The sequence below is a fragment of the Janthinobacterium sp. 35 genome (assembly GCF_002754575.1).
GTDB classification, from domain to species: Bacteria; Pseudomonadota; Gammaproteobacteria; order Burkholderiales; family Burkholderiaceae_D; genus Janthinobacterium; species Janthinobacterium tructae.
In genome coordinates, this window is record NZ_PEFN01000001.1 from 6,011,664 (window position 1) to 6,069,334 (window position 57,671).

At 64.2% G+C, this 57,671-nt stretch carries 47 protein-coding genes (1 of these 47 only partly in view); 15 read left to right on the top strand and 32 right to left on the bottom strand.

Annotated features, from left to right (window positions below; translation table 11 throughout):
- The 4 genes from CLU93_RS26520 to CLU93_RS26535 form a co-directional block, all read right to left on the bottom strand.
- Nucleotides 1-497 carry the 5' portion of a filamentous haemagglutinin family protein gene (locus tag CLU93_RS26520; protein WP_099764056.1) on the bottom strand. The gene continues 12,124 nt to the left of window position 1, outside the view, so 497 of the gene's 12,621 nt are visible here — the first part of the coding sequence; the start codon lies at nucleotides 495-497; the stop codon falls past the left edge of the window.
- Between the two features lie 144 nt (nucleotides 498-641).
- A complete protein-coding gene (locus CLU93_RS26525; RefSeq protein WP_218968364.1) occupies nucleotides 642-1,616 on the bottom strand; it encodes a FecR family protein in 975 nt (324 codons plus the stop codon).
- Between the two features lie 8 nt (nucleotides 1,617-1,624).
- A complete protein-coding gene (locus CLU93_RS26530) occupies nucleotides 1,625-2,200 on the bottom strand; it encodes an RNA polymerase sigma factor (RefSeq protein ID WP_099764058.1) in 576 nt (191 codons plus the stop codon).
- On the bottom strand, nucleotides 2,197-2,937 hold the full coding sequence (locus CLU93_RS26535; protein ID WP_099764059.1) for a hypothetical protein: 741 nt from the start codon (nucleotides 2,935-2,937) through the stop codon (nucleotides 2,197-2,199). The genes CLU93_RS26530 and CLU93_RS26535 overlap by 4 nt, the downstream gene beginning before the upstream one ends.
- Nucleotides 2,938-3,146: 209 nt before the next feature.
- On the opposite strand from CLU93_RS26535, the gene CLU93_RS26540 reads away from it, so the two are divergent.
- Complete coding sequence (locus tag CLU93_RS26540; protein WP_099764060.1) at nucleotides 3,147-4,163, top strand: M14 family zinc carboxypeptidase; 1,017 nt, start codon at nucleotides 3,147-3,149, stop codon at nucleotides 4,161-4,163.
- Complete coding sequence (locus tag CLU93_RS26545; protein ID WP_099764061.1) at nucleotides 4,160-4,960, top strand: alpha/beta fold hydrolase; 801 nt, start codon at nucleotides 4,160-4,162, stop codon at nucleotides 4,958-4,960. Before CLU93_RS26540 ends, CLU93_RS26545 begins: the two co-directional genes overlap by 4 nt.
- A 121-nt stretch (nucleotides 4,961-5,081) precedes the next feature.
- On the opposite strand, the gene CLU93_RS26550 is transcribed toward CLU93_RS26545, so the two are convergent.
- The 5 genes from CLU93_RS26550 to CLU93_RS26570 all read right to left on the bottom strand — a co-directional run bounded on the left by CLU93_RS26550 (nucleotide 5,082) and on the right by CLU93_RS26570 (nucleotide 19,528).
- Entirely contained in the window at nucleotides 5,082-6,776 is a 1,695-nt protein-coding gene (locus CLU93_RS26550; RefSeq protein ID WP_099764062.1) for a ShlB/FhaC/HecB family hemolysin secretion/activation protein, read from the bottom strand.
- 7 nt (nucleotides 6,777-6,783) lie between these two features.
- Nucleotides 6,784-16,119: a YDG domain-containing protein gene (locus CLU93_RS26555; protein ID WP_180287958.1), complete on the bottom strand. Its 9,336-nt coding sequence runs from the start codon at nucleotides 16,117-16,119 to the stop codon at nucleotides 6,784-6,786.
- A 71-nt stretch (nucleotides 16,120-16,190) separates the two neighbouring features.
- Nucleotides 16,191-17,135: a tetratricopeptide repeat protein gene (locus CLU93_RS26560; protein ID WP_099764064.1), complete on the bottom strand. Its 945-nt coding sequence runs from the start codon at nucleotides 17,133-17,135 to the stop codon at nucleotides 16,191-16,193.
- A 165-nt stretch (nucleotides 17,136-17,300) separates the two neighbouring features.
- A complete protein-coding gene (locus tag CLU93_RS26565; RefSeq protein WP_257225107.1) occupies nucleotides 17,301-18,152 on the bottom strand; it encodes a phage tail protein in 852 nt (283 codons plus the stop codon).
- Nucleotides 18,153-18,655: 503 nt separating this feature from the next.
- Complete coding sequence (locus tag CLU93_RS26570) at nucleotides 18,656-19,528, bottom strand: LysR family transcriptional regulator (RefSeq protein ID WP_099764616.1); 873 nt, start codon at nucleotides 19,526-19,528, stop codon at nucleotides 18,656-18,658.
- A gap of 87 nt (nucleotides 19,529-19,615) precedes the next feature.
- Here CLU93_RS26570 and CLU93_RS26575 point away from each other — a divergent pair, with 87 nt between their 5' ends.
- Nucleotides 19,616-20,677, top strand: coding sequence for an NAD(P)H-dependent flavin oxidoreductase (locus tag CLU93_RS26575; protein ID WP_099764066.1), 1,062 nt, complete (start codon nucleotides 19,616-19,618; stop codon nucleotides 20,675-20,677).
- Nucleotides 20,678-20,731: 54 nt separating this feature from the next.
- Here CLU93_RS26575 and CLU93_RS26580 read toward each other — a convergent pair whose 3' ends face one another.
- The 7 genes from CLU93_RS26580 to CLU93_RS26610 all read right to left on the bottom strand — a co-directional run bounded on the left by CLU93_RS26580 (nucleotide 20,732) and on the right by CLU93_RS26610 (nucleotide 27,386).
- Nucleotides 20,732-21,142, bottom strand: coding sequence for a GNAT family N-acetyltransferase (locus tag CLU93_RS26580; protein WP_099764067.1), 411 nt, complete (start codon nucleotides 21,140-21,142; stop codon nucleotides 20,732-20,734).
- 43 nt (nucleotides 21,143-21,185) lie between these two features.
- Entirely contained in the window at nucleotides 21,186-21,455 is a 270-nt protein-coding gene (locus CLU93_RS26585; protein WP_099764068.1) for a hypothetical protein, read from the bottom strand.
- Nucleotides 21,456-21,558: 103 nt separating this feature from the next.
- Nucleotides 21,559-22,506 carry an alpha/beta hydrolase gene (locus tag CLU93_RS26590; protein WP_099764069.1) on the bottom strand — a complete coding sequence of 316 codons (948 nt, stop codon included), beginning with the start codon at nucleotides 22,504-22,506 and terminating at the stop codon, nucleotides 21,559-21,561.
- A gap of 329 nt (nucleotides 22,507-22,835) precedes the next feature.
- A complete protein-coding gene (locus tag CLU93_RS26595) occupies nucleotides 22,836-24,248 on the bottom strand; it encodes an FAD-binding oxidoreductase (RefSeq protein WP_099764070.1) in 1,413 nt (470 codons plus the stop codon).
- A gap of 57 nt (nucleotides 24,249-24,305) precedes the next feature.
- A complete protein-coding gene (locus tag CLU93_RS26600) occupies nucleotides 24,306-24,851 on the bottom strand; it encodes a DUF1579 domain-containing protein (protein ID WP_218968365.1) in 546 nt (181 codons plus the stop codon).
- 157 nt (nucleotides 24,852-25,008) lie between these two features.
- Nucleotides 25,009-25,803 (bottom strand): TOTE conflict system archaeo-eukaryotic primase domain-containing protein, encoded by a 795-nt coding sequence (locus tag CLU93_RS26605; RefSeq protein ID WP_099764071.1) that lies wholly within the window; start codon nucleotides 25,801-25,803, stop codon nucleotides 25,009-25,011.
- Nucleotides 25,804-25,850: 47 nt separating this feature from the next.
- Nucleotides 25,851-27,386, bottom strand: a complete 1,536-nt coding sequence (locus tag CLU93_RS26610; RefSeq protein WP_257225108.1) for an MFS transporter — start codon at nucleotides 27,384-27,386, stop codon at nucleotides 25,851-25,853.
- A gap of 117 nt (nucleotides 27,387-27,503) precedes the next feature.
- On the opposite strand from CLU93_RS26610, the gene CLU93_RS26615 reads away from it, so the two are divergent.
- Together CLU93_RS26615 and gstA are read left to right on the top strand one after the other, a co-directional pair.
- Nucleotides 27,504-28,364 (top strand): LysR substrate-binding domain-containing protein, encoded by an 861-nt coding sequence (locus CLU93_RS26615; protein ID WP_099764618.1) that lies wholly within the window; start codon nucleotides 27,504-27,506, stop codon nucleotides 28,362-28,364.
- Nucleotides 28,365-28,513: 149 nt separating this feature from the next.
- The gene (gene gstA, locus CLU93_RS26620) at nucleotides 28,514-29,128 is read left to right on the top strand and encodes a glutathione transferase GstA (RefSeq protein WP_099764072.1); all 615 of its coding nucleotides are present in this window, start codon (nucleotides 28,514-28,516) and stop codon (nucleotides 29,126-29,128) included.
- A gap of 22 nt (nucleotides 29,129-29,150) precedes the next feature.
- On the opposite strand, the gene CLU93_RS26625 is transcribed toward gstA, so the two are convergent.
- The gene (locus tag CLU93_RS26625) at nucleotides 29,151-29,597 is read right to left on the bottom strand and encodes a PaaI family thioesterase (RefSeq protein ID WP_099764073.1); all 447 of its coding nucleotides are present in this window, start codon (nucleotides 29,595-29,597) and stop codon (nucleotides 29,151-29,153) included.
- A gap of 180 nt (nucleotides 29,598-29,777) precedes the next feature.
- Here CLU93_RS26625 and CLU93_RS26630 point away from each other — a divergent pair, with 180 nt between their 5' ends.
- From CLU93_RS26630 to CLU93_RS26645, 4 genes are all read left to right on the top strand, one after another.
- The gene (locus tag CLU93_RS26630) at nucleotides 29,778-30,884 is read left to right on the top strand and encodes an acyl-CoA dehydrogenase (protein WP_099764074.1); all 1,107 of its coding nucleotides are present in this window, start codon (nucleotides 29,778-29,780) and stop codon (nucleotides 30,882-30,884) included.
- An 89-nt stretch (nucleotides 30,885-30,973) separates the two neighbouring features.
- Nucleotides 30,974-31,807 carry an HDOD domain-containing protein gene (locus CLU93_RS26635; protein WP_257225109.1) on the top strand — a complete coding sequence of 278 codons (834 nt, stop codon included), beginning with the start codon at nucleotides 30,974-30,976 and terminating at the stop codon, nucleotides 31,805-31,807.
- Between the two features lie 92 nt (nucleotides 31,808-31,899).
- Nucleotides 31,900-32,331, top strand: coding sequence for a hypothetical protein (locus CLU93_RS26640; RefSeq protein WP_099764075.1), 432 nt, complete (start codon nucleotides 31,900-31,902; stop codon nucleotides 32,329-32,331).
- 8 nt (nucleotides 32,332-32,339) lie between these two features.
- Nucleotides 32,340-33,281 carry a DUF2145 domain-containing protein gene (locus tag CLU93_RS26645; RefSeq protein WP_099764076.1) on the top strand — a complete coding sequence of 314 codons (942 nt, stop codon included), beginning with the start codon at nucleotides 32,340-32,342 and terminating at the stop codon, nucleotides 33,279-33,281.
- Nucleotides 33,282-33,290: 9 nt separating this feature from the next.
- Here CLU93_RS26645 and CLU93_RS26650 read toward each other — a convergent pair whose 3' ends face one another.
- From CLU93_RS26650 to CLU93_RS26680, 8 genes are all read right to left on the bottom strand, one after another.
- Nucleotides 33,291-34,574 carry a glycosyltransferase gene (locus CLU93_RS26650; RefSeq protein ID WP_180287960.1) on the bottom strand — a complete coding sequence of 428 codons (1,284 nt, stop codon included), beginning with the start codon at nucleotides 34,572-34,574 and terminating at the stop codon, nucleotides 33,291-33,293.
- A gap of 163 nt (nucleotides 34,575-34,737) precedes the next feature.
- The gene (locus CLU93_RS26655; protein WP_099764078.1) at nucleotides 34,738-35,187 is read right to left on the bottom strand and encodes a GNAT family N-acetyltransferase; all 450 of its coding nucleotides are present in this window, start codon (nucleotides 35,185-35,187) and stop codon (nucleotides 34,738-34,740) included.
- Nucleotides 35,188-35,234: 47 nt separating this feature from the next.
- Nucleotides 35,235-35,864, bottom strand: a complete 630-nt coding sequence (locus tag CLU93_RS26660) for an NAD-dependent dehydratase (RefSeq protein ID WP_099764620.1) — start codon at nucleotides 35,862-35,864, stop codon at nucleotides 35,235-35,237.
- Between the two features lie 45 nt (nucleotides 35,865-35,909).
- Complete coding sequence (locus CLU93_RS26665) at nucleotides 35,910-37,190, bottom strand: arsenic transporter (protein WP_099764079.1); 1,281 nt, start codon at nucleotides 37,188-37,190, stop codon at nucleotides 35,910-35,912.
- Nucleotides 37,191-37,291: 101 nt separating this feature from the next.
- Nucleotides 37,292-37,465, bottom strand: coding sequence for a hypothetical protein (locus tag CLU93_RS28355; RefSeq protein ID WP_180287961.1), 174 nt, complete (start codon nucleotides 37,463-37,465; stop codon nucleotides 37,292-37,294).
- A 47-nt stretch (nucleotides 37,466-37,512) separates the two neighbouring features.
- Nucleotides 37,513-38,886, bottom strand: a complete 1,374-nt coding sequence (locus CLU93_RS26670) for an efflux transporter outer membrane subunit (RefSeq protein ID WP_099764080.1) — start codon at nucleotides 38,884-38,886, stop codon at nucleotides 37,513-37,515.
- Nucleotides 38,886-42,032, bottom strand: a complete 3,147-nt coding sequence (locus CLU93_RS26675; RefSeq protein ID WP_099764081.1) for an efflux RND transporter permease subunit — start codon at nucleotides 42,030-42,032, stop codon at nucleotides 38,886-38,888. The genes CLU93_RS26670 and CLU93_RS26675 overlap by 1 nt, the downstream gene beginning before the upstream one ends.
- Before the next feature lie 33 nt (nucleotides 42,033-42,065).
- Complete coding sequence (locus CLU93_RS26680; RefSeq protein WP_099764082.1) at nucleotides 42,066-43,232, bottom strand: efflux RND transporter periplasmic adaptor subunit; 1,167 nt, start codon at nucleotides 43,230-43,232, stop codon at nucleotides 42,066-42,068.
- A gap of 132 nt (nucleotides 43,233-43,364) precedes the next feature.
- Here CLU93_RS26680 and CLU93_RS26685 point away from each other — a divergent pair, with 132 nt between their 5' ends.
- Together CLU93_RS26685 and CLU93_RS26690 are read left to right on the top strand one after the other, a co-directional pair.
- On the top strand, nucleotides 43,365-44,111 hold the full coding sequence (locus CLU93_RS26685) for a response regulator (protein ID WP_099764083.1): 747 nt from the start codon (nucleotides 43,365-43,367) through the stop codon (nucleotides 44,109-44,111).
- On the top strand, nucleotides 44,111-45,196 hold the full coding sequence (locus tag CLU93_RS26690; RefSeq protein WP_099764084.1) for an ATP-binding protein: 1,086 nt from the start codon (nucleotides 44,111-44,113) through the stop codon (nucleotides 45,194-45,196). Before CLU93_RS26685 ends, CLU93_RS26690 begins: the two co-directional genes overlap by 1 nt.
- Here CLU93_RS26690 and CLU93_RS26695 read toward each other — a convergent pair whose 3' ends face one another.
- On the bottom strand, nucleotides 45,197-46,087 hold the full coding sequence (locus tag CLU93_RS26695; protein ID WP_306595302.1) for a LysR family transcriptional regulator: 891 nt from the start codon (nucleotides 46,085-46,087) through the stop codon (nucleotides 45,197-45,199). It lies immediately after the preceding gene.
- Between the two features lie 100 nt (nucleotides 46,088-46,187).
- Here CLU93_RS26695 and CLU93_RS26700 point away from each other — a divergent pair, with 100 nt between their 5' ends.
- Entirely contained in the window at nucleotides 46,188-47,186 is a 999-nt protein-coding gene (locus CLU93_RS26700; RefSeq protein ID WP_099764085.1) for an aldo/keto reductase, read from the top strand.
- 109 nt (nucleotides 47,187-47,295) lie between these two features.
- On the top strand, nucleotides 47,296-47,934 hold the full coding sequence (locus CLU93_RS26705) for an NAD(P)H-dependent oxidoreductase (RefSeq protein WP_099764086.1): 639 nt from the start codon (nucleotides 47,296-47,298) through the stop codon (nucleotides 47,932-47,934).
- Between the two features lie 67 nt (nucleotides 47,935-48,001).
- Here the strand turns inward: CLU93_RS26705 and CLU93_RS26710 are convergent, their stop codons facing one another.
- The 3 genes from CLU93_RS26710 to CLU93_RS26720 all read right to left on the bottom strand — a co-directional run bounded on the left by CLU93_RS26710 (nucleotide 48,002) and on the right by CLU93_RS26720 (nucleotide 50,571).
- Nucleotides 48,002-49,312, bottom strand: a complete 1,311-nt coding sequence (locus CLU93_RS26710) for an ATP-binding protein (RefSeq protein ID WP_099764087.1) — start codon at nucleotides 49,310-49,312, stop codon at nucleotides 48,002-48,004.
- Nucleotides 49,306-49,971 carry a winged helix-turn-helix domain-containing protein gene (locus CLU93_RS26715; protein ID WP_165829425.1) on the bottom strand — a complete coding sequence of 222 codons (666 nt, stop codon included), beginning with the start codon at nucleotides 49,969-49,971 and terminating at the stop codon, nucleotides 49,306-49,308. Before CLU93_RS26715 ends, CLU93_RS26710 begins: the two co-directional genes overlap by 7 nt.
- Before the next feature lie 183 nt (nucleotides 49,972-50,154).
- A complete protein-coding gene (locus CLU93_RS26720; RefSeq protein ID WP_099764089.1) occupies nucleotides 50,155-50,571 on the bottom strand; it encodes a hypothetical protein in 417 nt (138 codons plus the stop codon).
- Between the two features lie 422 nt (nucleotides 50,572-50,993).
- Here CLU93_RS26720 and CLU93_RS26725 point away from each other — a divergent pair, with 422 nt between their 5' ends.
- Both CLU93_RS26725 and CLU93_RS26730 read left to right on the top strand, forming a co-directional pair.
- On the top strand, nucleotides 50,994-52,193 hold the full coding sequence (locus CLU93_RS26725; protein WP_099764622.1) for a YbfB/YjiJ family MFS transporter: 1,200 nt from the start codon (nucleotides 50,994-50,996) through the stop codon (nucleotides 52,191-52,193).
- Between the two features lie 38 nt (nucleotides 52,194-52,231).
- Complete coding sequence (locus CLU93_RS26730) at nucleotides 52,232-52,768, top strand: ankyrin repeat domain-containing protein (RefSeq protein WP_099764090.1); 537 nt, start codon at nucleotides 52,232-52,234, stop codon at nucleotides 52,766-52,768.
- A gap of 62 nt (nucleotides 52,769-52,830) precedes the next feature.
- On the opposite strand, the gene CLU93_RS26735 is transcribed toward CLU93_RS26730, so the two are convergent.
- The 3 genes from CLU93_RS26735 to CLU93_RS26745 form a co-directional block, all read right to left on the bottom strand.
- Nucleotides 52,831-54,927: an ATP-binding protein gene (locus CLU93_RS26735; RefSeq protein ID WP_099764091.1), complete on the bottom strand. Its 2,097-nt coding sequence runs from the start codon at nucleotides 54,925-54,927 to the stop codon at nucleotides 52,831-52,833.
- A gap of 23 nt (nucleotides 54,928-54,950) precedes the next feature.
- A complete protein-coding gene (locus tag CLU93_RS26740) occupies nucleotides 54,951-56,522 on the bottom strand; it encodes a phage tail sheath family protein (protein ID WP_218968366.1) in 1,572 nt (523 codons plus the stop codon).
- A gap of 522 nt (nucleotides 56,523-57,044) precedes the next feature.
- On the bottom strand, nucleotides 57,045-57,473 hold the full coding sequence (locus tag CLU93_RS26745; protein WP_099764623.1) for a VOC family protein: 429 nt from the start codon (nucleotides 57,471-57,473) through the stop codon (nucleotides 57,045-57,047).
- Nucleotides 57,474-57,671 lie beyond the last annotated feature (198 nt).

A 57,671-nucleotide genomic window follows, 5' to 3' on the forward strand; every position in this document is an offset into this window, starting at 1 on the left:
TTCGCGACTGTCTGCACGGGCGCCTGGGCATTGAGCCAGCCGGCCGTCAGGCTGTTGGTGTCGACCTGCAAGCCGCCTTGCACGAGACCATTCGGCACGCTGGCGCCGCCGGCCGCCGCCTGGCGCGCCTGCGCCTGGGCCGCTTGCTGCGCAGCGATGGCGCGCGCGGCCAGGTTCAGGTTGTTGAGCGAGCGCTGCAACTGCTGATTAGCCTGCTGTTGCTGACCATCGGGCCGGCTGCCCAGCGGCAGCGGCTGGCCATTCGGCAGGCGGCCCGAGCTGGCAGCCGTATTTTGCACCGCGCCCTTGGCCGCGAACCAGCCGCCGCTGAACGCCTGCTGCGCGCGCGCCGGCGTGGTGAAAGCGCCTGCCATCAGCATGGTGGTCAGTGCGTAAGCGAGCGGCGTGAGCCGCAAGCGGCTGCCCAGCGTGGAGGACCGCTGCGCGCCCGTGTCAATGTTTGGGACTGGGCGCTGGGCAGTGTGAAGCTTGGTCATGGCAATGGTTTCCTGGCTAGAGAGTAGGGAACGGAGCCTGGCGGTGGCGCAGGCGTCCATGCCTCCATGACGTAGCTCGATGCCGGAAGGGATAATGTTTTTGAAAAATATTTTTAAATAAGCCTGCCAAAGGGAAACACGGGATCAGCTGAGCAGCACGATGCCGCCTGGCAAACTGGTCATTTGCGCGCCGTACAGGTCGCGTATCATCGCCAGCGCGCCATCGGTTTGCCCGATGGAAAAACGCATGCGCACCAGGCGCCGGCCCAGCTCGGCATTGCGCAGTACCACCCGGCCGGGCCGGTAGCGGTTGATTTCATCGACCACGTCGGCCAGCGGCTTGCCGACAAACGACAGCGCACCCGTGCGCCATGCACTGGCCTCACCCTTTGGTGCGGCCGTGGCCGCCTGCACGCCCCGCTCGTCGTACACCAGTTGCTGCCCGGCATCGAGGGTCTGGCGCCGCTGCTGCCAGACGACTTCCACGGCGCCCGCCAGGCAGGTGACGCAGACGGCGGCGTCCGTGTGGCGCACATTGAAGCGGGCCGACTGCGCCAGCATGCGCCCCGCCCCCGCCAGCACCGACACGGGCTGGCGCGCGCCGCTGGCGAGGATTTCCGCCTCGCCACCCAGCAGTTCGATCGACTCGGGGGCGCGCACATTGATGCGCGTCTGCGTATTCATTTGCACTGACATCTGCTGCGACAGGGCCACTTGCCGCTGCTCCCCCGTGCCCGTGCGGAAGTCGGCGCTCAGCTCCTGCAGCGACGGCCAGGCGCCCAGCGGCGGGCGCAAGGCCAGCACGGCCACGCCGGCCGCCAGCGCGCCACCGAGGAAAGCACGGCGTCCGGGGCGCGCCGGGAACGCCAGCACGTTTTTCCCCTGCGGCGCAGCGGCGGCGCGGGTCAAGGCGGGGTCGAGCGCCTGCCATACTTGTTGAAGCTCGCGCCAGGCGCGCGCATGGTCGGGGCTGCGCGCGCACCAGGCGCGCAAGGCGTCGGCGTCGGCCCGCGTAAAATCGTCGGCACGCAGCCGCGCCCACCAGGCAGCGGCTTGCTGGCCGATGGCAGTGTCGGTATGTACTAGAGGGTCGCGTGGATCGCGGTCAGGAGCAGTCATCAGATTCATCAATATTTACGGCGGCCCGACACATCGCTGCGCTGGGCGGCATCGGCGTCGGCCATGCACGTTTTACAGTGTTGCATGGCGGCCTGCAATTCTTTTTTCACCATCGCCACGGAAATGCCGAAGCGTTCGGCAATGTCCGCATTGAGCATGCCATCGATGCGCGCCGCCGTCAGGATGGCGCGGCGGCGTGGCGACAGGCCGGCCAGCGCCGCGTCGAGCGCCTGCACATCGAGCCGCGCCGCGACGATGCGGGCCGGGTCGCTGATGTCGTCGCCGGCCTCATCGGCCATGTGCATCAGCTCTTCGCGTTCGCGCTCGGTGACGATGATGCGGTCGCGGCGGTAGGCATCGGTGGCGATATTTGCCGCCATGCGCAGCAGATAGGCGTCGGGATTGTGGACGGGCGCGGCGGCGGGGCCGGGCGCCACCATCGCTTCGAGGCGCAGCCAGGTTTCCTGCAGCGCATCGGCCGCATTGTGCTTGCAGCCGACCACCCTTTCGAGGCGCCAGCGCAGCACGGCGTAGCGCGAACTGAGGTGGCGTTTCAGCTTGGTGCGCAGGTCGGGCATGCTCATGGCGCGTTTCTACCCGGCGCGCTGGCGGCGCAATCGACTTCGCTGCCCGGCCCTTGCGGCAGCAGCAGGATGGAGACGGGCTGCGGCATCGACGGCGAGGGTCCCGCGCCCACTCGCATGCCCAGCACCAGGCGCGCGATGGCCGTGTCGCGCGCGCGCAGTCCCGTGCTGTCGAGCAGGTGCACGCGGTCCACCACGCCGGCGCGGTTCAGATACAGCTGCAGCGCTAGGCGGTAGCCGCCGGGACGCGTCTGCGCCGCGCGGCACAACAGTCCCAGCAGCACATGCTGCAGCCGGCTCACATAGGCCGCATGGTCGCCGCCGCCCTGCGTGGCGCCGGGAATATCGGCGGCGGCCACCACGGCGGGCTGCGGCAAGTCCGCAGAACCTGCAGCGGCGCTGGCCGGGGCATACACGATGACGGCTTGCGCGTCGGACAGCCGCGATTGCAAGCCCGTGCCTTCCAGCAAGGCTTGCAGGGCCGCGCCTGCCGCATACGCGCCGCGCACGGCGGCCGACTGGCGCTGCGCATGGCGCTGGTCCATCAGTACGGCGATGCCCGTGCGGCGGCTGTACTGGTCGAGCGCATCGCCAAGATTTTGCGCGGCGATATCGAACTGCAGCACGGGGCCTTCGGCCGGTTGCGCCCGCACGGGCCCCACCGCGGTCAGGAAACCCAGCAGTACCAGGTATCCCGCCAGCGCAAGCACATGCACGGATGCCGGGCTGCCTGTCATATCGCTATCGTGTCGCTATCGTGTGAGGGTGGAACTGCGTGGAAACGGGGCCTTGCCAAGTAACAATTCTTGCGTCAACTGCAATAGCCTACACAGCAAACATGACGGCTTCGTGACATGCTTGTCATGCATAAATTTCGCCATGCGGGACGTCGGGCGCGCCGCGTATTTCGGCTACACTGGCTGTCACTTTCCCTTTCAGACGCCTGATGATCGAAAAGAATCTGCCCGAGCTGGTCATGCTGAAGCGCCTCATCGACGAGGGCGGCAGCCACCTGGAAGTGGCCGCGCCCTGCAGCATCGCCATGGATGGGCGCGAGTTTCCCGTGTACACGATTGCCATGGGCAATCCCAGCCCCGACGTTCCCGTGCTGGGCTTTTTCGGCGGCATCCACGGCCTCGAACGCATCGGCACGCAAGTGCTGCTGTCCTTCCTGGAAAGCCTGATTGCGCGCCTGCGCTGGGACGCCACCCTGCACCAGCAGCTGGAAAGCATGCGCCTGGTGTTCATGCCGCTGGTCAATCCGGGCGGCATGTGGCAAGCCACGCGCTGCAATCCGCGCGGCGTGGACCTGATGCGCAACGCGCCGCTGAGCGCACGCGAAAAAGTGCCGTTCATGCTCGGTGGACAACGCTACAGCGCCCGCCTGCCCTGGTACCGCGGCGCGCCAGACGCGACGATGGAAGTGGAAAGCGCCGCCGTGTGCGACCTCGTCGAGCGCGAATTGCTGTCGCGCCAGTTCAGCATCGCCCTCGATTGCCATTCCGGCTTTGGCTTGCGCGACCGCATCTGGTTTCCCCATGCGCATACCAAGGTGCCAATCGAACACCTGGCCGAGATCGGCGCGCTGGAAGAACTGTTCAGCCAGAGCTACCCCAACCACAACTATGTGTTCGAGCCGCAAAGCCGGCAATACCGCACGCATGGCGACCTGTGGGACTATCTGTACCTGAACGGTACCAGCTACAGCGGACGCGTTTTCCTGCCGCTGACCCTGGAGATGGGCTCGTGGCTATGGGTCAAGAAAAACCCGCGCCAGCTGTTCAACCGGGTCAGCATCTTCAATCCCACGGCCGCGCACCGGCTGCAGCGCGTGCTGCGGCGGCATCTGGTGTGGTTCGATTTCCTCATGCGCGCCGCCAGCAGCCACGGCCGCTGGATGCCGGAAGGCTTGCTGCGCAAGGCGCAGCGCCGGCGCGCGCTGGCGCAATGGTACGAATCATGACGCCGCCCACCTGGATTTTATTGCGCGGCCTGATGCGCGAACAGCGCCACTGGGGCGAGTTTCCCGCCCGGCTGGCGCAATCGCTGCCCGGCGCGGCCATCGTCACGCCCGACTTGCCCGGCAATGGCAAGCGGCACGCCATGGACAGCCCCACGCGGGTGGCCGAGATGATGGAATTTTGCCGCCAGGATGTATCCGAACGGGGCATCGCGCCGCCCTACCGCCTGCTGGCCCTGTCGCTGGGCGGCATGGTGGCGGTCGAATGGGCGCAGCGCTATCCGCAGGAAGTCGCGTTATGCGTGCTGATCAACACCAGCATGCGGCCGTTCAATCCGTTTTACCGGCGCCTGCGCTGGCAAAACTATGGCGCGCTGCTGCGCCAACTGCTGCTGGGCGACAAAAGTAGCCAGGAAGCGCTGATATTGCGCCTGACCAGCAACAAAAATGCCCATGGCAATCCCGCGCTGCTGGCCGATTGGCTAAGCTACCAGCAGGAATACCCGGTCAGCCGCCGCAACGCGCTGCGCCAGCTGCTGTCGGCCGCCCGCTACCGCGCGCCTGACCGCCGCCCCGCCATGCCCGTGCTGATCCTGGCCGGCGCACTAGATCAATTAGTCGACCACCGCTGCTCGCAGCGCCTGGCGCGCGCCTGGCAAGCCGATTGCCTGATCCACCGCGACGCCGGCCATGACTTGCCGCTCGACGATGGCGATTGGGTGGCGGACACGCTGGTGCAATGGCTGGGAAAAATGGCCCCACAGCCAGGGAACATCGCGCCCGCTGCTGACAACAACTGAGCGTTGCGCCTTGTATGACTCATGCATCACGGCTTTTTTCACGCAGGCGCGCCTTCTGCTGGGGGATAGGCTCTCAGCCAAGGATGGCGGCCAGGTCATTTCTGACCTGGCCGTTTGCCGATCAGAATGCCTTGCTTACGAGCAGCCAGGCATGCGCCGACGACTGCCGGGACAACAGCGCAGGCACGGCGCCCACGCGGGTTGCCACGGAAGCACTCGCGCGCCACAGGTCGGGGCCGACCCAGCTCAGACCGACACCGGCGCCGGACAAGGTCGCACTGTTCACAGTCACGGCCCAGGGCTGGCGGTTGACCTTGACATAAGCATTGTCGATAAACACCTGTGCCTGCCATGATCCTGACAACAGCCGTCCCAACTCATGGCGTATTTCCACACTGGCGGCATAGCCGGTGTCGCCTGAAAGCGCACCGATGTCATAAGCACGGACAGTATACGGGCCGCCAATGGCCATCTTTTCGGCGGAATCCAGATTGCGGTCTGCCCATTGCCCGCTAAAACTGAGATACAGCGAGTCGCGCGGCGTCAGTCCCTGCAAGCGGGCGAGATTGACATTCCACTTCGAGAATGTACCGCTCGAACGCGCGGTCGCGGCATCCGATGCGGCGGCGGCGGCATCGTCAAAACTGGTACGTCCGCTAGTCCAACTCAGCGATCCTGTGCTCATGCCGCCTGCCAGCAGGCTGTCGCGATAATCAGCGTTGATACTGGCTATCCAGTTACTGAGCTGCCGGTCAGTACGGATGCCGGTGAGATCGACGCGATCATGCAGCGTCTTGGCTTCATATTGCAGTTGGGCATAGAGGTTATATTGCCTGGTACGAATCAATGGATGTCTTACCCACAGGCTGCCGACTGCCGCAGTGCCATTCGCATCAAGGGCGCGGGCATTGCTGCCGAGCTTGTAACGCAGTGCAGAATATGCGGTGCCGATCCGGGTCCCCTGACCGTTGAGCAACGTGTCATATGCCGCCCGGAGATAATTCATGCCTTCGCCGGTGGTGGTCATGTTGGCGCTCAGTATGTCACCGGCATGGAATGGATTGACAATATTGATATTGCCGTTCAGGCGCGTGCGGCCGATATAGCGGTTACCGTAGTTATCCAGCGACAAGTTAGCCAGCGTCGCCGGAATGTACCGCGTCTCGATATCGATGTCGGACGTACCGGTGGTCGCTCCCGGCTTGAGCACCGCATTCACGCCCACGCCTGGCACGTCCGACAGCAACAGCAAAGCATTGTTGAGTTCGTCATCGACAATTAACTTTCCTGTAGCGAGGGGCTTCAGAAAGGCCTGGAGTAAATCATCGCTCACCTCGCTTTGATTCTTGAGCCGGACGTTGTCATAGTGCGCCTCGACAACCTGGATAATAACGACGCCGTCGGTAATCGACTGCACCGGAATGATGGCCCGTGTAATTGGAAATCCGTGAGCCTGATAGTATGCGGTAATGCGCCCTGCGAGCTCTTCGAGTTGCGCCAGCGTCAGATTTTTACCTTCCTGATCGGCAATCAATGCATGCAGCGTTGCTGTAGCAAATGCAGTATTGCCTGTGATACGCAATTTGCTCACGTGGAACGGCTGCGAAGGCGGCATGCCGACGTCGATTTTCGGCTGCACTTCAAGGATCGGCGCCGTCGGTTGCGCCGCCTTGGGAATTGGTGGTTGCAATTGTTGCAGAATCGATCCGGCGTTGGGAGGCACTTGCTGACCAGCGGCTTGGGCCTCCAGCGACGCAAGCAACAACGCGGCGAACAAGGGTTTCATCAGGAAAGGCTGTTTGGATAGGGTATTCATATAGTCTTCACTCTTTGCTGCTGGTAGCAACGAGCGGCAATTGCATGCCGCCATTTTGAATTTTCAGGAGCGGCGCGGGCGTGCCAAATCCTGTCGCAGTATTGATCAACGGCAGGCCCATCGTTTCTTTCGAGCGCTCATTACTGTCGCTGTTGCTACTGCTGCCGGAGTCAGTCAGCTGCTGCACCACCAAGGTCGTGGACAGGCTCAATACTTGCGATTGCGCCAAGGCTTGCGGCGGCAGCAAGGACGACTGCATTTGCGTCACCGCGCTCTGAACTTGCTGCACCGGCGTGTCGGGCACAACGACAGGCCCTCCCGTGATACTGGCGATTGCCTGTGCTTGTCCGGTAACGATGTAATTGCCGATATCGGCACCACCATAAGTGCTGCTCAGATTGACCGTCTTGCCAACACCAGCGGCGGCGTCGGAAAACTGGCCAATCGACGCCAGTGTGATGTCATCCGAAGCAAACCTGCCTGCCAGCGTCGCATTGGCGGTGCTGACTGTGGCGGCAGTGCTACCGTCGAAAGCTTTATCGGCTGCAGTGATGCCACTGACCGTCAGCGCTGCACGGGCAATGCTCGCCGTCAGGGCGCTCGGTTGCGTCACCACATAGTTGCCGGCGTCCAGCCCGGCCAGGGTGTAGCCGCTCACGGTCACCGCCTTGTTGGTACCGGCGTTCTTGTCCGCAAAGCTGCCCACGCCCGCCCCCGTTACCGACACGCTGTCGCTACCCAGTGCCGCCACGGCGGCCGTGCCGCTCAGGGCCGCGCCGGTGGTGGCGTCATAGGTTTTATCGACGGCGGCAATGCCCGATACGGCCAGGCTGGCCTTGTTGATGGTCGCCGTCAGGCCGCCCGGTTGCTCGACCTCGTAGTTGCCGGCGTCCAGCCCGGACAGGGTGTAGCCGCTCACGGTCACCGCCTTGTTGGCGCCGGCGTTCTTGTCCGCAAAGCTGCCCACGCCCGCGCCCGTTACCGACACGCTGTCGCTGCCCAGTGCCGCCACGGCGGCCGTGCCGCTCAGGGCCGCGCCGGTGGTGGCGTCATAGGTTTTATCGACGGCGGCAATGCCCGATACGGCCAGGCTGGCCTTGTTGATGGTCGCCGTCAAGCCGCCCGGTTGCTCGACCTCGTAGTTGCCGGCATCCAGCCCGGCCAGGGTGTAGCCGCTCACGCTGACCGCCTTGTTCACGCCGGCGTTCTTGTCCGCAAAGCTGCCCACGCCCGCCCCCGTGACCGACACGCTGTCGCTGCCCAGGGCCGCCACGGCGGCATTGCCGCTCAGGGCCGCGCCGGTGGTGGCGTCATAAGTTTTATCGACGGCGGCGATGCCCGATACGGCCAGGCTGGCCTTGTTGATGGTCGCCGTCAGGCCGCTCGGTTGCGTCACCACATAGTTGCCGGCATCCAGCCCGGCCAGGGTGTAGCCGCTCACGGTCACCGCCTTGTTGGTACCGGCGTTCTTGTCCGCAAAGCTGCCCACGCCCGCCCCCGTTACCGACACGCTGTCGCTACCCAGTGCCGCCACGGCGGCCGTGCCGCTCAGGGCCGCGCCGGTGGTGGCGTCATAGGTTTTATCGACGGCGGCAATGCCCGATACGGCCAGGCTGGCCTTGTTGATGGTCGCCGTCAGGCCGCCCGGTTGCTCGACCTCGTAGTTGCCGGCGTCCAGCCCGGCCAGGGTGTAGCCGCTCACGGTCACCGCCTTGTTGGTACCGGCGTTCTTGTCCGCAAAGCTGCCCACGCCCGCGCCCGTGACCGACACGCTGTCGCTACCCAGTGCCGCCACGGCGGCCGTGCCGCTCAGGGCCGCGCCGGTGGTGGCGTCATAGGTTTTATCGACGGCGGCAATGCCCGATACGGCCAGGCTGGCCTTGTTGATGGTCGCCGTCAAGCCGCTCGGTTGCTCGACCTCGTAGTTGCCGGCGTCCAGCCCGGCCAGGGTGTAACCGCTCACGCTGACCGCCTTGTTGGCGCCGGCGTTCTTGTCCGCAAAGCTGCCCACGCCCGCCCCCGTGACCGACACGCTGTCGCTGCCCAGGGCGCTGACGGCGGCCGTGCCACTCAGGGCCGCGCCGGTGGTGGCGTCATAGGTTTTATCGACGGCGGCGATGCCCGATACGGCCAGGCTGGCCTTGTTGATGGTCGCCGTCAGGCCGCCCGGTTGCTCGACCTCGTAGTTGCCGGCGTCCAGCCCGGCCAGGGTGTAGCCGCTCACGGTCACCGCCTTGTTGGCACCGGCGTTCTTGTCCGCAAAGCTGCCCACGCCCGCGCCCGTTACCGACACACTGTCGCTGCCCAGGGCGGCCACAGCAGCCGTGCCGCTCAGGGCCGCACCGGTGGTGGCGTCATAGGTTTTATCGGCGGCGGCGATGCCCGATACGGCCAGGCGGGCTTTGTTGATGGTGGCAGTCAGGCCGCCCGGTTGCTCGACCACGTAGTTGCCGGCGTCCAGCCCGGCCAGGGTGTAGCCGCTCACGCTGACCGCCTTGTTGGCGCCGGCGTTCTTGTCCGCAAAGCTGCCCACGCCCGCCCCCGTGACCGACACGCTGTCGCTGCCCAGGGCCGCCACGACGGCCGTGCCGCTCAGGGCCGCGCCGGTGGTGGCGTCATAGGTTTTATCGACGGCGGCAATGCCCGATACGGCCAGGCTGGCCTTGTTGATGGTCGCCGTCAAGCCGCTCGGTTGCTCGACCACGTAGTTGCCGGCGTCAAGCCCGGCCAGGGTGTAGCCGCTCACGGTCACCGCCTTGTTGGCGCCGGCGTTCTTGTCCGCAAAGCTGCTCACGCCCGCCCCCGTTACCGACACGCTGTCGCTACCCAGTGCCGCCACGGCGGCCGTGCCACTCAGGGCCGCGCCGGTGGTGGCGTCATAGGTTTTATCGACGGCGGCGATGCCCGATACGGCCAGGCTGGCCTTGTTGATGGTCGCCGTCAGGCCGCTCGGTTGCTCGACCACGTAGTTGCCGGCGTCCAGCCCGGCCAGGGTGTAGCCGCTCACGCTGACCGCCTTGTTCACGCCGGCGTTCTTGTCCGCAAAGCTGCCGGCACCGATACCCGTTACCGACACGCTGTCGCTGCCCAGTGCCGCCACGACGGCGGTGCCGCTCAGGGCCGCGCCGGTGGTGGCGTCATAAGTTTTATCGACGGCGGCAATGCCCGATACGGCCAGGCTGGCCTTGTTGATGGTCGCCGTCAGGCCGCCCGGTTGCTCGACCACGTAGTTGCCGGCATCCAGCCCGGCCAGGGTGTAGCCGCTCACGCTGACCGCCTTGTTGGCACCGGCGTTCTTGTCCGCAAAGCTGCCCACGCCCGCGCCCGTTACCGACACACTGTCGCTGCCCAGTGCCGCCACGACGGCCGTGCCGCTCAGGGCCGCGCCGGTGGTGGCGTCATAGGTTTTATCGGCGGCGGCGATGCCCGATACCGCCAGGCTGGCCTTGTTGATGGTGGCCGTCAGGCCGCCCGGTTGCTCGACCACGTAGTTGCCGGCGTCCAGCCCGGCCAGGGTGTAGCCACTCACGGTCACCGCCTTGTTCACGCCGGCGTTCTTGTCCGCAAAGCTGCCGGCACCGATACCCGTTACCGACACACTGTCGCTGCCCAATGCCGCCACAGCAGCCGTGCCGCTCAGGGCCGCACCGGTGGTGGCGTCATAGGTTTTATCGGCGGCGGCGATGCCCGATACCGCCAGGCTGGCCTTGTTGATGGTGGCCGTCAGGCCGCCCGGTTGCTCGACCTCATAGTTGCCGGCGTCCAGCCCGGCCAGGGTGTAGCCGCTCACGGTCACCGCCTTGTTGGTACCGGCGTTCTTGTCCGCAAAGCTGCCCACGCCCGCGCCCGTTACCGACACGCTGTCGCTGCCCAGGGCCGCCACGACGGCGGTGCCGCTCAGGGCCGCGCCGGTGGTGGCGTCATAGGTTTTATCGGCGGCGGCGATGCCCGATACGGCCAGGCTGGCCTTGTTGATGGTCGCCGTCAAGCCGCTCGGTTGCGTCACCACGTAATTGCCGGCGTCGACGCCGGACAGCGTATAGCCGCTCACGGTCACCGCCTTGTTCACGCCGGCGTCCTTATTCGCAAAACTGCCCGTACCGCTGCCTGACAGCGACACCGAGTCACCGCCAACCAGGCCCGAGTACGCCACGTTGGTGGTGTTGAGCGTGGCCGTGGTAGTGGCGTCGTAAATTTTATCGAGCGCGCTGATGCCGGTCAGCGTCAGGCCCTTGGCGGTCACGGTGTAACTGCTGCCGGCCACGCCAATCGCGTTGTAGTTGCTGGCCAGGCCGCCATTGCTGCTGCCGCCCAGGTTCAGGCCCGTGGTGCTGGCAAGCGCCGCGCCGCTTTGCACATTCTTGCTGCTTAAATTCGAGGCGTCGCCGGCGCCCGTGACGCTGAAGGTCTGTCCGGCCACGCCGGTCGCCGTCAGCGTGCCGCCCGCCACCGACGTGGCGCCATCGTAGGTTTTACTGCCGGACACGATGACATCAGCCTTGTTGATGGTGGCGCTCACGCCGGCCGGCTGCACCAGGTTGTAGTTGCCGGCGTCAAGCCCGCCCAGCGTATAGCCGGTGACGGTAACGGCCTTGCCAACGTCGGCATTGGCGTCGGCAAAGCTGCCGGCACCGGTGCCCGCCACCGACACACTGTCGCTGCCCAGGGCCGCCACGACGGCCGTGCCGCTCAGGGCCGCGCCGGTGGTGGCGTCATAGGTTTTATCGGCGGCGGCGATGCCCGATACGGCCAGGCTGGCCTTGTTGATGGTCGCCGTCAAGCCGCTCGGTTGCGTCACCACGTAATTGCCGGCGTCGACGCCGGACAGCGTATAGCCGCTCACGGTCACCGCCTTGTTCACGCCGGCGTCCTTATTCGCAAAACTGCCCGTACCGCTGCCTGACAGCGACACCGAGTCACCGCCAACCAGGCCCGAGTACGCCACGTTGGTGGTGTTGAGCGTGGCCGTGGTAGTGGCGTCGTAAATTTTATCGAGCGCGCTGATGCCGGTCAGCGTCAGGCCCTTGGCGGTCACGGTGTAACTGCTGCCGGCCACGCCAATCGCGTTGTAGTTGCTGGCCAGGCCGCCATTGCTGCTGCCGCCCAGGTTCAGGCCCGTGGTGCTGGCAAGCGCCGCACCGCTTTGCACGTTCTTGCTGCTTAAATTCGAGGCGTCACCGGCCCCGGTGACGCTGAAGGTCTGTCCGGCCACGCCGGTCGCCGTCAAGGTGCTGCCCGCCACCGACGTGGCGCCGTCGTAGGTTTTGCCGCCGGACACGATAACATCCGCCTTGTGGATGGTGGCGCTCACGCCGGCCGGCTGCACCAGGTTGTAGTTGCCGGCGTCAAGCCCGCCCAGCGTATAGCCGGTGACGGTAACGGCCTTGCCAACGTCGGCATTGGCGTCGGCAAAGCTGCCGGCACCGGTGCCCGCCACCGACACGCTGTCGCTACCCAGCGCGCTCACCGCAGCCGTGCCGCTCAGGGTCGCACCGGTGGTGGCGTCATAAGTTTTATTGGCGGCCGCAATGCCCGATACGGCCAGGCTGGCCTTGCTGACGCTGGCCGTCAGGCCGGTCGGCTGGGTGACCACGTAATTGTCGGCGTCGGCGCCCGACAGCGTATAGCCGCTCACCATCACGGTCTTGTTGACACCGACATTCTTCGTCACAAAATTGCCCGTGCCGCTGCCTGCCAGCGACACCGAGTCACCGCCGACCAGGCCCGAGTATCCGACGTTGGCGGTATTGAGCGCAGCCGTGGTAGTGGCGTCGTAAATTTTATCGAGCGCGCTGATGCCGGTCAGCGTGATGCCTTTGGCGGTCACGGTGTAACTGCTGCCGGCCACGCCAATCGCATTGTAGTTGCTGGCCAGGCCGCCGTTGCTGCTGCTGCCCAGGCTCAAGCCCGTGGCGCTGGCAAGCGCCACGCCGCTTTGTACATTCTTGCTGATCAAGTTCGATGCGTTACCGGCGCCCGTAACAGTGAACTGCTGTCCGGCCACACCGGTCGCCGTCAGCGTGCTGCCCGCCACCGACGTGGCGCCATCGTAGGTTTTGGTGCCCGCCAAGGTCAGATCAGCCTTGTTGATGGTGGCGCTCACGCCGGCCGGCTGCACCAGGTTGTAGTTACCGGCGTCAGCGCCAGTGAGCGTATAGCCCGTCACGCTGACCGCCTTGTTGCTGTCGGCATTGGCATCGGCAAAGCTGCCGGCACCGGTACCGGCCACCGACACAATGTCGCTGCCCAGTGCGCTCACGGCGGCCGTGCCACTCAGGGTGGCGCCGGTGGTGGCGTCATAAGTTTTATCGACGGCGGCGATGCCCGATACGGCCAGGCTGGCTTTGTTGATGGTCGCCGTCAGGCCGGTCGGCTGGGTGACCACGTAATTGCCGGCGTCGGCGCCCGACAGCGTATAGCCGCTCACCGTCACGGTCTTGTTGACACCCACATTCTTCGTCACAAAACTGCCGGTGCCGATGCCTGCCAGCGACACCGAGTCACCGCCGACCAGGCCCGAGTACGCCACACCCGCAGTGTTGAGCGCGGCCGTGGTGGTGGCGTCGTAAATTTTATCGAGCGCGCTGACGCCAGTCAGCGTGATGCCTTTGGCAGTGACCATATAGCTGCTGCCAGCGGTGCTGAGCGCATTGTAGTTGCCGGCCAGGCCGCCGTTGCTGCTGCTGCCCAGGTTCAGGCCCGTGGTGCTGGCGAGCGCCGCACCAATTTGCACGTTCTTGCTGCTTAAATTCGAGGCGTCACCGGCCCCGGTGACGCTGAAGGTCTGGCCGGCCACGCCGGTCGCCGACAAGGTGCTGCCAGCCACCGTGGTGGCGCCATCGTAGGTTTTGCTGCCCGCCAAGGTCAGATCAGCCTTGTTGATGGTGGCGGTCAGCCCGCTCGGCTGGGTGACCACGTAGTTGCCAGCATCGATACCGCTCAGCGTATAGCCGGTGACGGTAACTGCCTTGCCAACGTCGGCATTGGCATCGGCAAAGGTGGCGCTACCGGTACCAAGCGTGACGCTGTCGCCGTTGACGATACCGGCGGCGACACTGGCGCTGCCAGAGAGGGTGGCCGAAGTGGTGCCATCATAGGTTTTGCTGTTGGCCGTCAGGCCGGTGAGGTTGATGGTTTTGGCCGTGATCGTGGCGGTCTTGCTGTCGAGACCGCTGATGAAGTAGTTGTCGCTGTTGTAGCTGATGACGGTGGTGCCATCGCTGGTGATGGTGGTGGCAGCACCGGTGCCGGTCGCGGTCACGCCGGTGATGGTGACGGTTTTGTTAGCGCCTACATTCTTGTCGGCAAAGGTGGCCAGCGCACTGGCGGTATTGAGCGCCAAATCGCCCGGCAGTGCCACCGCGGGAATCAACCCTGACACGGACGCCGTAGTGGAACCATCGTAAATCTTTGAGGCGGCCGAGCCGCCCACATTGATGGCCATATAGGCCGTCAGTTGATTGCGGTCAGTGGCCATATAATCGCCATACGGCGTCGGAGTGTTATAGCTGTCCGGATTGTAATAGATGGAGATGGTGCTTGTACTATCAGCCAATAAAAGGGCATTCGGGTGAGTCGAGGAAGTACCTTCAAAATTGACCGTGCCTGTCCCTGTGGCGGTATTGTCTGCCCTCAGCACGACATTGCCGGAGCCTTGAACGTAGACGCCACCATCAATCTTCTCGCCGGTGGGGCTGGCTGAATATTTCACATTCTGCGTTATTTTGAAATCAATGTTACGGTAAGCACTCAGCGTGAGCGTGTTGTTACCGGCCTCCCAATTCACGCCGGCATTGCCGTTGTCATAGTCAACCGCGAAGCCTATGTAATCGAGCACGATGATATCGCCATTGCCGGACGCTCCCGTACACGTCGGCATGCCCGTGCAACTGGCCGAAGATCCGGTGGTCTTGATGGTCACGTTGCCATGATTGAGCGCAGCCGTCAAAACCCGCGTGTCGACATTGATGGGGTAAAAAACGCTGTTTAACCCGCTGTTAAAGGCACTGCCATTGCCTATCGTAATATCATCGGGATCCAGCAGCCAGTCGCCTGCCACGCCATGGGGCGCCGCCGTATTGACAGCCGCGCTGGCATTGATGCCCAAGTTCTTGCCGGAAGTTTCCACCTGGCCGCCGTTGCCGGCAGCGCTGCCCCCGCGTGCCGTGATGCTGCCATTGAACTGCGTGGCTCCATCCGACCAGACCGCAACACTTCCGCCGTTACCAGCGGTCATGGCATCGGCCTTGATCGCCGCGCCCGCCTGAACCGTGGTGGTGTGCGCATTCTGCTCGGGGCCGGTGCCGAGGAAATTGCCGCCGATCAGCGCCGTACCGCCGCCGGCGTTGCCTGAAACATCGGTCAGACTGCCTGCCGCCAGTGTGACGGCGCCGCCGAGCACTTTCACGGCGCCGCCCGTTTCGCCGTGTCCAAGGCCGGATGCATCGAGCGTGCCGCTATTGCCAGCGGCGCCAGCGCTGCCGGCCTCCAGCACAATCACCCCGTTGACATTCTGCACGCTGCGCGCCTGAACAATACCTGTGTTGTTGACGACACTGGCCAGAACGGTATCCCTGGCGCCGGCCGACAGCCATACCGCGCCGCCGTCTGCATTGATCAGACCGCCATTTTCAGCCAGATTGTTCAGCGTGCTCTGGTTCACTTGCAGCTGAACCAGGCTATCGCCGGAGAATGACAGCGTGACGTCACTGCCGGCGCCCAGCGCCACCGTACCGGCCTGGATGGCGCCCTGGTTGGCGACCGTATTGCCGACGAAGGCGACGTAACCGCCCTTGGCGCTATTGATCGTACCCTGGTTGATGATGCTGCCGGTGCCGCTGCCCGTGAATCGGCGCGTGGCGCCGCCCAGGCCGGCGTCGCCCGTGTCGAGCGTCGACGCCACCAGGCCGCCGACGTTGATTTGCGATCCGGCGCCAAACAACACGCCATTCGGATTGATCAGATAAACCTGGCCGTTGGCGTTGAGTGCGCCGTAGAATTGGGTGGCGCTATTGCCGCCGATGCGGTTGACGGCAATGGCGCTGGCCGACGGCTGGACAAAATTGACTGTCTCGCCGCTGCTGGTATTGAAAGACTGCCAGTTCAGTGACAGGTTCTGGCTCGCTTGCGTCACCGTGGTGGTGGAGCCGTTCTGGTTGATGGTGCCGTTGCCGGCGGTAACCTGGCCGCCGGTCGGCCCCGCCATGGCCGAGTGTGAGGCCGCCAGCAACACGCTGGCGATGAGGCGGCGATTGGCCGACTTTCCCTTGCCCCTGGCGCGTTCGTGGACGGCCACCCAGGTTTGGTGGACATGACTCCAGACGAGTCGATAGATTCTGTTCATGGAAGCATGCATGGTGATTTTCCCTGGTGATAGGCGAACTGCATCAGCAACGGCGGCGCCTGTGTTTGATTTTATTTAACAGTAAATTTATCCAAATGCTCGGCCACCCGGCGATCGAGCTCGGGTTTCCACTGCGGTGGCATCACTTGCTGCAGCAGTTGTTCAATACCTTCGATTTCAGCGATGTCCGCCTGCTTGCTGGTGCTGGCTTTGGCCGCGCGGCTCCACATGTAAATCTTTGCCAGGCTGTCCGGCGTCAGCGCGCCGGTGGCAGGGTCCGGCGCGCTGTTGCCATACAAGATGGCCACCGGCAAATAAGCGGGCGCATACCCGTCGGAGGCCGCGTGCTCGAGCCAGAACAAGGCCAGGGCCAGGTTGGCGGCGCCGCCCTCGCCCTGTCCCAGCATCACGCCGAGGCGATATTGCGCCACAGGAATGCGGTATTCGGCAGCCTGTTGATACCAGTAGCGCGCAGCCGCCAGATCTTGCGGCACATCCTGATCGTCTTTGTAATAGTCGGCAAGGCGCAACATGGCTGGCGCCGAGCCGGCCTGCGCCGCTTGCGCACACAGGGCCAGGCCGCGCGCGACATCCTTGTCGACGACCTGGCCACGGATATACAGTTCCCCGGCGGAGCAGTTCGCATACGCGATGCCTGATTGCGCCGCCTTCTGATACCACGCCACAGCAGCCTTGCCATCGGCGGCACGCCCAGTGCCGCTTGCCAGGCAATCGCCGAAAAACTGTTGCGCCGCCGGGGTCTTGCCTTGCGCCGCCTTGCCGAACCAGGCACAGGCGGCGACAGCATCGCGTGGGCGTCCCCAGCCCTCGCGTTCAATCAGTCCCAGGTTAAATTGCGCCAAAGGATTGCCGGCGGCGACGCGCGCATACTCCTTGTACGCCAGCCCAAAATCGTGCGCTGCCAGGGCCTTGTCAGCGCGCTTTAACTCGGCAGAAAGGTCGCGCGGAGCGGCGCCCGCGTTCAGCGTGACCGCAAACAGCGCGGCAGTGATCATTGCATCAACATTACGCACAGCAGCATCCCGGCTAAAGTCGTTATTGGTGGCCTGCTCAGCCACTGGAGCATCTCCAGTGACGGACGCAGGCGCTGTCCCGGCAGGCAATGAGGCGCTGCTGGTGCGCCTCATTGCCGACCAGCACAGCATCAGCATTACTTAGTCTTAGTCGCGGCTCGGATACAAGCCATTTTGCGCCGCGATGTAATACGTCAATGCGATATACGGCGGCCTGATATCAATCAGCGCACCCGTCCCGACGACATTGGTGTTGCCGCTGACGGTCGCAGTGCCGCCCACGGCTCCTGCCATGACTGCGCCGCCTGGCACGCTAGCCGTTGCGGTACTGGAAGGGACCGTTACCGACACATTGCCGCCGCTGATGGCGCCGGCATTGAGCGCGGCATCGGGCGTCCCGCTGGAATAAACGTTAACGAGAGGGCTGGTGCTCTTGCCGAGATAGTTACCCGATGGCGAAGTGGCACCGCCCGAACCACCGACCACGTTCAGTTTCAGGTCCGACACCGTGCCGGTGGCGACGCTGCTGGCGATATTGACCGTGGTGCTCAGCGTAGGCAATACCGTGGAAACGGTCACCGCACTCAGGGCAACCGGAAGCGCGGTCACGGTGAACAAATGCGGCGGCAATTGGGCTGTCGACAGGCTGATGGCATTATTCCCGCCCGTAGCGCCTGCGTTGTAATTGACGCCGTCGGCAGCGATCACGAACTTGCCGCGCAGGTCGGGCAGCTTGAAAGTCGCCGCACTGGCGCCGGCACCATAAGTGTTACCAATCAGGGAGTACAGCGCCGTATATTGATTAATCGGCAGCTCCTGCCCGGCAGCGAGCACAAACTGGCCATTAAAAGAACCGAACGTGAACGGCACGGCCATGACGCAAATACTCGCCAGCACCGGCGTATCGGAGCAGGCGAAACTGGCGGGGCTCCAGGCCGCCGCAAGCACACCAGCGAACAGCGCGACGCTAGAAACACGATTCCTGACGAATGATTTCAACTTGCTCTCCTTGATATGATGTATGGCGCTGGCGATTATTATTTATTTAATAATTATTTACCCGCGATCTATTTGAGAAATCAGTAAATTAACTGCTGCCAATAATAATTTAGAATCCACGGTCATGCATATATATATTTTGCTACTCGTTACATTAAAACATCATTTTCGAGAAGTATGCCTGCAGGAACTTGAAGAATCGCTGCGTATCGGAGCATTATCATGTACTCAATTCATCATCACGCCGGTCGACAACCTGGACCGATAAACACAGCTGGTGACACGCAAGTCCCGGTGCTGGCCCGCTCGCGTCATTTACCTCTATTCTGTTGAAACCCACGAAAACGCGTGAATGTACTTACGGCTTCATTTATAACAACTCGCTGGAACGTGCCCACATGCGCAGGAATGGAACCCTCATTACAACTGGTACCGGCCGCATCAGGGCATTACTGGCAAGGCCCCGATGTCACGACGCAGATCCAGTCCGAATAAGCTCTTGTTTATTGGGGATTACTTATCTGCACCAGCAAATGCTGGAACGCGGGCACGTCGAATCCCGCCCGCCATACCAGCAAGGTGTCGGCTTGCCCAACCGACAGTGTTTTCAGGGTGGCAGGCGCGTCCGACAGCGCCAGCACACTGGCCGGCAACAAGGTCGCGCAGGCGCCGGCCGCCACGCAGGCGATCATGGTGTGATACGAAGTCATTTCCTGCACGCGCCACTGCGTGCTGCCGGCCACGCCCAGCATCTCTTCGGCGATGCTGCGGTAGGTGCAGCCCTGCGGAAACGCCGCCAGCGAGCGCGTGCGCACGTCCACGGCGCGGCGCACCGGCCCTTCGCTGGCCGGCAGCAGCAAACATAATTCCTCGCGCCACACGGATGCCGATGCCAGGCCAAGTTCCTCCAGCGCGGCGGCGCCGCCAAAGGCTGGCGGCAAGGCCACGAAGGCGCAGTCGAGTAAACCCGTGCGCACTTGCTCGATCAGGGGGCGCGATGGCCCCGTGCTCAGCGCCAGCAGAGTCGCCGGATACCGGGCGTGATATGCAGCCAGCAGCGCCGGCAAGCGGCTGGCCGCCGTGCTTTCCATGCTGCCGACGCGCAAAGTGCCCCCTTCGCGCCCGCCCGTGACGACATGCCTGGCCTCTTCCGCCAGTGCCAGCAGGCGCTGCGCGTACTCGAGAAAGCGCTCGCCCGCCGCCGTCAGTGCCATGCGTTTATTCGTGCGCACGAACAGTTGCGCGCCCATATCGGCTTCCAGCTGCTGGATGCGCGTGGTGACGCTGGACGGCGCGCGGCCCAGCCGGGCTGCGGCCTGGGTGACGCTCAACTCACTGGCCACGGCACAAAAAATCGTCAATGACTCCATCTCCATCATGTTCTTTCTTTTAGAATGATTATGCTATTATATTCTCATAACAAGAATTGAATGCAGCATCCTCAACTTGATGAAGGAAACATCATGACCACGTCCCAGCACTTCCTCGACCGCCTCGGCTTGCAATTGCCCATCATCCAGGCGCCGATGGCGGGCGTCTCCACGCCACGCCTGGCCGCCGCCGTCTCGAACGCGGGCGGCCTGGGGTCTCTGGGCATTGGCGCCGGCAGCGTGGCGCAGGCGCGCCAGATGATCATGGATACGCGTGCGCTGACGGACAAGCCCTTCAATATCAATGTGTTTTGCCATGCGCCGGCGGTCAGGGATGCGCGGCGCGAAGCGGCCTGGCTGGCGCATCTGGCGCCCCTGTTTGCGCAGCTGGGCGCACCCGTGCCAACGCAGCTCGATGAGATATATCAAAGTTTTCTCGGTGATGAAGCGGCATTCGCCCTGTTGCTGGAGCAGCGCCCCGCCGTCGTCAGCTTTCATTTCGGCTTGCCTGCGACGGAGAAAATCGCCGCCCTGCGCCAGGCCGGCATCTATACCATGGCCACAGCCACCAATCTGCGCGAAGCGATCCTGATCGAACAGGCGGGGGTCGACGCCATCGTGGCGCAAGGCGTGGAAGCGGGTGGGCATCGCGGCGTCTTCGATCCGCAAGCGCCGGACGAGCGCCACAGCACCAGCGTGCTGCTGCGCCTGCTGGCGGGCCGCATCACGCTACCCCTGATCGCCGCCGGCGGCATCATGGATGGACAAGGTATCCGCGCCGCGCTGGACCTGGGCGCCGTGGCCGCCCAGCTGGGCACGGCGTTCGTGCTGTGCCCGGAATCGTCGGCCAATGCCAGCTACCGCACCAACCTGAAAAACGAACGGGCGGCAGCCACCCACTTGACCAGCGTCCTCTCCGGCCGCCTGGCGCGCGGCATGGTAAACCGTCTGATCGAGCATGGCGAAGCGCCGGGCAGCCCGCCACCGGCCGCCTACCCCGTCGCCTACGATGCCGCAAAACAATTGAACGCGGCAGCTAGCCAGCACGGCGACAGCGAATTTGCCGCGCAATGGGCCGGCCAGGGCGCCCCGCTGGCGCGGGAAATGGGGGCGGAGGAACTGGTGTTGACCTTGGCCAGGGAAATGGCGCACTGATTTGAGCATGCCGGCCAGAGAGAGATCTGGCTCGACGCTGCGGCCGCAATGTACTCAGGTGGCTGCCTTCAATTGCATGCCGGGCGCATCTTCCGGTCGTGAGGAAAATCCCAGTTTTTTGTAGAATAGCGACTTGCCTTTGGCGCTGAAAAGCTGAACATCTGCAATGCCAGCGTCGCGACAATCATCAAGAATGGAACTGAGCAAAGCCGCTCCGATTCCCTGATGCTGAAATTCGGGGTGAACAATCATCTCGGTGACAAACGCGTGCAAGCGGCCATCGGAAATGACACGCACAAAACCAACAAGTTGGCCGCCAAAATAAGCGGATCGCGAACACCAGGAGCCGTCAAGTGCATCTTGATAGAACGCGGTCCCGCGTGATACCGGCCCCCAGCCAGTCGTGTCGTACAGTGCCTTGAACGCCTCGGCGCATGGCTGATCGGATGTGTAGCTGATATTCATAGGACAGATTGCATGATGCGGTTTCGCTGGAAGTTGACTCGATTTAAACCAGTGGCGCTGTGACGTGCGTGTCGACCGAGAATATCGGCCCCCGCCATTGTTCATTGTCCAGAACGGCTAACTGATGTCTGCCCGGCCAGGCTGTATTGATGAGTGTTTCCCAAAATTTCCGCGTAGCAGGATTTTCTTCAATGACACAAACCTCCCATTTGGCCGGGAACATCGTCATGAAAAAATCATGCTGATACAGTTCCATCAGGTTTCTGACTATCTGGCGTTCCGTGAACTCGGCGCGTCGAATTTCAATCTTCATGTATTCAGGTTCGCATTCTGGCTATATCACACTGCAATATTGCCGTTCCAGGTTGAAAAGGATAAATTGGTGAATTGTTGGTCTTTCCAACTGTGTTGCATTGTCATTTCCTGGGTATCATTCCCATCGTACCCAGCCACGTTTCAAGCAACGTGGGCCACTGCGTGATTGGAAACTTGGTAGGACGGAGTCCAAACGCGTGCCCTCCCTCGGCGAACAAATGCATCTCCACGGGTACATTTGCATTCTTCAGGGCCGCATAATAAAGAAGAGAAAACTCTACCGGGTCTACCGGATCGTCTTGCGCATGCAGCAGGAAGGTCGGAGGTGTTTGACTGCTAACTTCAATGCTTGGGTTCAACTTTGAAAGGTCATGTTTATAGTTGACCGACATATGGCCAGGATAAACAGACACTGCAAAATCGGGACGACAGCTTTCCTCGTCTGCCTTGTCAACAGGCGCATAGTTCCGTTGATGATGCGTACTGATTGACGCGACCAGGTGACCGCCGGCAGAAAACCCGAGCACGCCAATCTTCTTCGGGTCAATTTTCCAGTCAACGGCATGATGGCGAACGAGGCCCAACGTTCTCTGTGCATCTTGCAACGCCGTATGCGTCTTGGGAATGACACGGATATTACGGATTTTATCCCAGTGGGGACCTGATCCGGGGACACGATATTTCAACAGCACGCACGTAACACCAATCGATGTCAGCCAGTCACAAACTTCCGTTCCTTCCAGGTCGATGGCCAGTGCCGAATAGCCTCCGCCGGGAAAAACGATAACGGCAGCGCCCGTGTTCCTTCCCTTTGGCGAGTAAATTGTCATCGTCGGCCGCGTGACGTTTTCCAGTTCCAGCCAGGGCCGTCCTGCGATGAGCCGATCTTCCCGCAACGTCACCTCGTCTTCCGGTCCAGCGGCTGCTTTCGCGTCAGGTATCGCTCCAGGCCAGATCGGCAATTGCTGCTGTCCGCTGGCAGGCTGCCATGCAGCAGCGTGCACATTCGTATAAGCAAGCACCGCAATAATACTGAGAAGATATTTCACAGAATTTCATTCCAGACATGGTGAGCCGACAAAATTTGATGCCGAAATCCGAGTCAGCCATTCTATCTGACTGACTGCTTCTGGCCTATTGTGTTGAAAAACGCGGGTACGTTGAAGTTTAGATAGAAAACCTGTCAGCCTCGACTGGCCAGAACCGCCGCTATTGAACGATCACAGACCGATTGGAGGTCCGAGCCATCCCGAAATTGTTGCCGCTCGACATTTTTAACACAATAGCCCCAAAGCGGACGTTCACCAGTCTCCAATCGACCGATTGCCCGCCAGCGTGCAGATGATACGGTTCGAATCCCTGCGGCCCGTTTAGGGGCCTACAGGTACTTTCCCCACAGCTCATTCGAAAAGTTGCCATGCGGGTCGACGCGCTGCTTCAAGGCGCGCAGCTCATCGGCCTCCGGATAGGCCTGGGCGAACTGCTCTTTCGTCGCGTGAAGCTGGTACGGAAGGTAATACCGCCCCCCGAACTTGAGCGCAGTGTCAATCAGCTCACGCGTCCACTCACCCACGCGGCGCTGCGCACCTTCAAAGGTTCGCTGCTTGTAGTACACCACGAACGAAAACACTTCTTCTTTGGCCCATGGTAGCAACGTCACGGGGTCGGCATCGGAGTGCCGAACCGATACGTTGAGCACCTCCGCAGCGTGTTTGTCGATGACCACTGCCATCGCGCGCGCGAAAGCGACAAAATGTCGCACCGGAATGAAGTACTCCTGCAGCACGTAAGTTGACATCGCGCGGGTCCTCGATTCCAGCTCCGCGACGTCCCGGCTGGCTTCGTGATTGCGCCAAACTACCGCTGGCTTCGCCAAGAGGAGCGGGTGAAGGACTTTGCGGCGCAGCAGATCACCCAACGGGAACTCGGTCATGACAAAGATGACGTTCTGATTCAGTGCATATGACTGGCCGCGCGCGACCAGTCTTGCTGGCTCTGTCAGATTTTTGGTGGTTGTACGCCACGACACGGCCACCGGCGCGTCGAAGGCCGGCGGCAACAGGTCGGCATTGTGGAGGATGCAGTTTTGGCTGCCCTTGACCGAGCGCTCAAAGAATTGAGGGTAGGATTCGAGCGCTACCGTCTCCACGATCCGCTCCATCCTGGTATTTTCAGCCAGGTCGAGTTCGACTTCGGTGATGACGCCCACTGCACCATATCCACCGATGGCAGCACGAAACAGGTCGTAGTTCAGCGTACGGGACGCCTCCGTGATAGCGCCGTCCGCAAGGACGATTTGTAGTGCCCGCACCGAATTGCCCACCGGGCCGTTGCCCACATACCGCCCGTGGCCATTCACCGACACGGTTCCCCCTGCCGTGAAATTGGCATAGCTTTGCATCGTTTTTACAGCAAGGTTGAGCTTGTCGAGAATCTCCTGGAGATCACGCCAGCGCATGCCTGCCTGTATCCGCACGACCCTTGCAGCCGGGTCAAGACTGACCAACTTATTCATGCCACGCATGTCCAGATGCAAGCCGCCCCGGACCGCAACCTGCCCACCCATGCTGTAGCGGCCGCCCCCGACGGCCACTTTGCCGGGCCAGTCCCGCACCTCCCTTGACACTTCCGCAGTCGATGTGGGCGCGGCGACGCGGGCAACCTTGACGGTGTACAGGCCGGTCACGTTTGGTATCGGAATATCGGCAGCCGCAGCTACTCGCGGGCCAAGTGTCAACAAGCCTACGCCAGCGAGGGCATGAGCAATGAATTTACGGCGTGGGTATGGCATGCGGCATAATCCAACTTTAATAGTGATTCAGTAATTCTCAAAAGCAATCACTACATCTTATCTTGCTTTACTGAAGTCCAGGTCCGCTCTTGGCCGCTTGCCGTCGTTGATTTCCTGTGTGGCGCGCACGAAATCCATCATCCAGTTCGTTTCCCATGTTCTTCCTTGATCCTTGGAAAAAGCCTGATCCCAACGGGGATTTTCCCCAGGGGTGGCAGTCCAGGTAAAGCGTACTTTTATTGCTTGGCCATCGAGTAGGTCATCTGCAAAAAATACGCCGATGTGATTGGAAAATTTTCCAACAACAGGGACATCGAGCGTCGTCGGATTGCGTGCATCGAGCCACCAGATCGACCAGGTGTCGGATTTCGTACAGAACGAGCGCAGTGCAAGGGCGCGGAAGCTACCTTCCGGGAAGTAGAGAACGTTGTCCTCCAGGTTTCCAAAGCCACCCAGCGTCTTGACGGTCGAAGAGAGCCCGTCAAACTCCGTCCATTCCTTGCAATTGGTGAATCTGGAATTGAGCCGGCGATGTTTCACCAGCCAATCGCCGATGATAAAATCAAAATCTCGGGGGGCGTTTTTCTCGGCGGGCAAGTGCATTGATGGTTTCCTGGATTTGATTTAACGCGTTGCTCGGCCTGACTCTGCATTGCCGACATGGGCCAGCGCGGCCGTAGAGAATAGCAAATTGCCGGCAAGAAAAATACATAAAATGTCCGCTACTGGCCGCCTGCCGCCAACATCTGCAATCGCCCCGTTACGGCAACCTGTGCCGCAAAGTCGGCTCGATATTGCGCGCATGCAGCCAGCGCACGATGTCTTCCAGCGTGGCGTCCTGCAGCAGCAAGCCCGGCGCAGTGGCGGACGTTGCCACTGGCAATGCGGCGACGACGGGAGCGGGCACGGCGACAGCCAGCCCCGCATGTCCCTGCAATTTCGCCAGCGCCTGCGCGAACTGGGCCGGGTTGATGCTGCGCAAACTTTCCAGGAAACCCAGCTGGGCGGCTGGCGGCGGCGGCATGTCCAGGCCCGGTTCGTCGACGAAGGCGGCGCCCATGCTGGGGTGGATGAAGGCGGCCCACTTGCCCGACGGCTGCAAACATGGCGGCAGCGCCACCTGCTCCACATAGTCTGGCGGCGCGGTGGCGAGGATGTCGGTCGAGACAGGTAAAAAGGTCGAGCGCAGCAGCTGCACGAACTGGCGCGCCTGGGCGACGGGCACGGGCGTGGCCAGCGACAGCCACAGCTGGAATGCCGTACCCGAGATGCTGACGGCGGGCGCCGGCAAGTCCAGCTCATGCTGCACGGCATTGGCGATCGTGCACAGCGCGCTCCAGTGCGCTTCGCCGCCGCCCTTGCCGCCAAACTCCAGCACCAGCGCACGCGTCAGGCCGCTACTGGTCACGAGTTGTACGGCCACCGTCTGCTCGCCCGACAGATGGCGCGCCAGCACGGCCGGCATCAAAGGCTGCGCGCCGCCCTGCGCATCGACGTAGTGCTGCTGTTCCTCGAACAGGTACAGGCGGGTGAGTTCGGAAATCAGTTTATGCATGGGCGGCCTCGTAATGACGTTGAGCAAGACTTGTCAACGTGCCCAGATTATAGCCTCCCTGCCCCAAGCGCACCCTCCCGCCTGGCACCAAACACCAGCCAGCTGGCCACGGCGAACAGGCAGGCGGCTACGCCGCCGTACAGCATCACGGCACCGAATCCCTGTGCCAGCGCCAGCTTCGCCACGCCGGCCGGCAGCGCGCCGGCGCCCTTGCCTGCTGACAAGCCTTCCGCCATGGCGCGCAGCGCCGCCGCATCAATCCCGGCAGGCACATGCTGGCGCAAGGTGGACTGGATGGCTTCGACGAGGATAAAGCCCATCAGCGCGATATTGATGGACAGGCTGATCATGCGCGCGCTGATGTCGATGCTGGACGCCATGCCGGCCCGCTCGCCGGGCACGGCGGCCGTCGTCGTGTTGGTGACGGGCGTGTTGGTCAGCCCCAGGCCCGTGCCCGCCAGCAGGCAGCCGGGCAAGATCGTCAGCCAGCTGGCGGCGTCCGCATGGCTGCCCCGCAGCATCAGCAAAAAACCTGCGCCGATGGCCAGCAAGCCGGCGGGAATGACCGCATCGGCCCGGTAGCGCAGCGCCAGCCGCTCGGCCAGCGGCGGCATGAGCAAGGTGGGCAAGGTGTAGGCCAGCAGGGTCAGGCCCGTGCCCAGGCTGCTGTAGCCGAGGCCATGCTGCACGTACAGGGGCAGATAAATCATGAGCGGCCAGAAACTGCAGTTCATGCCCGCCGAACCGAGCAGCGCACCCGAGAAACGGCGGATGCGAAATACACTGAAATCGATCATCGGTTCAGGCTGGCGCCGTTCGATGACGGCAAACGCGGCAAAACCGGCCAGCGCCACGGCCAGGCTGGCCACGGTGCGCGGGTCGGCGAGACCCATCGCCGGCCCCTGCGTGATGCACCACGCCAGGCTGAACACGGCCAGCGACAAGGTGGCGATGCCGGCCACGTCCAGCTTGCGCCGCTGCGGATCGCGCGATTCCGTCACGCCCAGGCCCGCCAGCAGCAGGGTAACGACGGCCAGCGGCCCGTGCACAAGGAATACCCATTGCCAGCTGGATAGTGCGACGATGGCCGCGCCAATAATGGGGCCGAAGCCCAGGCCCAGGCCAAACACGATGCCCCAGGCGCCAAATGCCCGGCCCCGCGCGGCGCCGGACGGGAATTGCTGCGACAACACGGCCACCTGGCAAATCAGCATGGCGCCGCCGGCCGCACCCTGCAGCGCGCGCGCGGCGATCAGCACGCCAGTGCTGCCGGCCCAGCCGCACACGAGCGAACTGAGGCCGAACAGCGCCAGGCTGGCGAGCAGCAGGCGCTTGCGGCCGTAGCGGTCGGCCAGGGTGCCCGTGGCCATCAGCACGGTGGTGCACGCCAGGGTGTAGGCGTTCATGATCCATTGCAAGTCCTTGAAGTCGCCATGCAGCTCCGTTTCCAGGGTGGGCAGGATGACGGGCACGCTGGAAATTTCCAGGCCGAACATGAGCGAAGCCAGGCACACGGCGGCCAGAGTCAGTACATTTTGTTGCGAAGTAGTCAGGTGCATCGAAGCCTTGATGTCGGTAGTCATGGAGCGCGCGTGGAGACGGCGCACTGTGAGCCGCCATTCTAGAAAACCTCGACTCATGAGGGAAATGATAAAATTTTGTACAATTCATTCATTTTCATCATGAATCACGGGAGCTTCATGGACTTCGATACCGCCCTGCTGCGCGCCTTGGTCGCCGTAGCGGACACGGGCGGCTTTACGCGCGCCGCCGAACGGCTGCACCTGAGCCAGTCCGCCATCAGCCACCAGATCCGCCGCCTGGAAGAGCAAGCAGGCACCGCGCTGCTGCTGCGCACCACGCGCAGCCTGCGCCTGACGGAAGATGGCGAGGATTTTCTGCGCCACGCGCGGCAGATCCTGGCCGCGCAGGAGGCGCTGTCGCGGCGTTTCCAGCGCTCCTCGATTGCCGGCGCCGTGCGCTTTGGCGTGCCGGAAAATTTCATGGGCGCGCGCCTGCCCGCCCTGCTGGCGCAGTTCGCGCACCTGTTTCCCGCCGTGCGCCTGGATGTGACGGTGGGCACCTATCTTGACTTGCAGAAACTGGTCGCCGCCGATGCGCTGGACCTGGCCGTCGTCATGGCCCTGGCCGATGGGCAAGATGACGCGGCCGTGCTGCGCCGCACGCGCTTCGTCTGGGCAGCGGCGCACGATTTCCGCCACGACGGCGCGCTGCCCCTGCCGCTGGCGTTTTCGCCGGCGCCGTGCATGCACCGGCAAGTGGGCGTCGACGCCCTCGACGGCGCCGGCCTCGACTGGCGCGTGGCGTTCACCTCGCCCAGCCAGCAGGGCTTGCGCGCCGCCGTGCTGGCCGGGCTGGCGATCACGGCCCTGCCGCAGGGCGACCTGGAGCCAGGCATGATCGTCATCGATGGCCAGCATGGCTTGCCTGCCCTGCCCGCCGCCCAGTTCCAGCTCGTCTGGCGCGCCGCTGGCAGCACGGCGGCGGCCGACGCGTTCGGGCAATTGCTGCGCGAGTGGTCAGCCGGGGCGGCGGCATGACAGCACCAGCAGCGAGGGCAGCATGGCGCTGTACAGGGCGATGGGCCGCATGACCGGGCAGACATAGTCGCCACGCGAACATGCGTTTACCGTGCGGCGGCGCAGGTCTATAGTGGCATCTTCCCCACCTTTTCAAGGACAGGATCGCCATGAAACTCTTTTACTCGCCGGGCGCCTGCTCGCAGGCACCGCACATCATCCTGCGCGAAACGGGCACGCCGTTCACCCTCGTGAAGGTCGACCTGAGTCAGCACCAGACGCAGGAAGGCGGTAATTACTACGAACTCAATCCGAAAGGCCAGGTGCCGCTGCTGGCCCTCGACGATGGCAGCACCTTGAGCGAAGGCCCCGTCATCGCCCAGTACATCGCCGAACAGGCCGGCAGGCAGGATCTGCTGCCGCCGGTGGGCAGCTTTGCCCGCTACAAGGTGCTGGAATGGCAGAACTACATCACGTCCGAGCTGCATAAATCGTTCAGTCCCCTGTTCGATCCCCGCTACGACGCCGCCACCAAGGCCTTGTTCATCGAGCAACTAGGCAAGAAATTCAAATGGGTGGACAGCCGGCTGCAAGGCCAGGCTTACCTGACGGGCGACACCTTCACCGTAGCCGACGCCTATCTGTTCGTCATCACGGGCTGGGCGCCGCGCGTGGGCGTGGATTTGTCGGGCCTGGCCAATGTGCAGGCCTTCCTGGGCAGAATGGCCCAGCGCGACAGCGTCAAGGCTGCCTGGGAAGCGGAAGGATTGACCAAGGCGGCTTGAACGCCGTGGCCCGGTGCACGGCTCAGGTTTTTTCCGCCTTGCCGTGCATCACCATGATGGTTTGCTGCATCAGCGCGCACAGTGTTTCCTTGCCATCGCGCACGGCGAACACTTCGGCCTGCGTGACGATCAGGGTGCGGCCCGGGCGCACCACCTTGCCGCGCGCAATCAGTTTCTCGCCATCGGCGGGCGCCAGCAAATTCATCTTGTATTCCACTGTCAGCACGGAAGCGCCGTCCGGCACCATGGTCATGGCCGCGTAGCCGGCGGCCGAGTCCGCGATCATGCCCACCACGCCGCCGTGCACGAAGCCGTGTTGCTGCTCGATGCCGCGCCAGTGCGGCACGTGGATTTCCGTGCTGCCATGTGCCACCACAGGCAGGCTGGCCTGGATCAGGGTCATGGCGTTCTGCAGCGCAAAACTGGCTTGGACTTTTTCGGCGAAGTGCGGGGCGGGAAGACGGGACATGGTTTTGCGCTTTCAGGATAAATGCCGCATGGAAGGGATCATGCGACTGTACCTGTTTATGGCCGGCACCGGCCATCCGCTGTCGTCATTTTCACCAATTGCGATGCACAGACCGCGAAGTGCCCGGTCCACGCCCCGCTGTGCGAAAATGCCCGCCTTCGCCATTGCCGGACTTTACTCATGCCGCACGCTGCCCTCGCCACCCTTGCTACCCTTTCCGAGCGCGACGCGCGCCGCATCGCGCGCCATGCGCCGGCGGCCGACGCCGCCCGCTTTTTGCATCCGGCCCAGCAGGCCTTGCTGCACCGGCGCGGCTGGCTGACGATGCTGGCGCCGCGCAGCGCGGGCGGCGCCGAGCTGCCCCTGCCGCAAGTGGTGCGCCTGGAAGAAGCCGTGGCCGCCGTCGACGGCAGCATGGGCTGGGTGCTGACCCTGTGCGCGGGCGCGGGCTGGTTCGCGGGCTTCCTGGAACCTGAGCTGGCGCAGGCCATTATCGGCACGCCGCGCGTCTGCCTGGGCGGCAGCGGCGCGGCCACCGGTTTTGCCGAGGAAGAAGGCGACGGCTACCGCATCACGGGCAGCTGGGACTACGCCAGCGGCGCGCCCATGGCGACCCACTTTACCCTGAACGCCCGGCTGCAGCGCGATGGCCAGCCCCTGCTCGATGCGCAAGGCCAGCCGCGCATCCGCGCCTTCCTCGTGCCCGCCGCGCTGGTGCAGCTGGTGCCCTCATGGAACAGCCTGGGCATGCGCGCCAGCGCCTCGCACAGCTACCGCATCGACGGCCAGTGGCTTGCCAAGGAACACGGTTTCACCATCGATGCGACCACCGCGACGGCCGGCGGTCCCCTGTACCGCTACCCCTTCTATTCACTCGCCTACGTGACCCTGGCCGCCAACGTGGCCGGCATGGCAGCGCATTTCATGCAATTGGCCGAGGAATGCATGCGCCACCGCCGCCATGCGCGCGCCGGCTTGCCGCTGCTGGACGTGCCGGACGTGGCCGCCATGCTGCAAGACAAGAAAGACAGCTGCGCCGCCGCGCGCGCGCGTTTTTACGCCGTGCTGGACGACAGCTGGGCAACGGTGGCAGGCGGCGCGGTGCTGGACGACAACGCCATGCAAGCCGTGCAAGCCGCTTCGCTGGCCCTGGTGGCCGCCGCGCGCTCAGCCGTCGATGGCTTGTATCCGTACTGCGGCCTGTACGCAGCCCGCGAAGACAGCACCATCAACCGCGTGTGGCGCGATTTTCACACGGCCAGCCAGCATGCATTGCTGCTGCCCTGACAGGCGCATGGCTGAAAAGGCTGCCGGACGCCATGCGGGCCGGATTGCCTGATAATATGGGGGCATTGTTACTTCTCGCTACCCTATCCATGCACGTCAACACGCTCAGCAGCCTGGCTCAACTCCTGGCCAGCGCCGAAACGGAAACCCTGGCATTTCCCACCAGCATCAACACGGCCCTGCTCCTGCAAAAGGAACTGGCCAACCCCGATTGCCACTCGGCCGACATCAGCCGCCTGCTGCTGTGCGAACCGACCTTGTCGGCGCGCGCCGTGGCGCTGGCCAATTCGGCCATGTTCGCGTCCGGCCAGACGCCCGCCATCACCAGCGTGCGCGCCGCCGTCGAGCGGCTGGGCCACCGCAACCTGTATGCGCTGGCGACGGCGGCCGTCATCCGCCAGCTGAACGCGGGCATCCGCGACGAAGCCTTGCGCGCCCGCGCCACCCAGCTGTGGGCGCACACCGTGCACGTGGCAGCGCTGGCGCATGCGCTGGCCGGCGCCGTCACGCACACGGATGCCGATACAGCCCTGTTCGCCGGCATCGTGCATGAAGTGGCCGGCTTCTATTTGCTGGCCCAGGCCGACAAGACCCCGGGCCTGTACGCCCACCTGGAAACGCAGATGGCGTCCACCCTGGAAGTGATCGGCCGCTCGCTGATGCGCCAGCTGGGCGTGCCGCTGCCGGTGGCCGATGCCGTCAACGCCTTGCCCGGCTCGACCATCATGCTGCCGCCCGAGGGCTTGCGCGACACCCTGCTGCTGGCCAAGGCGCTGGCGCCCGTGCCTTCGCCGCTGCCGCAGGCCAGCGTCACCGTCAGCGCGTCGCTGCAAGCCTACCTGGAGCACGATCCCGTGCTGCAGGTGCTGCGCACGCAGCCGTCAGCCGAAGCGAAGGGTCTGATCGAGGTACTGCTCAGCTGATGGCCGATCTGCTATCATGGCGCAGGCCGGGATGGACCCGGCCCGCTTACATTGATGTGCACTGGAAAACTGCCTTGACTACCTCCCTACGCATGCTCGGCCTGGCCGCAGCTTTGACCATGGCGTGCAACGCCAACGCCGACAGCTTCGTTTCCTCGGCCTCCAGCGCCGGCTCCCAGTCGAGCGGCAGCATTTCCGATTCGCTCAACGGTTCGAGCAACAGCTCCTCGCGCGACAACAAGGTGGCCAATGGTCCTTACCGCATCATCGACGTGGCCGCCCTGCCGGGCCGCGACGGCATGACGCGTCTGACCATGCAAGCCGACGCCACGGCAACGCCGCTGGTGCTGGACTTGCCGCAAGCGGCGCTCGACAAGCAGCAGCTGGCGCAGGGCGACGTGGTGCATGCGCAAAATCGCGCCTATGGCATCGAATTCTCGCGCAACGACACGCGCGCCGCCTTCTTCCTGGTGCTGGCCGACGACTGGTACGGCGAAATGGCCACGCGTCCCGTCAGCCTTTGATTCCAGGTGTGACCCTGCGCAAACTGGCGCGGCTGCTGGCCGGCTGCGCCGCGCTGGCCGTGGCCGGTGCCGCCCAGGCAGGTACTTCGCTCGCCTCGTCGCGCTTTTGCGACCGCGCGCAGGAACTCACGGCAACCGAGCAGGATCGCCTGTTGCGCTTTGCCGCCGTGGTGCGCGAGGAACTGGCGGCCAGCGAAGGCAGCGTGGCGCTGATCAGCCGCTCCGGCCTGGACCTGGCCCGCTTCGGCATCCGCTATTCGCATGCGGCGCTGGCCTGGCGCCACGACAATGACAATGGCTGGTCCGCGCGCCAGCTGTACTACGCCTGCGACGAAGGCCGCCCGCGCATCTTCGACCAGGGTACGGCCGGTTTCGCCATGGGCACGGCAAACCCATCTCTTGGCTACATCTCTGTCGTGAAACTGCCGGCGGAAAGCGTGCCGCCCCTGCGCCGCGCCCTGCTCGACCCCGTGCGCGTGCAGCAGTTGCTGGCGGGCCGCTACAGTGCCAACGCCTACGCCTTCAGCCTGAAATACCAGAATTGCAATCAGTGGGTGGTGGAATTGCTGGCCTCGGCCTGGGGCGAGCTGGCGGCCGGCGGCGACTTGCGCGCGCGCGCCCAGGACTGGCTGCGCGCCGCGCCTTACAACCCCGCCGCCGTCGACGTGGGTGCGCGCTGGCTGATGCTGGGATCGATCTTCGTGCCGCTGGTGCACATGGACGACCACCCACCCGAGGCCATCGGCACGATGCAACTGGCGGTAAGCCTGCCGGCCAGCCTGGAAGCGTTCGCACGCCAGCGCCTGCCCGCCAGCGAGCGCGTGGAAATCTGCCACGACGGCAGGCAGGTGGTGGTGCACCGGGGCTGGGAACCCATCGCCGACGGCTGCGTGCCCGGCCCGAACGACCGCGTCATCGCCCTCGACGATACGCCGCACGACAGTCGCTGACGACAGTCCCTAAGCAGCGGCGAGCGCCGCTTCTACCTGATCGAGCAAGTGTGCTGGCTCCAATCCCTGTCCCATGCGGCGGGCCACCTCGCCGCACGCCAGCGCCACTTCAGGCGCGGCCAGCAGTCGCGCCAGCTGCCGTTGCATGCGCCCGGCCGACAAACGCCTGGCCAGCAAGACGTCGCCCACGCCGAGCCGTTTGATCCTCCAGCCGTTATCGAACTGGTCGTAGGCGAACGGCACAATCAGCTGCGGGATGCCCGCGCGGAAGGCGTCCGCGCTGGTGCCGATGCCGCCGTGGTGCACCACAGCCGCCACGCGCGGCAGCAGCGCCGCAAACGGCACGTGCGCCTGCCACATGACGTTCGGGGGCAAGTGTTGCGGCACCTGCGCCGCATGGGGCGTGAGGAACAGGCCGCGCCGTCCCAGCCGCCGCAACACTGCCAGGGCGATGCTGAAATAGCGCTGCGCGTGCTGGTGCCCGGTACCGGGCGTAAACACGATGGGCGGCTCGCCCTCGCCCAGAAAGCGTTCCAGCTCCGGCGGCAGCGCCGCCGCGCCATGCGGGGCGGAGCCGGGGAAACCGGTTTGCACGAAATGCGCTGGCCAGTCCGCCTGCGGGGCGGCGAACCAGGCGGGAAACAGCCCCAGCGAGGCATCCGGCGCGGCCAGCATGTGCGCAAAAAAATGCGCTTCGGGAGGCAGTCCGTGCTGCGCGCGCGCGCCGTTCAGGCCGGGCAGCAGCACCGGGTCGACCATGCCGCGGTGGAGCAGCCGCCACAGGGCCTGGCGCCATGCCAGCGGCACCCAAGCGGGAATGCGCAGCGAGCCGGCCGCCAGGAAATCATGGCTGCTGCACAGGTTCGATGGCGCCAGATAGGCCGCGACGATGCGCAGGTCCGGGCGCACGGAGCGTGCCAGGGCGGCCATCGGCACGAGGAAGGGGTGGCACAGCACCACGCACTCCTCACCGTCAGGCAAGCCTTGCACCACGTCGCGCACGGCGCCCAGGTGCGGCACGAGGCCGCGCCACACCACGCCCCAGCCCTTGCGTTCATCCCACAGGCCCGGATCGCCCAGCATGGCCTGGCCCTCTTCCTGCGTGCCGAAGGTGCGATACGCCAGCCCTGAGGCCAGCGCCGCCGCTTCCTGCCAGCCTGGCACCAGCAGCAGCACGCGCCGCCCCCGTTGCTGCAAGGCCTGCGCCAGCGCGATAAACGGTTGCATGTCGCCGCCGGTGCCGCTGCTGGCAACGATGACGAGCGGCGCTGGCGTCAGATGGCCATCAGCCATGCCGCCCTCCGTGCCTGGTGCAGGTGTGCAGTGCAACATGAGACAAGAACGTAGGGTGCATGGGAATCTTTCCTAGTTGAAACATCCAACGATGGTAAGCGATGAGCGTTAGCATTTCAATCATTATCTGACCGAAGCATGACGCTTTGCCAGTCGGCAGATGCTACACCGCCAGTTGCAGGACCATGTCCCACTGGTCGATACCGGGCCCGAAGCCGTCCGGCGTCACCTTCACGGGCTCGAAGCCGAAGCGTGCATAAAACTGCTGCGTATGCTGGCTGGTATTCATGGTGACCCTGGCCACCTGCGGCATGGCGCGGATGGCGTCCAGGCGCGCCTGCGTCAGCGCGCGGCCCAGTCCCTGGCCCTGCACGTCCTGCGCCACCATGCCCCAGCACAGGCTGGCGACGCTGCCACCCGCCTCCAGCGCATGGCCGCCGCAGGCGACGATGTTCCCGTCGCGTTCGATGACCAGATACGGCTGCGTCGATGCTTCCAGCCAGGCGACAAAGCCGGCGCGCTCGGACGGGTCGAAAAAGCGCGGCGTGTTGCCGTCGAAGAGGGCCAGGCAGGCGTCGCGGTCGCTGGCCGCGTAAGGACGTACTGTTTGCATTTTCTGTACTCAAAAGAACATGAACGCCGATGATAGGCGATGCGCATTCATGCCAGCTGTTCCGGGCTGACGACATGCACGCCCGGCGCGCCGGCCAGCGCCGCTTCCAGCAAGGCGCTGGCGATGCGCGGCGCGGGATTGATGCGCCAGCGGCGCGGCAGCACGGGCCCCAGCACGCGCAGCAGGCGCAAGGCGGCGCCCTCGCCCGCGCGCGCCACGTCGCGCTCGCCGCCAATCAGGCCCGGCCGCACGTGCGTGAGCGAGGCAAAACCCAGCTGCTCCAGGTCGCGTTCCAGCTCGCCCTTGACGCGGTTGTAGAAGATGCGCGAAGCGGCGTTGGCGCCGGCGGCCGAATTGAGCGCATACGTGCGCGTGCCGGCCGCCAGCGCCAGGCGCGCCACGGCCAGCGGATAGTCATGGTCCACGCGCAAGAACGCCTGCCGCGTGCCGGCCACCTTCATGGTCGTGCCCAGGGTGCAGATGACGGCGTGCGCCTGCCACCACGGTGCATCGGCCGGCAATTGATCGAAATCAACGAGAGGCGCATGCAGTTTCGCATGGGGCGGCAAGGCCTTGCGCACGGGCGCCACCACCGTGCTGACGCGCGTGTCGGCGAGCGCCAGGCGCAGCACTTCGCGGCCCACCAGGCCGGTGGCGCCCACAAGCAGTAATTTCATGGCTTTCCAGTTAAAGTTGCTGTCAGCCACCACCATACACGGAACTCAGGACAAGCGCAGCGCCAGTGCGGCCAGGGTCAGCAGCAGCACGGGCACGGTCAGCACGATGCCGACACGGAAATAGTAGCCCCAGGAAATGTGGATGTTCTTGCTGTCGAGCACATGCAGCCACAGCAAGGTGGCCAGGCTGCCGATCGGCGTGATCTTCGGTCCCAGGTCACTGCCGATGACGTTGGCGTAAATCATCGCTTCGCGCACGGCCCCCTGCGCCGTCGTCGGGTCGATGGCCAGCGCGCCCACCAGCACCGTCGGCAGGTTGTTCATCACGGACGACAACAAGGCCGTCAGCACGCCCGTGCCCATGGCCGCACCCCATACGCCGTACTGGGCAAAGTGGTTCAGCATGCCCGTCAGATACGCCGTCAAGCCCGCATTGCGCAAGCCGTACACGACCAGATACATGCCCAATGAAAAGACGACGATATGCCACGGCGCATGGCGGATCACGTGGCGCGTCGAAATCACGTGGCCCTTGCCCGCCACGCCCAGCAGCAGCGCGGCGCCCACGGCGGCGATCAGGCTGATGGGCACGCCCAGGTGTTCCTGCGAGAAAAAGCCCACCAGCAGCAGCGCCAGCACCAGCCAGCCGGCGCGGAAGGTGGCCAAGTCACGGATGGCGGCGTGCGGACGTTTCAGTTGCGAGGCATCGTAGTCGCGCGGAATATCCTGGCGAAAAAAAAGCAGCAAGACGCCCAGGGTGGCTGCCACGGCGACGACGTTGACGGGCACCATCACGGAAGCGTACTCGGCAAAGCCGATCTTGAAGAAATCGGCCGAGACGATATTCACCAGGTTCGACACCACCAGCGGCAGGCTGGCCGTGTCCGCAATAAAACCGGCCGCCATGACGTAGGCCAGGGTGGCTCTGGTGGAAAACTTCAGCGCCCGCAGCATGGCGATGACGATGGGCGTCAGGATCAGCGCGGCGCCGTCATTGGCGAACACGGCGGACACCAGCGCGCCCAGCAAGACCAGCAGCACGAACAGTTTTCTGCCGCTGCCGCCGCCCCAGCGCGCCACGTGCAGCGCAGCCCATTCGAAAAAGCCGGCCGCGTCGAGCAGCAGGCTGATGATGATCACGGCGATGAAGGTACCGGTGGCGTTCCACACGATATGCCAGACGACGGGGATGTCGCCCCAGTGGATGACGCCGGCCAGCAAGGCGACACCAGCGCCGATGACGGCGCTCCAGCCGATACCCAGGCCGCGCGGCTGCCAGATGACCAGGGTTAATGTGGCGAGAAAGATCAGGAAAGCGATGAGCATGGTGTCAGTTCCGGTCACTGGTGCATTTAATTATTCCATAATACTGGAAATATTGAATTAAGCCAATGCCGTATCAATGCCGCCGCGTCCCTGCGCGCCTGCTATGCGGGAAACTCTCCGCAGGCGTAGCAATCCCACAAGCTGTCGATAAAGGCGCTATCGAATGCGACGGCGTCCCTGACATCGAGCGCCGCATCCCAATCGCGCTCCGGCCCGAAGATGCTTTCAAAAAATACACCGTCGTTGATCTTGCTTAAAAGATCGCTGTCTCGCATGATTTCTCCTGAATGAAGCCATTGCAGGGGGGAGCAGATCCGCGCTGCTACTCTTCCAGCCCTCCCCCCAGCGCCTTGTACAGGGCCACGGCCGACTTGAACTGGTCGCGCCGCGCGTCGAGCAGGGCTTGCTGCGCCGCATACGACTGGCGCTGCGCGTCGAGCAATTCCAGCCGGCTGTCCTGCCCCGCGTCGTAGCGCAGCTGCGACAGGCGCTGGCGCTGCCGCGCCGCCACCACCACGCGTTCTTGCGCATCGATCTGCTGCGCATACGTGGCGCTGCCCGCCAAACCGTCGCGCACGTCGCGGAAAGCCGCCTGGATCGCCTGCTCGTATTGCAGCACGGCCACGTCCTTGCGCAGGCGCGACAGTTGCAGCTCCGCGCGCAACTGGCCGCCCTGGAACAGCGGTTGCGTCACTTGCGGCGCAAACGACCAGCTGCGCGCGCTGCCGCGGAACAAGTCACCGAGTTGCGGACTGGCCAGGCCCAGCTGCGCCGTCAGCGACAGGCGCGGGAAGAAGGCGGCGCGGGCGGCGCCGATTTCCGCATTCGCCGCCACCAGTGCATATTCGGCCTGCAAGATGTCGGGCCGGCGCGCCAGCAAGTCCGACGGCAGGCCCGGTGGCAGCTGCGTCAGCACGGGCTGGCCATCGAGCGGCCGGCCAGCGGGCAAGTCCGTTGGCAACGGCGCACCCAGCAGCAATTCCAGGTTGTTGCGCGCCAATAAGCTGGCCCGCTCGCGCGCCTGCACGTCCGCTTCCGCCGTGGCCGCCTGCCCTTGCGCTTGCGCCACGTCCAGCCCGCTGCCCTGCTGCGCGCCGTGCAGGCGCTGCGTCAACAGCAAGGCCTGGCGCCAGTCAAGCAGGGTTTGCCGCGCCAGCGCCAGCTGTTCCTCGGCCAGCCGCTGTTCCAGGTAGGCGTCGGCGACGGCGCCGATCAAGGCCATGTGCGCGGCGCGCTGGCCCTGCTGCGTGGCCAGGTAGCGCGCAAACGCGGCGTCCGACAAGGAACGCAGGCGGCCGAACAGGTCGATCTCGAACGCGCTCATGGCGATGCCGGACGTGAACGTGTTTTGCACCTTGGCATCGGTGCCGCGCTGGCGCACGCCGCCCGCATTCGCGGCTATTGCCGGGTAGCGGCCCGCATCCTGTATCTGGTACTGGGCCCGCACGGCTTCCACGTTGAGGGACGCCACGCGCAAGTCGCGGTTGTTTTCCAGTGCGATATCGACCAGACGCTGCAGGCGCGCATCGAACAGCATCTGGCGCCAGCCCAGGTCGGCCGCAGTGTCGCCCGTGGCTGACGCGGCGACCTCGGCATAGGCAGCTGGGATAGGCGGCGCCGGTTTGACCAGCGGCGGCGTCAATGAACAGGCCGACAAGACCAGCGCGGCCAGGGGCGTGATGAAAATCAAACGCATTACAACTCTCCTTCCACCGCTTTGATGGCGGTGCGATTACTGCGTTTGTTGAAGTACGTGCCCATCTTGTCGACGGTGCCCAGCACCACGACAAAGAACACGGGCACGAAAAACACGGCCAGCACGGTGGCGGTGATCATCCCTCCGAACACGCCCGTGCCGATCGCATGCTGGGTTTCGGCGCTGGCGCCCGTGGCCAGCATCAGCGGCACCACGCCCAGCGCAAACGCCAATGACGTCATCAAAATCGGACGCAAACGCAAGCGCGCCGCTTCCACCGTCGCCTCGACCAGGCCACTCCCTTGCGCCTGCAACTGGCGCGCATATTCGACGATCAAAATCGCGTTCTTCGCCGACAGGCCGATGATGGTGATCATGCCCACCTTGAAGAACACATCGTTCGGCATGCCGCGCAACATCACGGCCAGCACCGCGCCCAGCAGGCCCAGTGGCACCACCAGCATCACGGAGACGGGAATCGACCAGCTTTCATACAGGGCCGCCAGCACGAGGAAGACCACCAGCATCGACAGCGCCATCAGCATCGGTGCTTGCGAGGCCGATTCCTTCTCTTGCAGCGACTGGCCCGTCCACGCCAGCGCGAAGCCGGGTGGCAATTGCTTCACCAGCCGCTCCATTTCCAGCATGGCGTCGCCGCTCGATACGCCCGGCGCCGCGCTGCCCGAAATGCGCGCCGCCGGATAGCCCTGGTAGCGCACCAGCTGCAGCGGCGACTCGCTCCACACGGGACGCACCAATTCACCCAAGGCCACCATGCCACCCGCGTTATTGCGGATGCGCAGGGCCAGCACGTCGTTCAGCTGCATGCGCGACGGCGCATCGGCCTGGATGATCACCTGCTGCATGCGGCCGGCATTCGGGAAATCGTTGACATAGGTCGAACCCATGGCCGCCGTCAGCATGTCGGCAATGGCTGTAAATGACACGCCCAATGCCTCGGCCTTGGTGCGGTCGATATCGAGGCGCACGCTGGCGCCGGGCGGCAAGCCGTCCGGATACACGCCCGCCACCTTGGCGCTTTGCGCGGCCAGGCCCAGCAGCTGATTCTGCGCCGCCTGCAGGGCGGCGATGCCCTGGCTGGCGCGGTCTTGCAAGCGCATGGAAAAGCCGGACGAATTGCCCAATTCATCGATGGCGGGCGGCATCAAACTCATGATCACGCCCTCCTTCGCCTGCGACATGGCGGCCTGCGCCAGCGCCACCTCTTCCTGCGCCGTGGCGCCGTTGCGCTGTTTCCAGTCCTTCAGCATGGTGAACGCCAGGCCCGCATTCGGCCCCGCGCCGGAAAAGCTGAAGCCGAGGATCGATTGATTTACCTCGATGCCGGGCCGCGTGGCCACGTGCTGCTCGTACAGCTTGACGACATCGAGCGTGCGCTCCATGGTGGCGTCGGACGGCAGCTGGATCGAGGTAATAAAGTATCCCTGGTCTTCTTCCGGCAAGAAGGCCGACGGCAGTTGCATGAAGGCCAGGCCCAGCGCCGCGACGATGGCGCCATACACGACCATCGAGCGGCCCGCGCGTTTGAGCATCGCCACCACGCCCTGTTCATAGCGCGCCGTCATGCGGTCAAACTGGCGGTCGAACCACAGGAAAAAGCCCTTCTTGTCATGATCGTGCGGACCGATGGGTTTGAGCATGGTGGCGCACAGGGCCGGCGTCAGGGTCAGGGCCAGAAACGCCGAGAACAAAATCGACACGGCCATGGCCAAGGTGAACTGGCGGTAGATGGCGCCCACGGAACCGCTGGCCAGCGCCATCGGGATGAACACGGCCGTCAGCACCAGGGTGATGCCGACGACGGCACCCGTAATTTCACGCATGGCTTTTGACGTCGCTTCCTTCGGCGACAAGCCCTCGGTGGCCATCAGGCGCTCGACGGCTTCCACCACCACGATAGCGTCATCGACGATGATGCCGATGGCCAGCACCATGCCGAACATGGTCAGCACGTTGATGGAATAGCCGGCCAGCAGCATCACGGTAAAAGTACCCATCAGGGCAATCGGCGCGACGATGGCGGGAATCAGGGTGTAGCGTATCTTTTGCAGGAACAGATACATGACGAGGAACACCAGCACCATCGCCTCCAACAGCGTGACGATGACCTTCTCGATCGAGATTTTCACGAACGGCGCCGTATCGAACGGTACCGAATACTTGATCCCGGCCGGCATGGTGTGCGCCAGTTCGGCCATGCGCGCACGCACGGCGGCCGCCGTCTGCACGGCGTTGGCGCCCGGCGACAGCATAATGGCGGCGCCCGACGCGGCTTGCCCGTTTTCGCGGATGCTGAAGTTGAAGCTTTGCGCCCCTAGCGACACTTTCGCCACGTCGCCGATGGTCACTTTCGAGCCATCCGCATTCGCGCGCAGCACGATGGCGGCAAATCCGGCCGGCGTTTGCAACTGGCCCTGCACCGTCAGCGGGATGGTGACGCGCTGGCCTTCCACGGCCGGCGAATCGCCCAGGCGGCCCGGCGCGATCTGCGCATTTTGCTGCGCGATGGCGGCCGTCAGTTCGCCCATGGCGATGTTATACGACACCAGCTTGGCCGGATCGACCCAGATGCGCATGGCCCGCTCGGAACCGAACAGCTGCACCTTGCCCACGCCGGGAATGCGGCGCAGTTCTTCCGTCACGTTGCGCGCCAGGTAGTCGCCCAGCGCCACTTCATCGTGCTGGCCCTTCTCGGAAATCAGGCTGACGATCATCAAAAAACCCGATGATGCCGATTCCACCGTCAAGCCGTTTTGCCGCACCGCTTGCGGCAGGCGCGGCTCGATGGCTTTCAGGCGGTTCTGCACATCCACCTGCGCCATTTCCGGGTTCGTACCGGGCTGGAAGGTGACGGTGATCGAGGCCGAACCCGAGGTATCGGTGGACGACTCGAAATACAACAGGTGCTTGACGCCCGACAGTTCGCGTTCGATCAGGCCCACCACGGAATCGTTCATGGTTTGCGGCGTGGCGCCAGGATAGTTGGCGCTGATGCTGACGCTGGGCGGCGCCACGGAAGGAAAACGCGCAATCGGCAATTGCGGTATGGCGATCAGTCCGAACAGGACGATGAAGACCGCCACAACCCACGCAAAAACGGGGCGGTTGATGAAAAATTGAGGCATGTCGTTAGGCTTTCATTGTATTCAAAGTGTGCATCAACGGGCCTTGGCGGCAGCCGCCGTTGCCACGACAGCCGGCTTCCACGGCTGCGGCGCGGCGGTGGCGCCCGGCTGCAAGCGTTCCTGGCCTTCGATGACGACGGTGTCGCCCGCCTTCAAGCCGCCGTTGACCACGTACTGGTGCTCGACCACGTCGCCCACGGTAATCGGTTTCAGGCTGGCTTTGTGCGTGCCATCGAGCACCCAGGCCTGGGCCTGGCCATCGCTGCTGCGCAAAACGGCTTGCTGCGGCACCAGCACGCCATTGGCTTGCACGGCGCGCGCGATGCGGGCGCGCACGAACATGCCGGGCAAGAGCTGGCGCTGCGGATTGTCGACCAGCACGCGGATGACGGCGTCGCCCGTGCCCGCATCGACGCTGATGCCGGAGAACAGGATACGGCCCGTGACGGGATGCGGCTGGCCATCGACGCCTAAAATGGTCACGGGCAGCTTGTCCGCGCCGCCGTTGCTGTCCGAACCTGAGGCTCGCAGCGCGGCCAGCGCGGCGGCCGGCTGGCGCACGTCGACATACACCTTGTCGATCTGCTGGATGCGCGCCATCGGCGTGGCATCGGCCAGGCCCACCAGCGCGCCTTCCGTCACCATTTCGGAGCCGATGCGCCCGGCAATCGGCGCCTCGATGCTGGCAAAGGCCAGATCCAGGCGGCGCCGCGCCAGGCTGGCGCGCGCCTGCGCCACGGTGGCCACGGCTTGCTCGCGCTGGGCCACGGCATCGTCATATGCCTGGCGGCTGATAGCGTCCGCTTCCACCAGCGGTTTTAATCGGTCGGCCTGGCTGCTGGCGCGCTTCGCCGTGGCCACAGCATGCTGCAGCGCGGCGGCAGCCGAATCGACGTCCGCCTGGAATGGCGCGGGATTGAGCTGGAACAGCTTCTGCCCCGCCTGCACCTCGGCGCCCTGTTCGAACTGGCGCCGCAGCACGATGCCGCCCACCTGCGGGCGGATGTCGGCCGTGCGGAAAGCCGCCACCCTGCCCGGCAATTCGTCGCTGAGGACGACGGGCGCCGCTTGCAGCTTGAGCACCGTGACAGCGGCGGGCGGCGCCGCGCCTTCTTGCGGCGCGGGTTTGGAACAGGCGGCAAGGCTGAGCAGTGCCGCGGCGATCAACATGTTTTTCTTGGTGAGGTGGCTCGGATGCATGGTCTTTTCTATGGCAGATCCCAACCGGCGGTCCGGTCGACAGATACGCGCAGCATAAAAGCCTTGCGTGGATATTCCGTCAAAGAAATGTGGAGATTCGATGGAGATAAAGAAGAATGCTAGACTATTTGGATGAACTATCATCACAGCGCCAGCCAGCCCTCCTTCCTTGCCACCACGCCGCCTTCCGCCCTCGTCCTGATTGCCGAAGATGAACCGCAAATCGCCCGCATCCTCGCCGGCTACCTGGAGCGCGACGGCTACCGCACGGCTTTCGCCCTCGATGGCCAGGAAGCGCTGCAGCAGCACCTGGCGCTGGCGCCGGATCTGCTGCTGCTCGACGTGCAAATGCCCAGAGTCGACGGCTGGGGCGTGCTGACGGAAGTGCGGCGACGCGGCGAAACGCCCGTCATCATGCTCACGGCGCGCGACCAGGATGCCGACAAGCTGGCCGCCCTGCGCGTGGGCGCGGACGACTACATCATCAAGCCCTTCAATCCGGCCGAAGTGGTGGCCCGCGTGGCGGCCGTGCTGCGCCGCTCGCGCGTGCGCCACCACCCTGTGGGCGGCCAGCGCCTGCGCTGCGGCCCCATCGACATCGACCAGGAAACGTATGTGGCCAGCGTGCTGCGCGATGGCGCGCCCGTGCCCTTGAGCCTGACCTTGACGGAGTTCCGCCTGCTGGCGCACCTGGCGCGCACGCCGCGCCGCGTCTGCAGCCGCCTGGAATTGCTGGAGTCGTGCATGCCCGAGAGCAATTCGATGGAACGCACGGTGGACAGCCACGTCAGCAAGCTGCGCAAGAAGCTGGAAGAAGCGGGCGTGATGAACATGCCGGCCAGCCTGCGCGGCGTGGGCTACCGGCTGGAAAGCGACTGATGCGCTTCACGGGCCTGAACCGGCAGATCGTGCTGTCGATGTCCGTGCTGATGGTCAGCAGCATCCTGATCATCTGGATGGGCTCATGGATCTTCTTTGCCGTCGCCTTCAAGATCGACCCCGACATGCTGTCCGAACCGGACGACTGGTCGCCCAGCACCGTCGAATGGCTGTGGATCTTCGCCATCACCATCTTCGGCCTGGGCCTGGCGGCCTTTTTCGCCATCAAGCTCGCTTCGCGCATCCTCAAACCGATCAATTCCGTGATGGACAGCGTGCGCCGCGTGGCGCATGGCGACCTGTCCGCGCGCGCCTTCGCGGGCGACCGCAGCCTGGGCGAGACGGCCATGCTGGTCGATGACTTCAACAGCATGGCCGAGCGCCTGCAGCGGGCGGCCAAGGAAAGCGAAACGTGGAATGCGGCCATCGCGCATGAATTGCGCACGCCCGTGACCATCCTGCGTGGCACCTTGCAAGGCGTCGTCGATGGCGTCTTCAAGCCCGAGGAAGTGCCGTTCTCCAGCCTGCTGGCGCAAGTCGAGGACCTGGGCCGCCTGATCGAGGATTTGCGCACCCTGAGCCTGGCTGACAGCGGCCACATGCAGCTGCGCATGGCGTGGACGGACCTGACCCTGGAAATCGAGGAAGTGCGCCGCCTGCTGGCGCCGGAAATGGAGGCAGCCGGTTTTAGCCTGCAATTGCACCTGTCCGACCATCCCGTCTGCTGCGACGCGGCGCGCATCCGGCAAATCGTGCTGGCCCTGCTCGACAACGCGCGCCGCTATGCGCATCCGGGCCTGCTGCGCGTGCGCACGCGCGTGCAGGCCGGCCAGTATTACCTGAGCGTCGAGGATGCGGGGCCCGGCATTGCCGAGGAACTGGCGCCGCACGTGTTCGAGGCGTTTCGCCGCGGCGACAGCGACGGCGGCGACCTGCATGCAGGCAGCGGCCTGGGTCTGGCCGTGGTCGAAGCCATCGCCCGCGCGCACGGCGGCAGCGCGGCCTGCACGCGCGGCAAGGCGGGCGGCAGCGTGTTTACCATCAAGTGGCCGGTCGAGCATGGGGCGCCGCCGGCCGCCGCCTGACTATATCGCTGGCGCGCGCAGCATGTCGACGAAGGCGCGCAAGACGGCCGGCATCTGCCGCCGGCTCGGGTAGTACAGGAAGTAACGGGACGGCGGCGGCAAACAGCGCTGCAGCACGCACGCCAGATGCCCCGCCGCGAGATCGGCGCGCGCATCGGCCGCGTACACATACGCCAGTCCCGCGCCATCGCGCGCCGCGCGCAGCATCAGTGCATCGTCGTCGAACACCAGCGGGCCATTGACGGCGATGCTGACGGCATCCCCCTCCTGCCCGAACTCCCACGCATACTGGCGCCCGCTGGGAAAACGCCGGCCTATGCAGGCATGCGCCAGCAAGTCGCGCGGCGTGGCTGGCGCGCCATGCGCCGCCAGGTAAGCGGGTGACGCCACCACCACGAACGGTTGCGGCGCGCCTACGGGCACGGCAATCATGTCGGCCGCCACCTGTTCGCCGAAGCGGATGCCAGCATCAAAACCGTCGCGCACGATATCGATCATGCCGTCATCGGTGACCACGTCCACCTGCACGCGCGGATAGCGCGCGACAAAACCGGCCAGCATGGGCGCCAGCAGCAGCCGCGCGGCCGGACGGGGCACGTTCAGGCGCAGCTTACCTGCAGGCACATCCTGCAAGGCGCTCACGTCCAGCAAGGCATCGTCGATTTCGCGCATGGCCGGCGTGAGGCGCGCCAATAGCTGCTGCCCCGCCTCGGTCGGCGTGACGCTGCGCGTGGTACGGTTCAGCAGGCGCACGCCCAGTCGCTCTTCCAGCGCGCGCAATGCGTGGCTGAGGGCGGAGGCGGACACGCCACGTTCGAGCGCCGCCTGGCGAAAGCTGCGCAGGCGGGCAACGGCGGCAAAGGCCGCCAATTCATTCAGATCAGCCATCATTCATGAGTTTCATTCAGTAATCCATGCAGGATTAACCATCTTATCGCATGCTGTTGCTTCACCCATACTCCTTGCATCTTTTTTTGAAGAGGAGTAAAAAATGGAACACAGAACACTGGGCAACTCCGGCTTGCGCGTCGCCCCCATTGGCCTGGGCTGCATGGGCATGAGCTTTGCCTACGGCGGCGCAGACGAGGCCACCTCGCTGCGCGTGCTGCACCGCGCCGTGGACATGGGCGTGACCCTGATCGATACAGCGGAAGTCTACGGACCCTACGCCAACGAGGAACTGGTAGGGCGCGGCCTGAAGCAGATGCGCGGCAAGGTCCACATCGCCACCAAATTCGGCTTCAAGATCTTGCCGCACGGCCAGGGCGTGGAACGCATGGCGGGCGTGGACAGCCGGCCCGAACACATCGTGCAAGCCGTGGAAGCGTCGCTCTCCAGGCTCGGCATCGAATGCATCGACTTGCTGTACCAGCACCGCGTGGACCCCGCCGTGCCCATCGAAGACGTGGTCGGCACCATGGCGAATCTGGTGCGCGCAGGCAAGGTGCGCCACCTGGGGCTGTCGGAAGTGTCGGCCGCCACCCTGCGCCGCGCCCACGCCGTGCATCCGATTGCGGCCGTGCAGTCCGAATACTCTCTGTGGAGCCGCGACGTGGAAGCCGAGGTGCTGCCCGCCTGCCGCGCGCTGGGCATCGGCTTCGTCCCTTACAGCCCGCTGGGCCGGGGATTTTTGACGGGCCAGCTCACCTCCAGCCCCGCACTGGCGCCCGACGACTACCGCCACAGCCTGCCCCGCTTTCAGCCTCCCGCGATGGCGGCCAATGCGGCCCTGGTGGCCGAACTGCGGCGCCTGGCGGCGGCGCGCGGCGCCACGGCGGCCCAGCTGGCCCTGGCCTGGCTGCTGGCGCAAGGCGACGACATCGTGCCGATTCCCGGCGCCCGCAGCCTGGCGCACCTGGAAGAAAATGTCGCCGCCGCGCAGATCAAATTAAGCGACGCCGAGCTGGCCGCCATCGGCGCGGCCATCGCGCCCGCCAGCGTGCAGGGCGCGCGCTACCCGCAGCATGAGCTTGCCATGCTTGGCCTGTAGACTACCGTGCATGAGTGCGCTATACCGGTACTTTTTTGTCCAGCGCACTTGAAATGCCTGAATCCGCTATCATTTCCAATCTGAACTATTCACTATGAAAGAGATTGACATGTCCGCACTGCTCGAAACACTGCAATGGCGCTACGCCACCAAGAAGATGGACCCGACGAAAACGGTGCCGCAAGACAAAGTTGAGCGCATCCTGGAAGCCGTGCGCCTGACGGCCAGCTCCAGCGGACTGCATCCGTATGAAGTGTTCGTCGTGACGAATCCGGCCCTGCGCGAGCAGATCAAGCCACACGCGTGGAACCAGTCTCAGGTAACGGATGCCTCGCACCTGCTGGTGTTTGCCGCCTGGGACAATTACACGGTGGAACGCATCAACGCCCGCTTTGACCTGGTCAACACCGTGCGCGGCTTCAAGAATGAAGGCTGGGAAGCGTACCGCCAGCAAATCCTCGCCACGTATCCGCAGCGCGACGCGGAAACCAACTACCAGCACGCGGCGCGCCAGGCGTATATCGGCGTCGGCACGGCCCTGATCGCCGCGGCGCAGGAAAAAGTCGATTCGACGCCGATGGAAGGCTTTGATCCGGCCAAGGTCGATGAAATCCTGAACCTGCGCGAAAAAGGCTTGCGTTCCGTCGTCATGCTGCCGCTCGGTTACCGCGCCGACGAAGGCGACTGGCTGGTGGACCTGAAAAAAGTGCGCCCTGCGCGCGAGCAATTCATCACCGAGCTGGCCTGAGCGTTTTCAGCGCCCCGAGCGTGACTGAAAAGCGGATGCCCTCACCGGCATCCGCTTTTTTTTGCTGTCAGACTGGCTGCGGAAAGCGCACCGTCACTTGCAGTCCCCGTCCCGCCTCGCCGTCGGCCAGCGCGATGTCGGCCTGGTGGTGCTCGGCGATGTGGCGCACGATGGACAGGCCCAGGCCACAGCCCCAGGCGTCGTTGCCGTCGGGACGGAAGAAGCGGTCGAACAGGCGCGCATGGTGCTGGCGCGGCACGCCGGGTCCATTGTCGGACACGCGCAGCAGCGGCCTGCCCTCTTCCAGAGCCGCCTGCAAATCGACCCTGCCGCCCTGCTGCGTGTAGCGCAAGGCGTTATCGATCAGGTTATTCAGCAACACTTGCAAACCGTCGGGATCGGCCTGCACCAGCACCGGGGCCGGAAGCGCTTCCACCACACCCAGGTCGATGGCACGGCTGTCGGCCAGCGCGCTGTGGTCGGCCACGGCCGCTTCCAGCAACTCTCCCAGATCAACCGTTTGCAGCTGGCTGGCCGTCAGCGCCGTTTCATGGCGCGCCAGGCTGAGCAATTGCCGCACCAGGTGCGTGCTGCGGTCCAGCCGTTCGTGCAGCCGCGCCAGCGCCACGCGGCGTTCTTCCTCGCTGCCGGCCCGCTCGGCCACCTGCAGCTGCAGTTTCAATGCCGTCAGCGGCGAGCGCAATTCATGCGCCGCATCGGCGACAAAGGTGCGCTGCGCCGTCAGCGCCACCTCGAATCGCCGCATCAAGCCATTCAGCGCCAGCGCCACGGGCCGCAACTCGGGCGGCATGTCGTCGGCCGCCAGCGGCGTCAGGGCGTCCGGCGAACGGCCCGCCACGGATTCGGCCAGCCGGTGCAGCGGTGCCAGCGCGCGACCCACCACGGCGACGATCAGCAGCGCCAGGATCAGCGCGAACGCCAGCAGCGGCGCGCCGGCGCGCATGGTCATTTGCCAGGCCAGCTGGTCGCGCACGGCCTGCGCCTGCGCCACCTGCACGTAACGGCCGCGCCGCGTCTCGCCATACAGGCGCCAGTCTTCGCCGCGCAACGTGACATCGGCAAAGCCGGCCAGTGCATAGCGCGGCAGTGCCGCTTGGTCAGGCAAGACGGGCAAGGGCTGCCCATCCTCGTCCCACGCCTGCAGCACGAACGCTTCTTCCGGCTCCTGCGCGGCCGGCGCCCCCGTCTGCGGCTCAAACTCGTCGGGCAAGGCCACGGCCAGCTGGCGCAGCTGCAAATCGGCCAGTTCATTGGATTCTTCCAACAGCGAACGGAACAGCGAAATGCCGGCGCCGAGCACGCACAGCAAGGTGGCCGCCAGCAAACCGAGCAGCAACTGGCGGCGGATGGTCAGCAAGATGCTGCCCGCATCTTGTAGCCCACGCCGCGCACGGTCTGGATGCAGTCCGCGCCCAGCTTCTTGCGCAGCTGGTACACGTACACGTCGACAGTATTGCTTTCCACTTCGCTATCCCAGCCGTACAGTTTTTCGCTCAGTTGCCGTTTAGACACCACCTTGCCCGGATGGTCGAGCAAGGCGCGCAGCACGGAAAACTCGCGCGGCGCCAGCTTGACCTGTGCGCCTTCGCAGGTGACGTCGTGGCTGGCCAGGTCCAGGGTCAGCGCGCCATGCTCGATGACGGAGCGCGAACGGCTGACCCGGCGGCGCAGCAGCGCGCGTATGCGCGCCAGCAGCTCGTCGAGGTCGAACGGTTTCACCAGGTAATCGTCGGCGCCGCTGTCGAGCCCCTCGACGCGGGCCCGCGTGCCGTCGCGCGCCGTGATGATCAGCACGGGCAGCTCGGCGCCCCGCGCGCGCGTGGCGCGCAGCACGTCCATGCCCTGCTTGCCGGGCAAGCCCAGGTCCAGCAGCATCAAATCGTAGGCGAAGCCAGCCAGCGCCAGCTCCGCATCGTGGCCATCGCGCACCCAGTCCACGGCATAGCACTCGCCGCGCAAGCCCTCGACCAGGCTTTCCCCGATCATCGGATCGTCTTCCACCAGCAACACGCGCACCCTAGCCCTCACAATCGCACAAAATAGCGACATCTTACCTTGGCTGGCGCAAGCCGGGTGGGCGCTGGCTGCGCTACCGCGGCCATCCGCTCCAGGTGGCAAGGGTTGCCAATGTTCCGGGACGCCTAAGCAGCCTCCTGCGGAGAATTGACGTCAGCCAACGCCGGCGCCGCAGTCAATCTCTTACAGATCCGGGTTGCGGTTCAAGGTCACGTCCCCTTCCGTGGCCGCATGCGAGTCGACAGGCAGCATGGTCACGACGGGCCTGGCGTTGACGTACCAGTCGCTGTCGAACTGGCTGTAGGGATTGGTCTTGCTGATCGCGCCGTCCTGCTGCTGCGTCAGACTGGACTGTGGTTGCTGTGACTGGCGCTCCGGTGTCATCTTCATGTTATCGCCGGCGCCATGGCTGTACACGTCGAGCGGGATTTGATGATCGTAGACGAACGCTTCGGTGGTGCCAGGCACACCCGTCAATACTTGCCAGGCAGGAATTTGGTAATTACTCTGCGGGCTCTGCGGTTTCAGGAACACCAGCACGGTCTTGCCTCGCATCTCTTCCAATTTCACGTTGTAGCTGATGTTAATTTGCGTAACCATCGTTTGCTCCCTGCTGTGGCTCTGCCCGGACTCAAGAAAAACAGCGCCGGACGACGAGTCCGCGATTTCCTCTGGCGCTGGTCATCACTGCAAACGATGCGGCGGCGCTCGCCTGGCACTGGCAGGATCAGGAGCAAGCTGCACAATTGATTTTGGGTAAGTTAATTTCCTAATTGTAATTATATGGGATGGCATGTCTTATAATTCCCTCCAAAAGTAACGCTGACAGGATTGCATTATTCCCAGCGCTATTCAGGCGCGGGGCATGCTTGACTTCTCTGGGCCGATTCATTAACTTGGCAGTAAAAACCGGCGCGCGGTGAGCACCGTATGCCACTGTCACCCACCAACCTGGCCCGCCGGCCTGCCCCACCCCGGCGCCAGTTCCACTGCACGTTTTTACATAGATGGGTCACCAGGCCATGCCGACACACGATCATTCCCCGGCCCATCCGCTGGCCACCGCGCTGGCGCTCTCGCTGGGCGCCGCCGTCGCCCTGGGCCTGTCGCGCTTTTCGTATGGCTTGCTGCTGCCGCCCATGCGCGCCGACCTGGGCTGGTCCTACCTGCTGGCCGGGGCCATGAACACCTTCAATGCGCTCGGCTATTTTCTCGGCGCCCTTGCCACGCCGGCCCTGATGCGCCGCCTGGGCGTGTGGCGACTGCTGATGACCGGCTGCGTGCTGGCCAGCATCTTCATGCTGATGTCGGGCCTGGTCAGCGATACGACCGCCCTGTTCCTGCAGCGCGTGTGTGCGGGCGTGGCCAGCGCCTTCATTTTCATCGCCGGCGGCGTGCTGGCGGCGCGGCTCGGTTCCATGCATAGCCAGCGCGCCGGCTTCTACATCGGCCTGTACTACGGCGGCACGGGCTTCGGCATTGCGCTGTCGGCCCTGCTGGTGCCGGCGGCGCTGGCGGCCGCACAGGAGCATGGCGCCGCGCATGCCTGGCAATGGCCCTGGCTGGCACTGGGCATCGCCTGCCTGCTCGCCACCGCCATCATGGCCCTGCCGGCGAAAGCCATCGGCGAAGCGCCGCGCGCCCTCGACACGCCACGGCGCTTCGCCTGGCGCGATTTCGCCCCCAGCCTGGCCGGCTACTTCATGTTTGGCGTCGGCTATATCGGCTACATGACCTTCGTCATCGCCCTGCTCAAGCAGCAAGGCATGCCACCGGCGCGCATCACCGTGTTCTACACCCTGCTGGGCCTGGCGGTCGTGGCGTCGTCGCGCATCTGGGCCCGCATGCTCGACCGCTACAAGGGCGGCGAATCGCTGGCGATCTTGAATGGCGTGCTGGGCGTGGTGACCATCCTGCCCGCGCTGACCAGCTACGTGCCCGTCGTGTTCCTTTCCGGCCTGGTCTTCGGCGCCGTCTTCCTGTCGGTGGTGGCCTCGACGACGGCCCTGGTGCGGCATAATCTGCCGCAGCAATCGTGGACGGCCGGCATAACGGCCTACACGACGGTGTTCGCCCTGGGCCAGATCGTCGGCCCCATCGCGGTCGGCTGGATCGCCGACGGCCCGGCAGGACTGGAGCGGGGCTTGATCGCCTCGGCCATCGCCCTTTTCATCGGCGCCGCATTGGCCGCGCGGCAAAAGGCGCTGGCGCCGGCCGCATAGTAGACTGCTGGATCGACCACCTGCGCAGAAAGATCACGATGAACACCGATGCACGAAAAGCCCCGGCAACGATGGATGCCGAAACGCTGGAATTCATCCAGGGCCTGTTTGCCCTGGTGCGCGAAGGCGACACGCAGCAACTGGGCGCCATGCTCGCGCAAGGCGTACCCGTCAACTTCCGCAACGAAAAAGGCGACAGCCTGATCATGCTGGCCAGCTACCTCGGCCACCTGGAAACGTCGCGCCTGCTGCTCGAAGCGGGCGCCGACGCCAATGTGCCCAACGACCAGGGCCAGACACCGCTGGCCGGCGTGGCCTACAAGGGCTACCTGGAGATCGCCGAACTGCTGCTCAAGCATGGCGCCAAGGTGGAAGGCGCCAGCCCGGACGGCAAGACTCCGTTGATGATGGCCGCCATGTTCAACCGCCTGGCCATCTTCGAGCTGCTGCTGCAACACGGCGCGCGCATCGATGCCGTGGACAGCCGTGGCATGACTGCCGTTTCGCTGGCCAAGTCCATGAATGCACAGGAGACGCTGGCTCGCCTGCTCAGCCTGGGGCAGACGACAGCGTAGTCGATGCAGGTATCGCCGGCAGTTTTGCGACTGCCATTGGAGAGTTCAGGAAACGCTCTGCCCTAACATCGTTTCTCCGCAAGGGGAAGGCAAGCGTCCTGGCGCAACTCGCGCCGCACGCCCTGGCGTACGTCGTCCATGCCGATTTCCTCGCTGCCGCGACGCAGGCAAGCCAACGCCGCGTGGCGCAGCACGTTGATGATGGCGCCGCCGCTCAGTTCAAATTCATCGGCCAGCGCATCGAGCGCACAGTCCGGCGCCAGCCGGCATGGCGGCGCGAAGGCGCCCTGCCATAGCCGCAGGCGCTCGGTGCGGCCCGGCATCGGGAAATGCAGCATCGACTGGAAGCGCCCCGCGCAGGCCTCGTCAATATTGACATTGAGATTACTCGCCAGAATGGCCACGCCGGGAAAATCCTCGATCCGCTGCAACAGGCGGGCCACATCCTCGTTGGCGCCGCGCTTGCCGAACAGTGCATCGGCCGCGTCGAAGAACAAGATCCAGTCTTGCTGCCCGGCCTGCTCAAACACGCGCGCCAGGTTTTTCTCCGTTTCGCCGGTGTATGTCGACACCAGCATCGACAGGTCGATGCGGTACACCGGCAAGCCGCTCTGCTTGCCCAGCAGCGCAGCGGTGAGCGACTTGCCGGTGCCGGGCGGGCCATAAAACAGGCTGCGAAAGCCCGGCTTGATACGCCGTTCCAGCCCCCAGCCGCGCAGCAGCGTATCGCGGTGTTCGATCCAGGCGCGGATGTCGTCCACCTTGTCCTGCAGCTGCGGCGCCAGCACCAGCTGGTCCCAGTCCAAGGTGGTACTGAGGCGCCGGGCCGGCAAGCCGCCGTCGTAGTCGGGCTGGCAAGACTCGCCGGTGACCAGCAACGACAGCGCCTCGCGTCCCAGTTGCAGCGGATGACCGAGCAGGGTCCGGGGAGCAGCGCCGTCGGCTGGCCACTCGTCCCATGCCAGCAAGCCAAGCCTGCGCAGCGGCGCGCCAGCGCCGAACAGGCGATGCGTGGCCATGCGTGCCGCCAGCCGGTCGCCGGCCAGCAGGAATGACGCGGTCTCGGCGGTCGGCCAGAAGCCCCGGTGGCTGCCGCCCTGGCCGCCGAACTCGCTGAACGGCAAATCCAGGCTGGCGTTGCGAATCAGGAAGCTGTCCAGCGCCTGCGGACGCACATGCGGCGCCAGCGCGAGAATCAGCACCAGCCGCTCCTCGGCACTGAGCCCCCATTTGCGCAACGCCAGGGCATACGGCGCGTGCGCCGGCAAGGTGGGCGGCTCCGGCATGCGAGAAGCGTCGGCGCGCTGGAAATACTGCGCCATCGACGCCGCGATGACGGCATCCAGCCAGGCCAGCTCGGCCTCCAGCGCCTTGGCGGCCGTGATCTCGATGTCCTCGTCGGCGCCGAGGGACAGCCGGGTCTCGCCGCACAGGGCCACGCCGTCCTTCGACATGGCCAGCGTGTTCGTATGCATGAAGCCCGGTGCGGCCGGGGCATGCACCTGCGCGCTGTCACTGGCGACGCAGCGTGGCGGCAAGCCGAAAGTGACCTCGGTCATCCAGTTACCGTGTTCCAGCGTGTGCTCCACACGGGCGATATACACGTCGCCGTCGAAGCGCGCACCCAGTCCGGCCAGTTCGATGGTCTTGCCCGATACCGCCAGCGCATTGCCCGGGAAACTCACCGTACCGCGCACGCCGGTGCCCGCGTCCAGCTCGGCATTGAACGCGATGATCGACTCGCCACAGGTGAGGAGCAGCCCGCAGCTGTTGTCGGCTAGCACCGGCGCTTCGATGGCGACCTCGGCGCAGCTCAGCACCAGCTGCGAGCCGCCCTGTCTGCCTATCCGCATGCCGTGCTTGACGATGATGCCCTTGAAGACGGTGCTGATGTTCGGGTGGTAGCCTATTGCGACCTCCACCGTCACGCCGGGCAGCAGCGTGTCTGCCGTACCGAGCTCGAATCCCACCGTGGACGGATCGCCGTCGGCGAGCACGATGCGTGCCGTGCCCAGGCGATTGAGCTCGCGCGTGACGTGTATGCTTTCGACTGCATAGTCATCCGGCATGGCATGCCCGTTCAACGTGACCGTCATCGACACCAGGCCGGTCTTGCCACCCAGCGGCCATATGCCTGGGTCTTGCGCTTCACCTGCCATCACAATAACTCCTCGATAAGCGATCAGGAAACCTGCTGTTGCTGCTGGAATGTCAGCACGATGAATTCGGCCGGATGAAGCAAGGCCACGCGTATCGACACGCGCATATAACCGTTCAGGATATCGTCGCCGCTCATGCTGCTGCCCAGACCGATCTGCACGCTGAACGCATCCTGCGCCTTGGCGCCGGCCAGCGCCCCGCTCTGCCACTGCTGGGTCAGGAAGTTGGAGATCATGTTCTGCACCGCCACCCAGGTCGTGGCCACGTTGGGCGCGAAGACATAGGCGAGCATCGCGTTCTTGATCGATTGCTCCAGCATGATCAGCGTGCGGCGCACGTTGATGTAGCGCCAGTCATCGCTGTTGCCATCGAGCGTGCGCGCGCCCCACACCACCAGGCCACGCGTGGGAAGGGTGCGGATCGCGTTGACAGCCCGCCCGTCGAGCGGCATGTTCAAATCCTCCTGGTCGTCATGCGAGATATCCACCATCGGCGAGACGGCCCCCATGATGCTGGTGTTGGCCGGCGCCATCCACACGCCAGCACTTTCATCCGTCAGCGCGTACACGCCAGCCATGGCGCAGGCCGGCGGCAACTGGTTGGCCAGCGTCAGCATGTCGGCCACCACGCGCTGGTACAGGGAACTCACCTGCCGGAGCTGGTCATGACGGTGCGCAATCACCGCCGCGCGGCTTTGCGTGCCGGGTGGCAGCGGAACGGCGTCGGCAGGTAGCCGATGTGGGATGGTGGCATACAGGGTATTCATGCTGCCTTGCATCTGCGCGGAGGGTTGCGGCTTCATCGCCGCCAGTTCGGCCTTGAGCGCGTCAGTCAGCACCGCCAGCCCTGCGTCTTGCAGGCTGTCGTAGGTGATGCTGCCTTCGTCGACCACATCAAAATTGAGCCACGGATAATAGGCCGCGCCGTAATTGAGGAAATTGCTGCCGATTTTCTCGCGCAAGCCATCCTTCTTGCCGGAAATAACATCACCGTCCGGGTCATAGCTACGCTGCGTGCCGCCGCCATGGATGTCGATCAGCGCCATGCGGCTCTGCATGCTGCCGCAATGCTGGAGCGCCGCCTGCCAGAACTGGTAGCAATCGTCCGCACTAGCGAGCAAGACGCTGTCCGGCGCCACGATCAGCGTCACATCCAGCACTTTTTTCAAGACATCGAACGGTGCTTCCCTGACGCCGGCGGGATCAGGCTCCGGCATAAAATCCGAGGCTTGGATGCCATTCGCCTGGACGCTGGCAAAGGTTCCCACCGATATCACGTAGGCCGGTCCGCCGCCGTTCAAGAAGTACAGCTTCACACCGTGGTAAAGGAAAAACTGCTGCGCCAATGCGGCGGTGAGGAGCTTCTGGTCGACGCCGGGGGCCAGCGAAAAACTCGGCACCGGTGGCCCGCCGAAGATACGCACATAGTCCACCAGCGAGCCGATACGGGTGGGAATGCCTGCCTTGGCAACAGCTCCGTCGGCAGCCTTCTCGGTGTAGCCGAGAAACACCGGTATCGCCGTGGGCACCTCGACGACCGTATTGGGAAATGCATCCTGCTCGACGATATACACGCCGGGGGTCTTCAATTGCATCATCGCTCCCTGTCCGGTACTGGGCTTGAAGGCTGTCGCGGCGGCCGCAAGCTGAATGTCAACATACGATAAACAACGGCAAAAATCGCCGTGTCAGTGATTTGTGAGCAAGCCAAGTTGGTGCCAACTTGGCGACCAAGCAGGAATTTTAATATGAAATTTTGTTTTTTAATAAATTAAAAAATACTGCTGTCTCCGCAGCTGAAAAAGACCTTGCGTAAAAATAGCGTCGAGCAAATGCCCTCGGCGCTTGTTCGCGTTCAACGTACTTCTGCAGGGCGGCGGGGCGCATAAAAAAGCCCTGTAAAAACAGGGCTTTAACTTACTCGGTCATTCCGACATGCAGAGTTTCCGCGGAAAACTCACTCCCACTCGATGCTCAATGAAGTCGCTAAGCCATTGATTTTTTGGTGCTTTCCAAACCATTCAGTTACCGATACCTCTCAAAAATACCCTCACCTGGAAAATCCGTCATTGCCGGTTTGTCGTACACTTGTCCGCAACGGGCATGGCGAAGAAAGTTTAGAAATCAAGGGTAACTGACGGTGCGCTGCGCTTTGCTACTCCTTGGTAAACGGCCTCAATATTATTCCCATCGGGGTCGAGTACGAAGGCAGCGTAATATCCAGGATGGTAGGCCCGCACGCCCGGTGGGCCATTGTCGTGCCCTCCGTGCGCCAACGCAGCGTTGTAGAAGGCATCAACCGTCGCGCGATCTTTCGCTTGAAAAGCCAGATGATGCCGTCCAGTCAACTTGCCCGAAGCTGTCACGCTATTTGAGGAGGATACGACAAGTTCATCGGCCACGAAGTAATCGCTTTCGGTGCTGAAAACCGGTATATCCAGCACGGACATGACCGCCTTGTAAAAATTTTCGCTTGCCTTAAGATCGCGTACCACAAGCTGTATGTGGTCAATCAGGCGGCCGCGATGAAGTCGATTAGTTTCCATGATTATTGCTTCCGTGAAAACGGGACTGTCGGTACCTCGCACCATTCCGAATAAACGCCAAGCGTCGTTTTCCAGCGTTGTAAAATAATTATACCCACATTTTCCCCCGCAGGCGGCGAGGCGGGGTCAGGAGGCATGCGCGAGGAGGCAATCGCCAACTACTCTCGGTTGGTCGCGGCCGGGATGAGCGAGGCGAAT

Excerpts from the sequence above, each read along its gene's own strand:
- CLU93_RS26635 (WP_257225109.1), top strand. The coding sequence starts at position 30,974 with ATGCACGTCAACACGCTCAGCAGCCTGGCTCAACTCCTGGCCAGCGCC.
- CLU93_RS26685 (WP_099764083.1), top strand. The coding sequence starts at position 43,365 with ATGAACTATCATCACAGCGCCAGCCAGCCCTCCTTCCTTGCCACCACG.
- CLU93_RS26545 (WP_099764061.1), top strand. The coding sequence starts at position 4,160 with ATGACGCCGCCCACCTGGATTTTATTGCGCGGCCTGATGCGCGAACAG.
- CLU93_RS26585 (WP_099764068.1), bottom strand. The coding sequence starts at position 21,455 with ATGAAGATTGAAATTCGACGCGCCGAGTTCACGGAACGCCAGATAGTC.
- CLU93_RS26660 (WP_099764620.1), bottom strand. The coding sequence starts at position 35,864 with ATGAAATTACTGCTTGTGGGCGCCACCGGCCTGGTGGGCCGCGAAGTG.
- CLU93_RS26595 (WP_099764070.1), bottom strand. The coding sequence starts at position 24,248 with ATGCCATACCCACGCCGTAAATTCATTGCTCATGCCCTCGCTGGCGTA.
- CLU93_RS26735 (WP_099764091.1), bottom strand. The coding sequence starts at position 54,927 with ATGGCAGGTGAAGCGCAAGACCCAGGCATATGGCCGCTGGGTGGCAAG.
- CLU93_RS26670 (WP_099764080.1), bottom strand. The coding sequence starts at position 38,886 with ATGCGTTTGATTTTCATCACGCCCCTGGCCGCGCTGGTCTTGTCGGCC.
- CLU93_RS26555 (WP_180287958.1), bottom strand. The coding sequence starts at position 16,119 with ATGAACAGAATCTATCGACTCGTCTGGAGTCATGTCCACCAAACCTGG.
- CLU93_RS26535 (WP_099764059.1), bottom strand. The coding sequence starts at position 2,937 with ATGACAGGCAGCCCGGCATCCGTGCATGTGCTTGCGCTGGCGGGATAC.
- CLU93_RS26625 (WP_099764073.1), bottom strand. The coding sequence starts at position 29,597 with ATGTCCCGTCTTCCCGCCCCGCACTTCGCCGAAAAAGTCCAAGCCAGT.
- CLU93_RS26560 (WP_099764064.1), bottom strand. The coding sequence starts at position 17,135 with ATGATCACTGCCGCGCTGTTTGCGGTCACGCTGAACGCGGGCGCCGCT.
- CLU93_RS26655 (WP_099764078.1), bottom strand. The coding sequence starts at position 35,187 with ATGCAAACAGTACGTCCTTACGCGGCCAGCGACCGCGACGCCTGCCTG.
- CLU93_RS26650 (WP_180287960.1), bottom strand. The coding sequence starts at position 34,574 with ATGGCTGATGGCCATCTGACGCCAGCGCCGCTCGTCATCGTTGCCAGC.
- CLU93_RS26680 (WP_099764082.1), bottom strand. The coding sequence starts at position 43,232 with ATGCATCCGAGCCACCTCACCAAGAAAAACATGTTGATCGCCGCGGCA.
- CLU93_RS26575 (WP_099764066.1), top strand. The coding sequence starts at position 19,616 with ATGACCACGTCCCAGCACTTCCTCGACCGCCTCGGCTTGCAATTGCCC.
- CLU93_RS26600 (WP_218968365.1), bottom strand. The coding sequence starts at position 24,851 with ATGCACTTGCCCGCCGAGAAAAACGCCCCCCGAGATTTTGATTTTATC.
- CLU93_RS26540 (WP_099764060.1), top strand. The coding sequence starts at position 3,147 with ATGATCGAAAAGAATCTGCCCGAGCTGGTCATGCTGAAGCGCCTCATC.
- CLU93_RS26675 (WP_099764081.1), bottom strand. The coding sequence starts at position 42,032 with ATGCCTCAATTTTTCATCAACCGCCCCGTTTTTGCGTGGGTTGTGGCG.
- CLU93_RS26580 (WP_099764067.1), bottom strand. The coding sequence starts at position 21,142 with ATGAATATCAGCTACACATCCGATCAGCCATGCGCCGAGGCGTTCAAG.
- CLU93_RS26705 (WP_099764086.1), top strand. The coding sequence starts at position 47,296 with ATGTCCGCACTGCTCGAAACACTGCAATGGCGCTACGCCACCAAGAAG.
- CLU93_RS26725 (WP_099764622.1), top strand. The coding sequence starts at position 50,994 with ATGCCGACACACGATCATTCCCCGGCCCATCCGCTGGCCACCGCGCTG.
- CLU93_RS26530 (WP_099764058.1), bottom strand. The coding sequence starts at position 2,200 with ATGAGCATGCCCGACCTGCGCACCAAGCTGAAACGCCACCTCAGTTCG.
- CLU93_RS26630 (WP_099764074.1), top strand. The coding sequence starts at position 29,778 with ATGCCGCACGCTGCCCTCGCCACCCTTGCTACCCTTTCCGAGCGCGAC.
- CLU93_RS26525 (WP_218968364.1), bottom strand. The coding sequence starts at position 1,616 with ATGACTGCTCCTGACCGCGATCCACGCGACCCTCTAGTACATACCGAC.
- CLU93_RS26640 (WP_099764075.1), top strand. The coding sequence starts at position 31,900 with ATGCTCGGCCTGGCCGCAGCTTTGACCATGGCGTGCAACGCCAACGCC.
- gstA (WP_099764072.1), top strand. The coding sequence starts at position 28,514 with ATGAAACTCTTTTACTCGCCGGGCGCCTGCTCGCAGGCACCGCACATC.
- CLU93_RS26550 (WP_099764062.1), bottom strand. The coding sequence starts at position 6,776 with ATGAATACCCTATCCAAACAGCCTTTCCTGATGAAACCCTTGTTCGCC.
- CLU93_RS26690 (WP_099764084.1), top strand. The coding sequence starts at position 44,111 with ATGCGCTTCACGGGCCTGAACCGGCAGATCGTGCTGTCGATGTCCGTG.
- CLU93_RS28355 (WP_180287961.1), bottom strand. The coding sequence starts at position 37,465 with ATGCGAGACAGCGATCTTTTAAGCAAGATCAACGACGGTGTATTTTTT.
- CLU93_RS26700 (WP_099764085.1), top strand. The coding sequence starts at position 46,188 with ATGGAACACAGAACACTGGGCAACTCCGGCTTGCGCGTCGCCCCCATT.
- CLU93_RS26615 (WP_099764618.1), top strand. The coding sequence starts at position 27,504 with ATGGACTTCGATACCGCCCTGCTGCGCGCCTTGGTCGCCGTAGCGGAC.
- CLU93_RS26610 (WP_257225108.1), bottom strand. The coding sequence starts at position 27,386 with ATGACTACCGACATCAAGGCTTCGATGCACCTGACTACTTCGCAACAA.
- CLU93_RS26730 (WP_099764090.1), top strand. The coding sequence starts at position 52,232 with ATGAACACCGATGCACGAAAAGCCCCGGCAACGATGGATGCCGAAACG.
- CLU93_RS26695 (WP_306595302.1), bottom strand. The coding sequence starts at position 46,087 with ATGATGGCTGATCTGAATGAATTGGCGGCCTTTGCCGCCGTTGCCCGC.
- CLU93_RS26570 (WP_099764616.1), bottom strand. The coding sequence starts at position 19,528 with ATGGAGATGGAGTCATTGACGATTTTTTGTGCCGTGGCCAGTGAGTTG.
- CLU93_RS26745 (WP_099764623.1), bottom strand. The coding sequence starts at position 57,473 with ATGGAAACTAATCGACTTCATCGCGGCCGCCTGATTGACCACATACAG.
- CLU93_RS26605 (WP_099764071.1), bottom strand. The coding sequence starts at position 25,803 with ATGCATAAACTGATTTCCGAACTCACCCGCCTGTACCTGTTCGAGGAA.
- CLU93_RS26720 (WP_099764089.1), bottom strand. The coding sequence starts at position 50,571 with ATGGTTACGCAAATTAACATCAGCTACAACGTGAAATTGGAAGAGATG.
- CLU93_RS26665 (WP_099764079.1), bottom strand. The coding sequence starts at position 37,190 with ATGCTCATCGCTTTCCTGATCTTTCTCGCCACATTAACCCTGGTCATC.
- CLU93_RS26740 (WP_218968366.1), bottom strand. The coding sequence starts at position 56,522 with ATGCAATTGAAGACCCCCGGCGTGTATATCGTCGAGCAGGATGCATTT.